Origin of the sequence: Halorhodospira abdelmalekii, assembly GCF_016583625.1 — a bacterium.
Taxonomy (GTDB): domain Bacteria; phylum Pseudomonadota; class Gammaproteobacteria; order Nitrococcales; family Halorhodospiraceae; genus Halorhodospira; species Halorhodospira abdelmalekii.
This window is the reverse complement of sequence record NZ_NRRN01000009.1, coordinates 1-57,671: the sequence shown is the minus strand read 5'-3', so window position 1 is coordinate 57,671 and position 57,671 is coordinate 1. Positions and strand designations below refer to the sequence as shown.

At 64.7% G+C, this 57,671-nt stretch carries 50 protein-coding genes (1 of these 50 running past the window's edge); 23 read left to right on the top strand and 27 right to left on the bottom strand.

Annotated features, from left to right (window positions below; genetic code table 11):
- Positions 1 to 1,385, top strand: partial view of a DUF1631 family protein gene (locus CKO15_RS14490; protein ID WP_200192529.1) — the 3' portion only. Its footprint begins 160 nt before the window's first position; the window shows 1,385 of its 1,545 coding nt (coding positions 161-1,545); the start codon falls outside the window, past its left edge; it ends in the stop codon at positions 1,383 to 1,385.
- A gap of 45 nt (positions 1,386 to 1,430) precedes the next feature.
- On the top strand, positions 1,431 to 2,207 hold the full coding sequence (locus CKO15_RS03430) for a 1-acyl-sn-glycerol-3-phosphate acyltransferase (protein WP_200192528.1): 777 nt from the start codon (positions 1,431 to 1,433) through the stop codon (positions 2,205 to 2,207).
- Here CKO15_RS03430 and CKO15_RS03425 read toward each other — a convergent pair.
- Complete coding sequence (locus tag CKO15_RS03425; RefSeq protein ID WP_242464533.1) at positions 2,196 to 2,684, bottom strand: DciA family protein; 489 nt, start codon at positions 2,682 to 2,684, stop codon at positions 2,196 to 2,198. The two genes, CKO15_RS03430 and CKO15_RS03425, sit on opposite strands and share 12 nt — an antisense overlap.
- 69 nt (positions 2,685 to 2,753) lie before the next feature.
- Here CKO15_RS03425 and secA point away from each other — a divergent pair, with 69 nt between their 5' ends.
- From secA to CKO15_RS03410, 3 genes are read left to right on the top strand one after another with little or no spacing between them, the layout of a single operon-like run.
- The gene (secA, locus tag CKO15_RS03420; RefSeq protein ID WP_200192523.1) at positions 2,754 to 5,690 is read left to right on the top strand and encodes a preprotein translocase subunit SecA; all 2,937 of its coding nucleotides are present in this window, start codon (positions 2,754 to 2,756) and stop codon (positions 5,688 to 5,690) included.
- Between the two features lies 1 nt (position 5,691).
- Entirely contained in the window at positions 5,692 to 6,900 is a 1,209-nt protein-coding gene (argJ, locus tag CKO15_RS03415; protein ID WP_200192521.1) for a bifunctional glutamate N-acetyltransferase/amino-acid acetyltransferase ArgJ, read from the top strand.
- Positions 6,881 to 7,969, top strand: a complete 1,089-nt coding sequence (locus CKO15_RS03410) for a Nudix family hydrolase (RefSeq protein ID WP_200192519.1) — start codon at positions 6,881 to 6,883, stop codon at positions 7,967 to 7,969. Before argJ ends, CKO15_RS03410 begins: the two co-directional genes overlap by 20 nt.
- Before the next feature lie 23 nt (positions 7,970 to 7,992).
- Here the strand turns inward: CKO15_RS03410 and zapD are convergent, their stop codons facing one another.
- The 10 genes from zapD to CKO15_RS03360 form a co-directional block, all read right to left on the bottom strand.
- On the bottom strand, positions 7,993 to 8,781 hold the full coding sequence (gene zapD / locus CKO15_RS03405) for a cell division protein ZapD (RefSeq protein ID WP_200192517.1): 789 nt from the start codon (positions 8,779 to 8,781) through the stop codon (positions 7,993 to 7,995).
- 78 nt (positions 8,782 to 8,859) lie between these two features.
- Entirely contained in the window at positions 8,860 to 9,525 is a 666-nt protein-coding gene (gene coaE / locus CKO15_RS03400; RefSeq protein WP_242464525.1) for a dephospho-CoA kinase, read from the bottom strand.
- Between the two features lie 28 nt (positions 9,526 to 9,553).
- Positions 9,554 to 10,417, bottom strand: a complete 864-nt coding sequence (locus CKO15_RS03395) for a prepilin peptidase (protein WP_200192515.1) — start codon at positions 10,415 to 10,417, stop codon at positions 9,554 to 9,556.
- A 193-nt stretch (positions 10,418 to 10,610) separates the two neighbouring features.
- Positions 10,611 to 11,819, bottom strand: coding sequence for a type II secretion system F family protein (locus CKO15_RS03390; protein ID WP_200192514.1), 1,209 nt, complete (start codon positions 11,817 to 11,819; stop codon positions 10,611 to 10,613).
- Positions 11,816 to 12,928 carry a GspE/PulE family protein gene (locus CKO15_RS03385; protein WP_200192512.1) on the bottom strand — a complete coding sequence of 371 codons (1,113 nt, stop codon included), beginning with the start codon at positions 12,926 to 12,928 and terminating at the stop codon, positions 11,816 to 11,818. The genes CKO15_RS03390 and CKO15_RS03385 overlap by 4 nt, the downstream gene beginning before the upstream one ends.
- A gap of 185 nt (positions 12,929 to 13,113) precedes the next feature.
- Positions 13,114 to 13,800, bottom strand: coding sequence for a rhomboid family intramembrane serine protease (locus CKO15_RS03380; RefSeq protein WP_200192510.1), 687 nt, complete (start codon positions 13,798 to 13,800; stop codon positions 13,114 to 13,116).
- 122 nt (positions 13,801 to 13,922) lie between these two features.
- A complete protein-coding gene (locus CKO15_RS03375) occupies positions 13,923 to 14,648 on the bottom strand; it encodes an OmpA/MotB family protein (protein ID WP_200192508.1) in 726 nt (241 codons plus the stop codon).
- A gap of 18 nt (positions 14,649 to 14,666) precedes the next feature.
- Positions 14,667 to 15,647, bottom strand: a complete 981-nt coding sequence (locus tag CKO15_RS03370; RefSeq protein WP_200192506.1) for a motility protein A — start codon at positions 15,645 to 15,647, stop codon at positions 14,667 to 14,669.
- A gap of 45 nt (positions 15,648 to 15,692) precedes the next feature.
- Positions 15,693 to 16,145, bottom strand: a complete 453-nt coding sequence (locus CKO15_RS03365; RefSeq protein ID WP_200192504.1) for a CBS domain-containing protein — start codon at positions 16,143 to 16,145, stop codon at positions 15,693 to 15,695.
- 239 nt (positions 16,146 to 16,384) lie between these two features.
- Positions 16,385 to 17,665, bottom strand: coding sequence for a DEAD/DEAH box helicase (locus CKO15_RS03360; RefSeq protein WP_200192502.1), 1,281 nt, complete (start codon positions 17,663 to 17,665; stop codon positions 16,385 to 16,387).
- 280 nt (positions 17,666 to 17,945) lie between these two features.
- Between CKO15_RS03360 and CKO15_RS03355 the strand changes: the two genes are divergently transcribed.
- From CKO15_RS03355 to purD, 14 genes are all read left to right on the top strand, one after another.
- Positions 17,946 to 19,226 (top strand): MFS transporter, encoded by a 1,281-nt coding sequence (locus CKO15_RS03355; protein WP_200192560.1) that lies wholly within the window; start codon positions 17,946 to 17,948, stop codon positions 19,224 to 19,226.
- Positions 19,227 to 19,360: 134 nt separating this feature from the next.
- Positions 19,361 to 19,999: a thiamine phosphate synthase gene (gene thiE, locus CKO15_RS03350; RefSeq protein ID WP_200192500.1), complete on the top strand. Its 639-nt coding sequence runs from the start codon at positions 19,361 to 19,363 to the stop codon at positions 19,997 to 19,999.
- Between the two features lie 139 nt (positions 20,000 to 20,138).
- Complete coding sequence (gene hemL, locus CKO15_RS03345) at positions 20,139 to 21,419, top strand: glutamate-1-semialdehyde 2,1-aminomutase (RefSeq protein ID WP_200192498.1); 1,281 nt, start codon at positions 20,139 to 20,141, stop codon at positions 21,417 to 21,419.
- A gap of 63 nt (positions 21,420 to 21,482) precedes the next feature.
- Positions 21,483 to 23,459 (top strand): VTT domain-containing protein, encoded by a 1,977-nt coding sequence (locus CKO15_RS03340; RefSeq protein WP_200192496.1) that lies wholly within the window; start codon positions 21,483 to 21,485, stop codon positions 23,457 to 23,459.
- 93 nt (positions 23,460 to 23,552) lie between these two features.
- Positions 23,553 to 24,050, top strand: a complete 498-nt coding sequence (locus CKO15_RS03335; RefSeq protein ID WP_200192494.1) for a hypothetical protein — start codon at positions 23,553 to 23,555, stop codon at positions 24,048 to 24,050.
- Positions 24,051 to 24,069: 19 nt separating this feature from the next.
- A complete protein-coding gene (gene mpl / locus CKO15_RS03330; protein WP_200192492.1) occupies positions 24,070 to 25,581 on the top strand; it encodes a UDP-N-acetylmuramate:L-alanyl-gamma-D-glutamyl-meso-diaminopimelate ligase in 1,512 nt (503 codons plus the stop codon).
- Positions 25,574 to 26,242: a UbiX family flavin prenyltransferase gene (locus CKO15_RS03325; protein WP_200192490.1), complete on the top strand. Its 669-nt coding sequence runs from the start codon at positions 25,574 to 25,576 to the stop codon at positions 26,240 to 26,242. The genes mpl and CKO15_RS03325 overlap by 8 nt, the downstream gene beginning before the upstream one ends.
- Before the next feature lie 107 nt (positions 26,243 to 26,349).
- A complete protein-coding gene (ppa, locus tag CKO15_RS03320) occupies positions 26,350 to 26,886 on the top strand; it encodes an inorganic diphosphatase (RefSeq protein ID WP_200192487.1) in 537 nt (178 codons plus the stop codon).
- Positions 26,887 to 27,049: 163 nt separating this feature from the next.
- Positions 27,050 to 27,379: a hypothetical protein gene (locus tag CKO15_RS03315; protein WP_200192485.1), complete on the top strand. Its 330-nt coding sequence runs from the start codon at positions 27,050 to 27,052 to the stop codon at positions 27,377 to 27,379.
- Between the two features lie 30 nt (positions 27,380 to 27,409).
- Positions 27,410 to 28,294: a 50S ribosomal protein L11 methyltransferase gene (gene prmA / locus CKO15_RS03310; RefSeq protein WP_200192483.1), complete on the top strand. Its 885-nt coding sequence runs from the start codon at positions 27,410 to 27,412 to the stop codon at positions 28,292 to 28,294.
- A 101-nt stretch (positions 28,295 to 28,395) separates the two neighbouring features.
- A complete protein-coding gene (locus CKO15_RS03305) occupies positions 28,396 to 29,403 on the top strand; it encodes a zinc-ribbon and DUF3426 domain-containing protein (protein ID WP_200192481.1) in 1,008 nt (335 codons plus the stop codon).
- 131 nt (positions 29,404 to 29,534) lie between these two features.
- Positions 29,535 to 29,828 carry a DNA-binding transcriptional regulator Fis gene (gene fis / locus CKO15_RS03300; protein ID WP_200192479.1) on the top strand — a complete coding sequence of 98 codons (294 nt, stop codon included), beginning with the start codon at positions 29,535 to 29,537 and terminating at the stop codon, positions 29,826 to 29,828.
- A 110-nt stretch (positions 29,829 to 29,938) separates the two neighbouring features.
- Positions 29,939 to 31,522, top strand: coding sequence for a bifunctional phosphoribosylaminoimidazolecarboxamide formyltransferase/IMP cyclohydrolase (purH, locus tag CKO15_RS03295; protein WP_200192477.1), 1,584 nt, complete (start codon positions 29,939 to 29,941; stop codon positions 31,520 to 31,522).
- Positions 31,523 to 31,694: 172 nt separating this feature from the next.
- Positions 31,695 to 32,993: a phosphoribosylamine--glycine ligase gene (gene purD, locus CKO15_RS03290; RefSeq protein ID WP_200192475.1), complete on the top strand. Its 1,299-nt coding sequence runs from the start codon at positions 31,695 to 31,697 to the stop codon at positions 32,991 to 32,993.
- A 239-nt stretch (positions 32,994 to 33,232) separates the two neighbouring features.
- Here purD and CKO15_RS03285 read toward each other — a convergent pair whose 3' ends face one another.
- From CKO15_RS03285 to CKO15_RS03265, 5 genes are all read right to left on the bottom strand, one after another.
- A complete protein-coding gene (locus CKO15_RS03285; RefSeq protein WP_242464524.1) occupies positions 33,233 to 33,694 on the bottom strand; it encodes a phasin family protein in 462 nt (153 codons plus the stop codon).
- A gap of 137 nt (positions 33,695 to 33,831) precedes the next feature.
- Positions 33,832 to 34,998 carry a ParM/StbA family protein gene (locus tag CKO15_RS03280; RefSeq protein WP_200192471.1) on the bottom strand — a complete coding sequence of 389 codons (1,167 nt, stop codon included), beginning with the start codon at positions 34,996 to 34,998 and terminating at the stop codon, positions 33,832 to 33,834.
- Between the two features lie 90 nt (positions 34,999 to 35,088).
- Positions 35,089 to 35,670 (bottom strand): polymer-forming cytoskeletal protein, encoded by a 582-nt coding sequence (locus tag CKO15_RS03275; RefSeq protein ID WP_200192469.1) that lies wholly within the window; start codon positions 35,668 to 35,670, stop codon positions 35,089 to 35,091.
- A complete protein-coding gene (locus CKO15_RS03270) occupies positions 35,667 to 36,563 on the bottom strand; it encodes a peptidoglycan DD-metalloendopeptidase family protein (RefSeq protein ID WP_200192467.1) in 897 nt (298 codons plus the stop codon). The genes CKO15_RS03275 and CKO15_RS03270 overlap by 4 nt, the downstream gene beginning before the upstream one ends.
- Positions 36,564 to 36,699: 136 nt before the next feature.
- The gene (locus CKO15_RS03265) at positions 36,700 to 37,029 is read right to left on the bottom strand and encodes a hypothetical protein (RefSeq protein WP_200192465.1); all 330 of its coding nucleotides are present in this window, start codon (positions 37,027 to 37,029) and stop codon (positions 36,700 to 36,702) included.
- Between the two features lie 76 nt (positions 37,030 to 37,105).
- Here CKO15_RS03265 and CKO15_RS03260 point away from each other — a divergent pair, with 76 nt between their 5' ends.
- Together CKO15_RS03260 and CKO15_RS03255 are read left to right on the top strand one after the other, a co-directional pair.
- Positions 37,106 to 38,098: a serine/threonine protein kinase gene (locus CKO15_RS03260; RefSeq protein ID WP_338035983.1), complete on the top strand. Its 993-nt coding sequence runs from the start codon at positions 37,106 to 37,108 to the stop codon at positions 38,096 to 38,098.
- 145 nt (positions 38,099 to 38,243) lie between these two features.
- Positions 38,244 to 38,696 (top strand): Fur family transcriptional regulator, encoded by a 453-nt coding sequence (locus CKO15_RS03255; protein WP_338035982.1) that lies wholly within the window; start codon positions 38,244 to 38,246, stop codon positions 38,694 to 38,696.
- Here CKO15_RS03255 and CKO15_RS03250 read toward each other — a convergent pair.
- The 6 genes from CKO15_RS03250 to xseB all read right to left on the bottom strand — a co-directional run bounded on the left by CKO15_RS03250 (position 38,675) and on the right by xseB (position 46,970).
- The gene (locus tag CKO15_RS03250; protein ID WP_200192461.1) at positions 38,675 to 40,063 is read right to left on the bottom strand and encodes a TolC family outer membrane protein; all 1,389 of its coding nucleotides are present in this window, start codon (positions 40,061 to 40,063) and stop codon (positions 38,675 to 38,677) included. The two genes, CKO15_RS03255 and CKO15_RS03250, sit on opposite strands and share 22 nt — an antisense overlap.
- Before the next feature lie 174 nt (positions 40,064 to 40,237).
- A complete protein-coding gene (locus CKO15_RS03245; protein WP_200192459.1) occupies positions 40,238 to 43,333 on the bottom strand; it encodes an efflux RND transporter permease subunit in 3,096 nt (1,031 codons plus the stop codon).
- A gap of 115 nt (positions 43,334 to 43,448) precedes the next feature.
- Positions 43,449 to 44,600 (bottom strand): efflux RND transporter periplasmic adaptor subunit, encoded by a 1,152-nt coding sequence (locus tag CKO15_RS03240; protein ID WP_200192457.1) that lies wholly within the window; start codon positions 44,598 to 44,600, stop codon positions 43,449 to 43,451.
- A gap of 148 nt (positions 44,601 to 44,748) precedes the next feature.
- Entirely contained in the window at positions 44,749 to 45,528 is a 780-nt protein-coding gene (gene folE2, locus CKO15_RS03235) for a GTP cyclohydrolase FolE2 (RefSeq protein WP_200192455.1), read from the bottom strand.
- A 148-nt stretch (positions 45,529 to 45,676) separates the two neighbouring features.
- Positions 45,677 to 46,675 (bottom strand): polyprenyl synthetase family protein, encoded by a 999-nt coding sequence (locus CKO15_RS03230; RefSeq protein WP_200192453.1) that lies wholly within the window; start codon positions 46,673 to 46,675, stop codon positions 45,677 to 45,679.
- Positions 46,632 to 46,970, bottom strand: a complete 339-nt coding sequence (xseB, locus tag CKO15_RS14650) for an exodeoxyribonuclease VII small subunit (protein WP_200192451.1) — start codon at positions 46,968 to 46,970, stop codon at positions 46,632 to 46,634. Before xseB ends, CKO15_RS03230 begins: the two co-directional genes overlap by 44 nt.
- Before the next feature lie 234 nt (positions 46,971 to 47,204).
- Here xseB and parE point away from each other — a divergent pair, with 234 nt between their 5' ends.
- Both parE and parC read left to right on the top strand, forming a co-directional pair.
- The gene (gene parE / locus CKO15_RS03220; protein WP_200192449.1) at positions 47,205 to 49,202 is read left to right on the top strand and encodes a DNA topoisomerase IV subunit B; all 1,998 of its coding nucleotides are present in this window, start codon (positions 47,205 to 47,207) and stop codon (positions 49,200 to 49,202) included.
- A complete protein-coding gene (parC, locus tag CKO15_RS03215; protein WP_200192447.1) occupies positions 49,199 to 51,493 on the top strand; it encodes a DNA topoisomerase IV subunit A in 2,295 nt (764 codons plus the stop codon). Before parE ends, parC begins: the two co-directional genes overlap by 4 nt.
- A gap of 38 nt (positions 51,494 to 51,531) precedes the next feature.
- Here the strand turns inward: parC and CKO15_RS03210 are convergent, their stop codons facing one another.
- The 5 genes from CKO15_RS03210 to smpB form a co-directional block, all read right to left on the bottom strand.
- Complete coding sequence (locus tag CKO15_RS03210; RefSeq protein ID WP_200192445.1) at positions 51,532 to 54,552, bottom strand: bifunctional diguanylate cyclase/phosphodiesterase; 3,021 nt, start codon at positions 54,550 to 54,552, stop codon at positions 51,532 to 51,534.
- Positions 54,549 to 55,817, bottom strand: a complete 1,269-nt coding sequence (locus tag CKO15_RS03205; protein ID WP_242464522.1) for a hypothetical protein — start codon at positions 55,815 to 55,817, stop codon at positions 54,549 to 54,551. Before CKO15_RS03205 ends, CKO15_RS03210 begins: the two co-directional genes overlap by 4 nt.
- Complete coding sequence (locus tag CKO15_RS03200) at positions 55,814 to 56,293, bottom strand: type 2 periplasmic-binding domain-containing protein (protein ID WP_200192443.1); 480 nt, start codon at positions 56,291 to 56,293, stop codon at positions 55,814 to 55,816. Before CKO15_RS03200 ends, CKO15_RS03205 begins: the two co-directional genes overlap by 4 nt.
- 61 nt (positions 56,294 to 56,354) lie before the next feature.
- Positions 56,355 to 57,140: a c-type cytochrome domain-containing protein gene (locus CKO15_RS03195; RefSeq protein WP_200192441.1), complete on the bottom strand. Its 786-nt coding sequence runs from the start codon at positions 57,138 to 57,140 to the stop codon at positions 56,355 to 56,357.
- Positions 57,141 to 57,160: 20 nt separating this feature from the next.
- Entirely contained in the window at positions 57,161 to 57,655 is a 495-nt protein-coding gene (gene smpB, locus CKO15_RS03190; protein WP_200192554.1) for an SsrA-binding protein SmpB, read from the bottom strand.
- Positions 57,656 to 57,671: the final 16 nt, after the last annotated feature.

The following is a 57,671-nucleotide window of genomic DNA, read 5'->3' as shown; positions in this document are numbered from 1 at the left end:
TGCTGCGCGACGCCCTTGGGGCCGCTCAGGAGGCGTTGGCAAGGCGTTGCGAGGACAACCATACCGAGAGCGATGCATCGAGCCGTGTCGCGGTGGCGACAGAGGACGGCGTTGCCGCCTACTGTGAGGGCGAGCGGCGGGTGCGGCTGCACCGCCACGACATGGAGGAGGTGCTGCGCGCCGGTCTGGAGTTTCGTTTCAAGGCGCTGCTCGAGCCCGGCACTCCGCAGCCGCCGCCACAGGCGCTGAGCGATCCGGCCGAAGTGCAGCTGGTAGAGCGCGTCTGCGGATCGGCCCCGGAGGCCGCCGACCGGGTCGCCGCAGCGCTCAATCGAGCGCTGCCGAAACGCCCGCTCAGCACTTGGCAAAGCCCGCTGACTCCGGAGTGTCTTGTCGATCTCTTCTTGCGCGCGGTAGCGCTGGCGCGCCTTGAACCGACAGCGCGTGCAGTGGTTTTGCCGCTGCTCGGCGAGCACATGGCCGCGCGCCTACCGCGACTCTACGCGATCGTCGAGCAGCTGCTGACGGTCTCTGCCGCTGCCACCCCGCACGAGCTGCCCGCGGGCTCCGCACCCTCGGGGAGGGCGGCCGGAGCCGCGAGCGATCCGGTCGCCCGGGCAGCACAGAGCCATCAGCGCGTCGAACAGGGACGAGCGCGGGTGCAGCGCGAGATCGAACGCTGTTTGCAAGGGGTGGAGTTGCCAGAGGTCGTCGTGCGCTTGCTCCGTGAGCCGTGGGCGCGTCTGTTGTTGTGGGCTTACATCAGCGATGGGCCGGAGTCGGAGCTGTGGGTTCACCACTGCGCCGTTATGGAACGGTTGGTATGGAGCTTTCGGGTTGCCGCTGAAGGCGGGCGGGCGCGACAGCGCTTGGCGCTGGAGATCCCGGTGCTCCTCCATGAGCTGACTGATGGTCTGCACGGGGTGTTGCACGACCCCTTTGAGTTGGCCGATTTGCTGCGCACGCTTGAGGAGGAGTACGTTCGCTGCCTGACTGCGAACGACCCGTTGCTGGTGTCGGTTAGCGCCGCTGCGAACGACTCCATAGAGGCTAAGCAGTCGTCGAGCACGACCGGTCGTGCGGTGACTTCGCAGACACTGGAACGCCTACCCGAGGGGACGTGGTTGGAGCTTAGCAGTGCCAGCGGAGAGCCGCTGCGCTTGCGTTTGGCCGGACGCAGCGAAGAGGGTGGGCTGGTGTTCAGCAATCGCGCGGGGTTTAAGGTGCTGGAACGCTCACCGCAGCAATTGGCAGCAGCGGTGGCGAGCGGCGAGGCGAAGCTGCTTAACGACGCTCAGCTCTTCAGTGACGGTCTATCGCAGGTGATGCGCTCGCTGGTCGAACGGCGCATCGGTCACGGTGATGAGCTGGCATCCGACGATTAGAATGCCGATGGGAGTGCGATGGGTTCAACTAAGGGGAGGGCGAGCGTGCGCAGTCTCGTTGCAGCTCCAGTATTTACGCTCTTGCTGTTGCATGTAGTGGTGGGGTTTTTCTGGATCGGTGGTGCGGCACTCCGCTCGCCGCGACGCGGGCGTGTCGCTGCGGCCCGCTGGAGTCGGGCGCTGCTGCGCTTACTGGGCGTGCGTTGGCGCGTTGAGGGAGCGCCGTGCCGAGGCGCGCTGCTGGTGGCCAACCACCTCTCTTGGCTCGATATCGTGGTGCTGAAGGCGACCGTGGCTGGAAGCTTTTTGAGTAAGGCCGAGTTGCGTCGCTGGCCGTTGGTAGGACCGGTGGCTCAGCGCCTCGGAACCCTCTTTATCGGTCGCGGGCAGAGCGGTGCGGCAGAGCGTGCGACCGTAGAGATGGCGCAGCGATTGCGGGAGGGCGATGCGGTGATCTTCTTCCCGGAGGGGGCGATCACCCAGCAGCTCGGGTTGATGCCCTTTCGTCCGCGGCTCTTTCGCGCTGCCGTCGATGCGCAGACGCAGGTTCAGCCGGTCGCGCTCTGCTACGGCAGTGAGGCGGGCGATCTGGGCGATTCGGGCGATCTAGGCGCTTTGATCCCGGAGCGCACCTTATTGGGCAGTGTGTGGTGGGTCGCTGGGCGGCGTGGTGTGCACATTGCGGTCCGTTTCCTCGAACCGTTGGCGGTGGAGGGGCGCTCACGCCGTGAGTTGGCCGATGAGGCGCGTGGCGCGATCGCGGCGGCGACCGGCTTGCCGGCGCTCGGCACCATCCCGCCGATCCGCGGCTCAGTGCCCTGAGTCGGTGAGCCGGCGCCGCGAGGCGAGCCGCGCGAGGGCTTCGCGCAGGCGCGGATCGTCGGTTGTCGCCGCGGCGCTGCGCAGCACCGCACTGGCTCGGTCACTGAGCGGTCCTGGCGGTTGTAGGCGACTGCGCTGCGCAGGGTTCGGGGCGATGCGGATGGAGACCCGCTGCGGACGGGTGCCGCCGATCTTCTCGGCAGCCTCCTGCAGGGTGCGCGAAAGGTAGCGCAGGCGCATTGCCCAGGCGCTGCTGCTCGCTACCAGCACCATCTCGTCGGCATCGAGCCGCGCTAAGTGCCACTCGCCGCGCAGTTCCTCGGGCAGCCACGGTTGCAGACGGCGGCGCAACTGTTCGAGGACGCGCGTGTGATCGATCAGCGCCTTGAGCGGGCCGGGGTGAACGGCCAGGTGCGGTGCGAGCCGGCGCAGGCGGCCCTCTCTTTGCGCGTCGTGATTCCTGCCGCGGTGGACCATTACCACTTACTCGCTATTCCCTGTATCCTGTTGCGATCGAAAACCGCCGAGTGATTGTGACGACGACCTATGCTACAGACGATTATCAAGGGCTTGTTCGGATCTCGCAACGAACGTGCGCTCAAACGGCTGCGTAAGCGTGTCGAGAAGATTAACGCCTGGGAGTCGCAACTGGCCGCACTGAGTGATGAGCAGCTGCGCGCGAAGACCCCCGCCTTCAAAGAGCGCCTCGCCGCCGGTGAGCGCCTCGACGATCTGCTTGAGGAGGCCTTCGCTGTGGTCCGCGAGGCCTCGAAGCGGACGCTGGGGCTGCGCCACTTCGATGTGCAGCTGCTCGGCGGGATGGTGCTCCATCAGGGCAACATCTCCGAGATGAAGACCGGCGAGGGTAAGACGCTGGTTGCTACGCTGCCGGTCTACCTCAACGCCTTAACGGGGCGCAGCGTGCACGTCGTGACCGTCAACGACTATCTAGCACGGCGTGACGCCGAGTGGATGGGCAAGCTCTACCGTGCCCTCGGCATGGAGGTCGGGGTGGTCGTCTCGCGGCAGCCGCGCGAGGAGAAGGTCGCTGCCTATCAGGCCGATATCACCTACGGCACCAACAACGAGTTCGGCTTCGACTATCTGCGCGACAACATGGCCTTCCGCCAAGAGGACAAGGTCCAGCGGGGCCTCTACTATGCGCTGATCGACGAGGTCGACTCGATCTTGATCGACGAGGCGCGGACGCCGCTGATCATCTCCGGTCCCGCCGAGCAGCCTGGTGAGCTCTACGAGGCGATGACCCGCATCGTGCCGCGACTTGAGCGCCAGCAGGAGGAAGAGGGGCCGGGCGACTACCATCTCGATGAGAAGGCCCGCCAAGTCTATCTGACCGAGTCCGGGCACGATCGGGCCGAGGAGTTGCTGCGCGAGGAGGGGCTGCTGGCCGTCGAAGAGTCGCTCTACGACGCTCGCAACATCAACCTCGTCCACCATCTGACTGCAGCGCTGCGCGCCCACGCGATCTACCAGAAGAACGTCCACTACCTGGTGCGTGATAACGAGATCGTCATCGTCGATGAGTTCACCGGACGGGCCATGCCGGGGCGGCGCTGGTCGGATGGCCTGCATCAGGCGGTCGAGGCCAAAGAGGGGGTGACGGTCCAGCCCGAGAACCAGACCCTCGCCTCGATCACCTTCCAGAACTACTTCCGGCTCTACGAAAAGCTCGCCGGCATGACCGGCACTGCCGATACCGAGGCGTTCGAGTTCCACCACATCTACGGGCTCGAGGTCTTCGCCATCCCGACCCACAACCCGATGGTGCGCCAAGATCTCAACGATCTGGTCTACCGCACCACCGAGGAGAAGTTCGAGGCCATCATCGCCGACGTGAAGGATTGCGTAGAGCGGCAGCAGCCGGTCCTCGTCGGCACCGCCTCCATTGAAGCCTCGGAGCGCGTCTCCAACGCCTTGCAGCAAGCGGGGGTGAAGCACAACGTCCTCAACGCCAAGCACAACGAGAGCGAGGCGCAGATCATCGCCGACGCCGGGCGCCCGGGGACGGTGACCATTGCGACCAACATGGCTGGGCGCGGGACCGATATCGTCCTCGGCGGCAATCTCGATGCTGAGCTTGCCGAACTCGGCGAGAGTCAGGACCCGCAGGAGATCGAGCGGCGCAAACAGGCGTGGCAGCAGCGCCACGATGCGGTCGTGGCGGCCGGCGGCTTGCACGTCATCGGCACCGAACGGCACGAGTCGCGGCGGATCGACAATCAGCTGCGCGGCCGTTCCGGGCGTCAAGGCGATCCGGGTTCGACGCGCTTCTATCTCGCCCTCGAAGATCCGCTGCTGCGTATCTTCGCCTCTGAGCGGATGTCGGCGATGATGCAGCGACTCGGCATGGAGCACGGTGAGGCGATCGAATCGCGCATGGTCTCGCGCGTCATCGAAAACGCCCAGCGCAAGGTCGAGGCGCACAACTTCGATATGCGCAAACACCTGCTCGAGTTCGATGACGTTGCCAACGATCAGCGTAAGGTCGTCTACGAGCAGCGCAACGAACTGCTCGAATCAGACGATGTGGCCGATATCTGCGAGAGCATCCGCGAGGACATCATCGATCAGGTGATTTCGGAGTACATTCCGCCCGGTTCGATCGATGAGCAGTGGAACGTTCCAGGTTTGGAAAAGGCCCTAGCCGAGGAGTTCGGGCAGCCATTGCCACTGCAGAAGTGGCTCGATGAGGATGAGAGCCTGCACGAAGAGACGCTGCGTCAGCGCATCCACGCCGAGATCGAGAAGAGCTACCGGGCTAAGGAGGAGCAGGCAGGGGCTGAGGTCGTGCGCCGTTTCGAAAAGGCGGTGATGTTGCAGGCGCTCGACAAGCACTGGAAGGAGCACCTTGCGGCCATGGACTATCTGCGCCAAGGGGTGAGTCTGCGTGGCTACGCCCAGCGCAATCCAAAGCAGGAGTTCAAGAAAGACGCCTTTACGATGTTCCAGAAGATGCTCGAAGGCCTCAAGCGTGAAGCGGTTGCGGTTCTGCTGCGGATGCAGGTGCGCGCCGAGGAGGATGTCGAGGCGCTGAATGAGGAGCGCCGGCGTGAGGCAGAGCGCCTTGAGCAACTGCGTCAGGGGATAGCGGCGGCCGCAAGCAGCAGCGCCTCGATGAGCCTCGGTGTCGGCCTCCAGGGCGGTGCGGCCGCCCCGGGGGGGAGCGAGGGTGAGCGGTCCGCTACGGGGTTGGGCGAGCGCGAGCAGACGCGGAGCAGCGGCGGTGCGCCGGAGAGAGGTGCCCAGCAGCAGGCGGGTCCGGTGGGTGGCAAGGCGCCGCGCGCTGGGGGCGCGGCGGGGGGGCGCCCCACTCAGCCCGGTTCGGGGCGTAGCGCTGCCGGCGATGAGCGCAGTGCGCGGGGCGGTGATCCCGTCACTCGCCAAGGCCCGAAGGTGGGGCGCAATCAACCGTGCCCCTGCGGCTCCGGGAAGAAGTATAAGCACTGCTGTGGCAAGCTCTGAGATGGCGTACCCGGCTTCTGACAGCGCACCGCGAGTGGTTTCTGGTTGTCGGTTGGGGACGGTGTGCGCGGGGATTCGCCGTCCCGATCGACGCGATCTGGTCGTCATGGAGCTCGCTCCAGGCAGCCAGGCCGCGGCCCTCTTTACCCGCAATCGCTTCCGGGCTGCCCCGGTGCGCCTGGCCGAGCACCACTTGGCCATCCAGTCGCCGCGTTATCTGCTGATCAATACCGGCTACGCCAACGCCGGTACGGGGGCGGCCGGCGAGCAAGCGGCTGTCGCTTGCTGTGAGGCGTTGGCGGCGCACTGCGGCTGCCCGAATACGGCGGTGCTCCCCTTCTCCACCGGGATCATCGGTGAGCCGTTGCCGGTCGAGACGATCTGCCAGGCGTTGCCGGCCGCCGTCGCCGATCTGCGCCCCGACGGCTGGCTTGCCGCGGCGGAGGGGATTCAGACGACCGACACCCGCTCGAAGCTCTCCAGTCTGCATTTCGAGCTCAGCGGCGGCCCCTGCACGGTGACCGGGATGGCCAAGGGGGCGGGGATGATTCGCCCCAATATGGCGACCATGCTCGCCTTCCTGGCGACCGATGCGCAGCTGCCCGCCGAACTGCTCAAGTCGGCTCTGCAACGGGCGGTGGCTCGCTCCTTTAATCGGGTTACGGTCGATGGCGATACCTCAACGAACGACGCCTGTCTTCTTGCGGCGACCGGGCAGGGGCCGCAGATCACTGGCGAAGGGACCGATTACGAGCGCTTTCAGGCCGCTCTTGAGGCCGTGGCCATCGACCTGGCACGAGCGATCGCTGCTGATGGCGAGGGGGCGACCCGCTTAGTCGATGTCGAAGTCACCGGGGCGCGTTCGACCGCCGAGGCGGAACGGGTCGCCTTTACGGTGGCCGAGTCGCCGCTGGTTAAGACCGCGTTGGCGGCGGCTGATCCGAACTGGGGGCGGGTCTTGGCGGCGATTGGACGGGCCGGAGTCGACGACCTTGAGATCGACCGGGTGGCGCTGCACTTTGGCGATCAGCCGATTGCGGTAGCCGGATGTCGCAGCCCGGAGTACGACGAGGCGGCGGCGGCGGCGGCACTCGCTGGTGCGCAGGTGCGTATTGCCATCGATTTGGGGCGCGGAACGGCACAGGCGACGGTATGGACCTGTGACATGACCGCTGAGTATGTGCGGATCAATGCCGAATACCGAACCTGAGGAGAGAGTCCCTGGCGGAGCGGCTGTTCCTGCTGATCCTGCCGGGCCGGGTCGATCTGCTGACAGCGGCTTAAACACTGACGCTGGAGTTGCCGAGCACCCGGTCGAACCGCTCTCCATAGCCGTCGGCGTGCTGCGCGACGGCTGCGGCCGGGTGTTAGCGCAGCGGCGCCCGCAGTCGCAGCGCCACGCCGGCTTATGGGAGTTTCCTGGCGGTAAGGTCGAGCCGGGCGAGGGGGTCACGGCGGCATTGCAGCGAGAGTTGCAAGAGGAGCTGGCTGTTGCCGCCATTCCCGGTGCCCCTTTGATCGAGGTTCCGTGGGACTACGGCGACGGGCCGTTGCGGCTCTATGTCCTTGATGTGCGCCGCTGGCGCGGTGAGCCATCGCCTCAGGAGGGGCAAGAGCTGGATTGGATCGCTCCGGAGCGCTTCGGTGACTACCCGTGGCTGGTGGCCAATCGGCCGATTCTGCGGGCGTTGCAGTTGCCGGACTGCCAGCTGATTACCCCGCAGCAGCCGGCACGGCCGCAGGCTTGGCTAGAGGTGGTGACGCAGGCGTTGGCCGCCGGAGTCCGGCTGGTACAGATGCGCCGCCACGACTTGAGCGATCCAGCCTTTGCACGGCTTGCAACGGCGCTCCTGGAGCGCTGTCGGGCTTACGGGGCGCGGCTGCTGTTGAATCGCGATGTCGAGATGGTCGAGCGCGTAGGCGCCGATGGACTGCATCTTACAGCAGCGCAGTTGGCACAAATGCACACTCGTCCGCCTGGGGTCGAGTGGCTTGGCGCTTCTTGTCACGGCGCCAGCGAGCTGGCGCAAGCCGCGGCGCTGGGAGTCGATTTCGCCTTGCTCTCGCCGGTCTCGTGGACGCCCTCTCACCCTGAGCGTCAGCCGCTAGGGTGGCGGCGTTTTGCGGAATTGGTGGCGACGGTACCGCTGCCTGTCTACGCCCTAGGTGGTTTGACGCGAGCCGATCGCTTTACCGCGCGGGCACACGGTGGTCAGGGTGTCGCGGCTATTCGCGGCCTGTTGGCGGACGACGCGGCCGCGTCACCCCCTCCCTCTTAGCCGCCCCCTTCTCGCTCCCTTTTCTAGAGGGTGCAGCAGGCCAGCTCGAAGGGCAGATCCTCGGCGATTGGCTGCGGTCGGCTCGTGGTGTCGGGCTGGCTCAAGAAGCGAATCGTCAGGAAGTAGCGGTTACCGCTGATTTCGGGGATTACGGGGCGGTCGGCGGCGGTGCGCAGGCGCAGTAGTTGAATGGCCGGGTCGGTGCTGGAGGTGCGCCGCTGCCAGGAGCCCTGTTCCGCGACTTGCTCGGTGAAGGGGGCCGATTGGCGCTGCATCCGCAAGGCGAAGAGTACAGCCGCGCGCAGATCGGAGAAGCTTTCGTACCAGCGTTGCATGTCGGTTAGGCGCTCCTCGTAGGGGCGGGAGAGCCAGCGGTGGTAGCTCGGCAAGTCGAAGCCGCAGGTGCTGGCACCGATACCGAAACGCTGGGCGATCAGGATAAGCAGCTCATCCTCGCGCATCGTCTCACCGAGTGCAGCACCCGGTTCGCCGACGCGCCGCAGCAGCGCACGACACTGCTCGGTCTCCTCCTGAGGAGGCGCCGAAGGGCGGGGGCCACCGCTCTCATGCCGGCGTGCCAGGCTGCCGCTTAGGCGATCGAGCTCCTTGATGACTTCGGAGCGAACCTCTCCTCGATCCAGTAATTGTAAGGTGTGGATGAAGGCCTCTACAGCGGTGCGGCTGTCGATGGCGGCTGGCCGTTGCATCGCCGTAGCAGCAGTCTTGATCAGGAACTCCAAGCGCAATAGGGTGCGCAGCCGCTCGTTGAGCGGATGTTCGTAAGTCACCCGATCTTCGTCTTGTTCGTCCATTTCTCTATCCTTCATCGCGCCTTCATCGCGCCTTCATCGCGCCTTCATCGCGCAGTGCCACGCTGGCTCCGGGGCGACCTAGAGGGCCGTACAATCGCGTCGTTTACGCTGTGCCCGGTTTAGCAAGTCGCAGTGCAGACGCAGTACCCTTTGCGCCAGCGCGGCAGGCGGGCCGTGGTTGTCGATTAGACAATCGGCCCTGGCACTGCGCACCGATCGCTTGAGCTGACTGGCGATGCGGGCGCGCGCCTGCTCCTTAGAGAGGCCGTCTCGGGCGATGATGCGCTGTTCTTGCTCCTCTTCGGCTAAGTCGATGGCGACCACCCACTCCATTAAACGATCCATCCCACTCTCGAACAGCAGCGGTACGACGACGACCGTATAGGGGGCGTCGATACGCGCCAGTCGCTGAAGCACCCGCTCCTCAACCCGCGGATGCACGATAGCCTCCAGCTTACGCCGTGCTTCGAAATCGTTAAAGACCAGCGCGCCCAGGGCGGCGCGATCGAGCTGGCCATCCGCCTGCAGCAGCGAGTTGCCGAAGGTGGCGCAGATCGCTTGGAGGGTCGGGCTGCCCGGTTGTACCAGGGCACGAGCCAAGTGATCGGTATCGATCACCGGTGCGCCGTAGCGGCTTAAATAGTCCGCCACGGTCGACTTGCCGCTGGCAATGCCACCGGTCAGGCCGACACGCAGGGTGTTGCCGAGGGCGTCGAATGGGGGAGTGCGAGTCAACGAGGGCAAGCGACTTCGTCTCCAGAGCTGTCGGCTGTTAGAAGTAAGTGATCTGTTCGCCCCACACGAGCAATATCCAGCCTGCTACGGCCAGCAGCGGGCCGAAAGGCAGGGCACGGCTGAGTGGGCGGTTGCGCAGCGCCAGGGCCAAGGCGCCGACTAGGCCGCCGACGGCGGCGAGCAAGACCAGCAGCGGCAGTGCCTGCCAGCCGAGCCAAGCGCCGAGGGCAGCAGTGAGCTTAAAGTCGCCGTAGCCCATGCCTTCGCGTCCGGTTAGGGCGCGGTGACCGTGGTAGATCAGCCACAGGCTCAGATAGCCGGCGGCAGCACCGTAGAGGGCCTGTTCGGGGGAGACGGAGCTGAGTGCGCTGGTGCTCCAGAGCAGCCCAGCCCACAGCAGCGGCAGGGTCAGGGCGTCGGGAAGCAGATAGTGCTCGTAGTCGATGGCGGCGGCGGCGATCAGGGTCCAGGTGACCACGATCATCACCAGCGCTGTTACCGTCGGCCCCAAGGTCGCAGCGACGGTCGCAGCGGCGATAGCGCTGATTAACTCGAGCAGCGGATAGCGCACCGAGATCCGTGCAGCGCAGCTGTGACAGCGTCCCCTAAGCATTAAGTAGCTGATCAGAGGGATATTCTCCCAAATGCGCAGCCGGTGTTGGCAGTGCGGGCAGTGGGAAGGCGGCCAGTGGAGGTGGTATCGGGTCGCTGCTTCGGCGGATTGCTCATCGGGTTCTGTCCCCGGGTGATCGAGAATCTGCTGCGCCTCAAGCAGCCAGCGCCGCTGTAGGACGGTCGGTAGGCGGTGGGCAACGACATTCAGGAAGCTGCCGACAATCAGCCCGAAGAGTGCAACAAGGCCGATCCACAGCCAGGAGGGGAGAAGTGCGAGTGAGTCCATCAGAGGGGCTGCCTGTTCACTTGTGTCCCAGAGAGTGTGTGTACGCTATTGACGCGCTTGAAGCTTGCTCGTAAAGCGCATCGAAGTGCGTGACCGCAGTGCGTGCCGGTGACGCCGCCGGGTGACGCTGCCGTGACGTCGACTATCGGGCGGCCATGGCCGCCTATCAGGCTGCCATTGTAAGCCGATCGCCCTAGAGTGTCGCGCCAAGCTGAAAGACGGGCAGATAGAGGGCCACGACGATTAAGGCAGTGAGCCCTCCTACCAACACGATCAAGGTGGGTTCGATCAGGGCGCTTAAACGGTCGAGACGTTCTGTAAGGCGCTCGTGGTGGTAGCGGGCAGCGTGGGCCAGCATCTCATCGAGCCGCCCTGCCTCTTCGCCGACGGCGATCAATTGCGCGGTGGTACGAGCGGTCGGCAACAACGCGTGGAAGGCGGCGGCAAAGCGTTCGCCGTTATGCAGCCGCTTGGTCAGCTGCGCCAGTTTGTTACTGCTGTGGTGCGATCCGGTCGCGTTGTTGGCAAGCGGTAAGGCCTCAAGCAGTGGAATCCCGGCACTGAGTAGACGCGCGAGGGTGCCGCTCCACCGGCTCAGTGCGGCATCGAAGAGCAGAGTGCCGATACCGGGTAGGTGGCTAGCGGCCCGCGACCAGACCACGCTACAGGCGCGGCGGCGTCCCGGCGAAAGGCGACGGTAGCACCACGGCAGGATGGCTAGAAACGAGGCAAGAGCGCACCACAGGGGCAAAGTGGTGGCTAAGAGCTCGGCGGTGGCCATCACTAGACGGGTGGGTCCGGGCAATTCGCCCTCGGCGTGGGCGAAGAGGGCAGCAAAGCGGGGAACGATAAAGAGCAACAGCAAGGCGAGCAGGGCCGCCGCTGCGATTACGATTACAGCTGGATAGGCCGCTGCCCGCCGGAGGCGGCGCAGCGTTTCGTCGCTGCGTTCGATCTCCTCGGCGACCGCCCGGAGAGCGGCCACAAAATCTCCTGAACGTTCGCCGGCACTGAGTAGGGCGCGATGGGTAGCGGTCAACTCCGGCAGGGCGTGGGCAAAGGCGTGGCCGAGTGAGCGGCCGTGTTCGACGGCGCGGCGCGCGCGGCGCAGGCCGTCACGCAGCAGACCGTTTGACTCTTGCGAGGCGCTACTACGCAGAGCGCGTTCGAGTGGGGCGCCGGCATCGAGCAGAGTCGCTAAGCGGCGCAGCAGACTGGCTTGAGCGGCACGGCTCGGTGTCGGCGGCGTGCGCCGGGGCGGTCGCAGGGTGCGATGGATCGTGACCGGCTCGATGCCCTGGGCGCGCAGCGCGTACCCGAGCAGTGCGCTTGTCTCGGCGTCACAAACACCGCTTAGGCGGCGCCCGTCCTTGTCGACGCCATGCCACCGTAGCCGCTTCACGAGAGCACTACACTGGTGGCCCGGCGCAGTTCGGCGGACGTGGTGAGCCCTTCGGCAATTAGCCGGTTGCCGGCGCTGGCTAAGTCTTCGTAGCCGAGCGCGGCGGCCTGTTCGGTAATGGCACGAGCCGAGGCCCCGGCGAGAATCGCCTCCTGGATCGGCGCGCAGATGGGTAGGGCTTCGAATAGGCCGCAGCGCCCGGCGAAGCCGTCGTCGCAACACCCCTGGCGGGAGGCTCCGGTCGTTGCCGGCGTCTCTTGGCAAGGACAGCGGCGGCGTACCAGGCGCTGAGCGATGACCAGGCTCAGGCTGGAGGCGAGATCGTGGGGTGGGATGCCCATGCGTGCGAGGCGTTCAATGGCGCCGGCGGCGCTGCGCGTATGCAGCGTTGAGAGGACGAGGTGGCCGGTCTGAGCCGCCTTGACGGCGATGGCGGCGGTCTCGGTATCACGGATCTCGCCGACCATGATGATATCGGGGTCTTGGCGCAGGAAGGCGCGCAGAACGGTGGCAAAGTCGATCTCGGCGCGGCGGTTGACGGCGACCTGAGTGATTCCGGGGATACTCATCTCGACCGGGTCTTCAACCGTGCAGAGGTTGCGTTCGGGGGTGTTTAGGTATTGCAGCGCAGCGTGTAGGGTGGCCGATTTGCCTGAACCGGTGGGTCCGGTGACGAGGATCAGTCCCTCGGGTTGGCGCAGTGCCTCTTCGAAGGTCGCCGCGGCTGCCGGCGAGAGACCGAGCTGAGCAAGCGCGCGTGGTCCGTGCTGTTCGATGAGACGCAACACGAGCTTTTCGCCGTGGCTACTGGGGCAGCTGGCGACGCGGAACTGGGCGGGTGTGCCGTCGCTGAGGCGAAGCTGCAATCGCCCATCTTGTGGTCGCCGCCGTTCGGCGACATCCATGCCGGCGAGCAGTTTGATGCGCGCGCCGACGCGCTCCGCTAGGGTCGGCGGTGGCCCTGCCGCCTCCCGCAGCAGCCCATCGATGCGCAAGCGCAAACGGCAGCGCTCGCTCTCCGGCTGCAGGTGGATATCGGAGGCGCGACGCGCGACCGCGTCGGCAATCATGCGGTCGACGTAGCGGACCGTGGTGCGATCATCGTCCATGACGAGCTTTTCTCCATCCTAGAGAAGGTGCCCCCGCGGATGCGTCCATACAGGGCGTGCCGGCGAGGGTATTGCCGTGGTTTCCAAGCCGGCAACCTAACAGATAGCGGCGCGGAGTGGAAGCGGCGTCTTGCGTCTGCTCCGCGTTGCCGCGCCCGACCGCGTCCGCCGTCCGGTCCTGCTGGCTACCAGTGGAAGCGTTGCCGTCGCGGCTTAATAGGCAGTTTGCCGCGCCAGTACTGGATGGTGAAGAAGCCAACGACCATGCCACCGAGGTGGGCGAAGTGGGCGATGTTGGCCTGCGTACCGTAAATGCCGGCGGCCAGCTCAAAGAGGCCGTAGCCGATCACAAAGTATTTTGCACGAATCGGAATCGGTGGGAACAGCAAGATCAAGCGCTGATTTGGGAACATCATGCCGAAGGCGAGCAGGATGCCAAAGACGCCGCCGGAGGCGCCCACCGTCGGGTAGATATTGCCGTCAGCAGCCGCTTGGGTAGCGACAAACAGTTGCACCAAGCCCGCTCCGATGACACAGATGAAGAAGTAGAGCGCTAAGGTCCGGGATCCCCAGGCGTGCTCCAGCTGCGTGCCGAGCATCCAGATGGCGAAGAGGTTAACAAAGAGGTGAAGCAGCCCGCCGTGCAAAAAGGCGTAAGTCACGATCTGCCAGAGCTGGAACCCGGGCAGCTCTCCTACGCCAAAGGCGGCGAAGGGGGCCGGGGTGTCGTGCAGCGGCCAGAGGCCGAACTGCTCAATGAGCAGGTTCATGAGCTGTGGGCCGCCAAGGATCTGCAAGCTGAAGACGGCGATATTGGCGATCAGCAGAAAGCCGATGACCGGAGGTAATTTCGAAGTGGGCTGCGCGTGCATAATCGACGGCTCGGTCTCGGGTTTGCGAAAGGGCTTACAAGGCGACTATACAACCGCCGGTGCCTGAGCGGGTAGAGTGCTCGTCGGGGAGCGGCGATCAGCGCCCCTGCAGTGATCCGCAGCTAGCGCGTCAGCGGAAGCTCATCGAAATCGTCGCGAGTCGGATCGAAGTGCAGTGTGATCTCGACGCGCCGGTTCTCGGCTCGCCCCTCGGCGGTATCGTTACTGGCGATTGGGCGGATATCGGCGTAGCCGATCGCCCGCATCCGGCGCGGGTCGATCCCTTGTTCGGCTAAGTGGCGCAACACGCTGCTCGCCCGTGCCGTAGACAACTCCCAATTCGATGGGAAGCGGGCGGTTGCAATCGGGATGTTATCGGTGTGTCCCTCAATAGAGATGCGCGCTCCGGTTGCCTCAAAGATGGGGACTAGCTCGTCGATGGCCTCACGCCCTTGCGGCAGCAGATCGGCGGCACCAGTCTGGAAGAGCACCGCATCGTCGAGGCGGAAGGTTAGAGTGTCCTCTTCACCGGCGGCCTGGATGCCGCGCTCCTGCAACTCCACGGGAATCTCAACCTCGGCATCGTCCTGGATGACCGGCCGCCCATCAATGATGCCCGTGTGACGATCAAGGACCCCCTCGCTGCCGTCGAAGAGACCTGGAGTGCGCTGATGTTCGTGCGGGTCGGGGTCGAGGAGCACAAGCAAGATGACGAAGACGATCAGCAGCAGGGTGATGACGTCGAGGTAGACCATCAGCCAGCTGGTATCTTCCTCCTTTTCCGACTCGGGCTGGACGTGGCGGTTGAACCGCTTCGTCCGCCGCTGAGTCGGGTTCTCTTCGCTCATGGCTGTCGTGCCCTTGCGTTAACGCCCCTGTGGGGTCGGTCGCCCGCCACCGCCCTTGCTGTTGTCACCGCGCTGTCTCTCCGGTCCGGCGGCTGAGCCGCCACCACCTGCCGGCGGTTTGGCTTGGGGCTGCCCTTGTGCCCCGGTGCCCTTTGCGGCGCGGGATGCGCCAGCCGAAGCCGCTGCACTCGTCTGCTGGGCATCTTGCTCAAACTGCTGGACCGCATCGGGATCGTGGACTTCGTCTTTGAATTGGGCGACGAATGAGTGCAGTGTCTCGCGCATCAGTGTTGGGCTGCGCTTTTGGCACATCAAGGAGATGCCCTGCATGACCATGTTCAGGGTGATCAGGCGCTGCTCGGTACGCCGCTCTAGCTTAACGGCGATCGGTTTCAGGAAGAGGTTAGCGAGCAGGATACCGTAGAAGGTCGTCAGCAGCGCGACACCCATCTGTTGGCCGATCTGGGCGATATCGCCATCATCCAAAATGAACATCATGTTGATCAGTCCGACCAACGTGCCGATCATGCCGAAGGCCGGGGCAAAGGCGGCCATGGTGCGGAAGATCTGCGCCTCGGCGTTCTCCTTGGCGCGTAACCGGCTGATGCGCCACTGCAGCAGATCGAGGATATCCTCCTCTGGGGTCATATCGATGAGCAGCTGAACGCCGGTGCGCAGGAAAGGGTTGGCGACGTTCTCCAGGGCGTCTTCAACGGCGCGTGTTTCGCCGCGGAACCACAGCTGCGCAATGCGGATCAGCTCCTCCATGTCGTCGCGCGTGTAGACCCGTTCGTTGCGCAGTACGATCCAGATCAGGCGAAAGACCCGCAAGACTTCATCGAGCGGGTAGGCCATGAAGGTCGCCGCCAGCGTCCCACCGATTACAATCGCCAGCCCCGGCAGATTGAGGAAGACCAGCGCCTCCTCGGCGGCAATCAGAAGGACAGAGCCGATGAGCAGCAGGCCGCCGATGATGCCGACGAATGTAGAGGGATTCATAGCTCTTCTCTCTCGCTTACCGCGGCGCGGCCCCCTTCTTCACCGCTACTCTTCGGGGTGGGGCGGTGCTGCCGAGGCAGTGGCATCGCGTAAGGCGCGGAGCAGGTCCTCGCGGGCGATCATGCCGCGGATTCGCCCCTCCTCATCGACTACCGGGAAGCTCTTCGTGCGCATATCGACCATGCGCTGTAAGACGCGGGTTAGCGGTAGGTCGGGACTCACCGTGATCGGCTCGCGGGTCATGATCTGCGCGACCTCGTGCGCCATAATGGCCTCGTACTGCGGCAACATCGATTGCGGCGTAAAGGTAAAGGCTTTGAGCAGATCGAGCTTAGTAGCAACGCCGAGCAGGCGCTGTTGAGCGTCGACGACCGGTACCCCGTTGAAGTCGTGCTGATCGAAGAGTGCTTGCAACTCACGCAGCCTCGTCTCGGGGCTGACGGTGTAAGGCTGCGGGGTCATGTAATCACGAACGTGGTAGCCGATAAAATCGTACATGGTGCGTGCTGTTGCCCTGATTCCAAAAAGCCCGCTAGTTCGAAAGAGAGCGCGGATCTTGGCAAGATCCACCCAGCCCCCACTTGCGAAGACTATCGCACGGTTTGCCGTTGCGATGCCAGCCCCGGCTTTGCTGGCGGGCCTTGCAGGCGCGCTTCGCTAGCCTTGCGGGCGTGTGCCTGGCTCGCCTGCACGCCTGTAGGCGTTGTGTTCAGCGCTCAGCGCTCAGCGCTCAGCGCTCAGCGCGCCGGGCGCGAACTGCTGCGTCGCCGGGTGCTGTTGCCACTGCGTGTTCCGCCCGCCCGCCGGGGGGCGCTGCGGCGCGTCGACGAGATGCGCTTAGCCGGTGCCAATTCGACGAAATACTCCGCCGGCGGCGGGGTGCTCGGGATCCGGGTGTTGAGGTAGGCCTCAATATCGGGCAACGAGAAGACGTATTCATCGCAAGCCAAGGTGATGGCGTCGCCGCTTTCGCCAGCGCGCGCCGTCCGGCCGATGCGGTGGACGTAGTCTTCCGGGTCTTGCGGTAGGTCGTAGTTGATGACGTGGCTGACCGCATCGATGTGCAGACCGCGTGCGGCGACGTCGGTGCCGATGAGCACCGGCAATGTACCGGTGCGAAACTGTTCAAGGAGTTGTTCGCGCTTGCGTTGCGGGATGTCGCCGGAGATGACCGACGCGGCGATGCCGTTGCCCTGGAGGTAACCGGCCAAGTGTTCAGCGGCGCGTTTGGTGTTGACGAAGACCAGAGTCCGGCGTGGGTCGATGTGCTGCAGCAGCCCAACAAGGAAGGCCGTCTTATCCTCTTTGGCGACGTGGTAGAGGGTCTGACGAATCTGATCGGCGGTGCGCTGCTCGCGTTCGACCGTAATGCGCTGCGGATCGCCCATGTGTTCCCAGGCCAGCTCCATAACGCGGTAGGAGAGGGTGGCCGAGAAGAGCAGATTGAGGCGCTGTTCGGCGCTCGGCATCCGGCGCAGCAGGTAGCGAATATCGGCAACGAAGCCGAGATCGAACATGCGATCGGCTTCGTCGAGGACCACGACCTCGATGTTGCGCAGGCTGAAGATCCGCTGCTTGTAGAAATCGATGATGCGCCCCGGGGTGCCAATAATGACGTCGATTCCGTCGCGCAGTTGCTGTCGCTGGCTCTCGTAGCCGGTGCCGCCGTAGACGGCTGCAAAGCGCAGACCGGTAAAGGCGCCGATCTCTTCGGCGTCGCGGTGAATCTGGATGGCCAACTCGCGGGTCGGGGCCAGCATGATCGCCCACGGCCCGACGGCATCCTCGGCGACCGGATAGGTCATCAGGTGGTGTAGGGTGGCGATCACGAAGGCTGCGGTCTTGCCCGTCCCGGTCTGCGCCTCGCCGGCGATGCTCTGGCCGCGCAGGGTCTGTGGTAGGGTGGCGGCCTGGATGGGCGTGCAGAAGGCCAGCCCCGCTTCATCGAGGCCATCGAGCACCGCATCGTGGATGGGAAGGTCGGTAAAACGCTGTTCGGTTAAGTGGGTCTCGCTCATAGCTCCGCAGCATACCGAAGATCGGCCAAGCTCGCTAGGTGAGGCTCGCTGGGGCTCGCCTCAAAATAGTCCCTGAGCGGTCTCTGGGTGGCTTTCCAGTGAGCGCGAGTTGATCGTTGAACCCGGTCCCCCCAGGTGCGCGGGCAGGTGCGCGGGCAGGTGCGCGGGCAGGTGCGCGGGGTGGGGCGCGGCGGACTGCGGACGGCAGGGCGAAGAGCAGGGGAGAGAAGGCGTGTGGGCAACGAGTAAGGCGTCTCGGCGCGAGGTCGTCAGTTGGGCGATGTTCGACTTCGCCAATCAGGCCTATACGCTGCTGATCATCACGGTCATCTACGGTGATCTCTTCACCCGCATCATCGTCGGCGACGGCGGCGGAGACTATCGGCTCGGCAATCTGCTCTGGAGCACCGCGCTGGCGCTGAGCTACCTCGGCGTCGTGGCGACGGCGCCGTGGTGCGGTGCCGTGATGGACTACGCCGCGGCCAAAAAGCGCTTCCTCTTCATCAGCTACATCACCACCGTGGCTGCCACGGCCGCCCTCTACTGGGTCGAGCCGGGCTACATCGTTCTTGGCTTTGTGCTGATCGTCATATCGAACTACGCCTATTCCATGGGCGAGGCCTTCATCGCTGGGTTTCTGCCCGATATCGCTGGCCCCAGTGAGATGGGGCGGGTCTCCGGGTTGGGATGGTCGCTGGGTTACATCGGCGGGCTCTGCGCAACCCTCTTCACCGTTTTAATATTGGGGGAGGTGAGCGAAGAGAATTTCGATCGTATTCGATGGGTTGGACCGTTCGCTGCCGTCTTTTTCCTCCTCTGTGCCATCCCAACCTTCCTCTGGTTGCGTGAACGGGGTCGTCCACGCCCCCTGCCGAGCGGCTGCGGCTACGCCCGGCTGGGATTTGGCCGGGTGGCGCAGACGTTGCGCAACCTGAAGCAGTTGCGCGAGTTGGCGCTCTTCTTGGTCTCTTTACTGCTCGCGACTTCGGGGCTGGTGATCGTGATCGCCTACGCCTTCATCTACGGTGCGCAGGTCATTGGCTGGGATGAGCATGTACGTATGGTGATGTTTATCACTACTCAGGTCGCCGCTGCCGCCGGGGCGATCGGTTTTGGGCTGATTCAGGATCGTCTAGGGGCGAAGCGGACCTATATGGTGACGCTGCTGATGTGGATCGCGGCGATCCTGATGATTTGGGGTACGCCGGGGGTGACCGAAGGGGTCAATCGTCTACTGGGGTTGGCCTGGGAGGCGCAGTACGTCTTTTTGTTTGCCGGTTGTCTGGCTGGGTTAGCGCTGGGCTCCTGTCAGTCGGCGGGACGGACAATCGTCGGGCTCTTCGCCCCGGATGGTCGTGCGGGGGAGTTCTTCGGTTTCTGGGGGCTGGCGACTAGGCTCGCCGGGGCGATTGGGTTGGTCGCCGTGGGAGGGCTACAGATTCTGCTCGGACTGCAGGGGGCGATCTTGCTCTGTGCCGGGCTCTTTATCGGCGCCTTTGTAGTGGCGTTGCGGGTCGATGAGCAGAGGGGTCGGGTGCAGCGCAACACTTTGGTAGAGTAGCCCCCTCTGAGCTGCGCGCTCCGGAGACACGGCGCATTGGTAGGCGGGCTGAGGTAGAGGCCACTTGGCTGGTTAGGCCTGGTTAGGCCTGTGAGAGCCGCTAAAGAGCCGATACATTGAGCAGGGAGGAGTGCATGACGGCCACACCGATCCACGGGATCTATGCGGTGACTGCCGCCGGGGACGGGATGCTCGATGCAGCGGCAGGGGCGCTGCGCGGCGGCGTGCGGATATTGCAATATCGGGACAAGGGGGGTGCGACAGAGGCAGTGCGTCGGCATGCTGAGGCCGAGCAGCTGCGGCAGCTCTGTAGCGACGCCGGAGCGCTGTTGATCATCAACGACGATATCGAGTTGGCCGCTGCGATTGGCGCCGCCGGTGTGCACCTGGGGCGTGAAGACGGTGCGGTGGCCGCGGCCCGCGCGCGCCTAGGGCGGCGCGCTTGGATCGGTGTCTCGTGCTATGCCGATCGGGCGCGCGTCGATCAAGCTGTGGCGGATGGGGCCGACTACATCGCCCTCGGCAGTCTCTTCCCTTCGGTGACTAAACCGGAGGCGGTGCGGGCGCCGCTGGAGTGGGTCGCTGAGGTACGGGCCAGTGTCGCGTGCCCGATCGTTGCCATCGGCGGAATCGAGTACAGTAACATCGCGCAGGTGGCAGCGACCGGGGTGGATGCGGCGGCGGTGGTGAGCGCCATCTTCGATGCCGGCGATCCCGAGGCGGCGGCAGCTGAACTCGTGGCGGCCTGGCAGCGGGCTCAACAGCGCCCCTAAGTTCGCCCCTGAGCGCACTCCAGGGTTCGCTCGCCTCCGGGTTCCCCTCCAAGGGGTGTCGAGTGGTGAAGGGGGGAGCAGAATGCGGAGCGACGTCTAAGAGCAACGGTGACCAACGGGCAAAAGGAGTACGATATCTATGCAACGCACCCATGAGCTGTTTCAACAAGCGCAGGAGTTGATTCCCGGCGGCGTCAATTCGCCGGTTCGCGCATTCAAGGGGGTCGGTGGGGAGCCGATCTTCTTTGAACGCGGCGAGGGGCCCTATGTTTGGGATGTCGATGGTAAGCGCTACGTCGACTACGTCTGCTCTTGGGGGCCTTTGGTAGCTGGGCACGCCGAGCCGGACGTGCTGCGCCGAGTGCAGGAGACGGCGGCTAAAGGGTTGTCGTTCGGGGCGCCGGTCGAGCTCGAAATCGAGATGGCCCGCACCCTCTGCCGACACGTGCCGTCGCTGGAGATGGTGCGCTTGGTCAACTCGGGCACCGAGGCGACGATGAGCGCGCTGCGCCTGGCACGGGCGCACACCCGGCGCGATAAGATCGTTAAATTCCAAGGTTGCTACCACGGCCACGTCGATGCGCTGCTGGTGCAGGCGGGCTCCGGTGCCTTGACCCTGGGCGTGCCCGGTTCCCCCGGTATTCCGCAGGCGGTGGTCGCCGAGACCTTGACGTTGCCCTATAACGATGCCGATGCCGTCGAGCAGTGTTTCGATCAGCACGGCAGTGAGATCGCCGCGGTGATCGTCGAGCCGGTGGCCGGTAACATGAACTGCGTTCCGCCAGTGCCCGGCTTCCTTGAGAAGCTGCGCGAGCAGTGCGATCGCAGCGGTGCGCTGCTGATCTTCGATGAGGTCATGACCGGCTTCCGGGTCGGCGTGCAGTGTGCGCAGGGGCGCTTCGGTATCACCCCCGATCTGACCTGCCTCGGTAAGGTCATCGGCGGCGGCATGCCGGTCGGTGCCTTCGGTGGCCGGCGCGATATCATGGAGGGGTTGGCGCCAGTCGGTGGGGTCTATCAGGCCGGTACGCTGTCGGGGAACCCGGTGACCATGGCGGCGGGTTTGGCGACCCTTGAGAAGATCGCTGCCCCGGGGGCCTTCGAGCGCCTTGAGGCGACGACAACGCAACTGGTAGAGGGGCTGCAGCAACGAGCCGATGCGGCTGGGGTCAAGATGACGACCAATCAGTGTGGCAGCATGTTCGGTCTCTTCTTTACCGACGACGCCCCGGTGACTCGCTTTGAACAGGTCAAGGCGTGCGATCTTGATGCCTTTAACCGTTTCTTCCACGCCATGCTTGAGGAGGGGGTCTACCTGGCCCCGGCCGCCTTTGAGGCGGGCTTCGTCTCGTTGGCCCACGATGCCCAGGCGATCGAGGAGACCCTGGCGGCCGCCGAGCGCGCCTTCGCTCGCGTATAGGCTCCGCATCGGCCCCATCCGCCCGGGTGGGGCCGCTCTCTAACCCCGTAGCGACGAACGACTATGGACCTCTCTTGGGCCTCCGGCCTGCTCGATTGGCTCTCTGCCCATCCCGGGTGGACGACGGCGGCTATCTTTGTCATCGCGCTGTGCGAGGGGATCTTGGTCGCCGGTCTGATCGTGCCTGGGGCGACCCTGCTCTTTGTGGCCGGGGCGTTGATCGGAGCCGGTCATATCGAGTTGTGGCCCAGCCTGATCGCCGCCTTCGCTGGGGCGTTTTGTGGGGACTCGATCAGCTACTGGCTGGGCCGGACCTACGGCGAGCGGTTGCGCACCTACTGGCCGTTGCGCCGCCACCGCACGGCTCTTGCCAAGGGTGATGAGTTTTTTGCCGCGCATGGCGGTAAAAGCTTGATCTTTGGACGTTTCTTCGGTCCGTTGCGCGGCATTATTCCGGCTGTTGCCGGTACGATGGGGATGCCGTGGCGCCCCTTCCTGGTGGTGAACTTTTTCTCGGCACTGTTGTGGGCGCCGGCCTATCTACTGCCGGGGCTCGTCTTTGGCGCCTCGTTGGCCGTGGCCGCTTCGGTGGCCGGGCGCTCAGTTGCCCTGCTGCTGCTGCTGTTGGTCGCGGCGTGGCTATTGTGGTGGGTCGGGCGGGTCCAGCTGGCCCCGCGTCTGCGCAGTGCTGCCGCCTTGACGGCTTGGCGGGCGCGCCGTTGGGGGCGGCTCCACCCGCTGGCAGCCCAGATCCTCAGCGCGCCGCGTTACGCCCTGCGCGCCTTCAGCTACAGCACCGGCTGGATTTGGTGGGCGGCCCTGGTGCTCTTCTCGCTGCTGCTGGCGCGACAGGCGTGGCTCGGCGCCCCGAGTCTGCTTGATGAGGCCGTACTGGGGGTGCTGCTGGAGCACATGCAGACCGATTGGCGCGGCTACTTCGTCTTGCCAGCCTTGCTGCTCGAGGCGTGGGTCTGGGGGCCGGCCCTGGCCGCTGGAGTGGCGTGGATGGCCAGTGGTGGGCGCTGGCGGGTGACGTTGGTCTTGGCCGTCAGTGTCAGCGGGGCTGCGGTCTTGGCGTGGGCGACGGCGACTTTGAGTGGCACCCTCGGTGCGACGCCGCTCTATCGCGGGGCGCCGGTGCTCGCCTTTCCGTCGCCGGAAGTCGCTGCCTTGACCGCCTTGGTCTTGGCCTCTGGGGTGCTCGCAACGGTCGTCTACGGGCCGTTGCGACAGCCGGTGCGCATGATCGGTCTGTTGATCCCGCTGCTGGCGGCCGGTAGCGGGGTGATTGTTGGGCGCGTCTGGCTGAGTGATGCCGTCGGTGGGCTCTTGCTCGGGATCGTCATGGCCGGGTTTGTCGTCTTGGCGCGCAGTTCCTCGCAGCGCCACGTCCCGGAGCGTTCGTTGCCGGCGGTCGTGGCCGTGGTATTGGCAGTGGCGGTTACGGTGCAGGCGCTGTTGCACTTTACCGACCGCCGCGAGGCCTTCGTCGTGCAGGCGGAGCCGCCGCAGTTGACGACCTCGCAGTGGTTGGAGATTGGTCCGGCCGATGCGCTCGGACGTGAACTGCGCTGGCTCGACGGTGGTCGGCGCCCGGTCGATGTCCAGTGGCTGGCCGAGTTCGACCGGTTGACCGAGCAGCTTGCAGAGGCGGGTTGGTATGAGCCGGAGCGGCGCCTCCATGGCGCGTTGCGCTGGTTGCAGCCGGAGCCGGAGCTGAGCCGGATGTCGCCGCTGGCCCGCTGGTACCGCGGGCGGCAACCGGAGTTGATTCGAGTCTGGCCGATCGATCAGCAGCAGCGTTTGGTGCTACGGCTTTGGTCCGCTCCGGTCGAGATCACTGGCTGCGAGCGACGAGTCTGGTTGGTGACTCTGGAGCGGGAGCGGATCCAGCCGGGTTGGCCGATTGCGACCGTGCGGGCGCGGCCACTATCGGCTGAGCAGCATGCGCAGGTGGTTGCCGGATTGCTCGGTGAACGCGATGTGCGCATCCTTGAGCCGGGGCAGCCGGTGCGGATCGTCTCGATGGATCTGCTCTAAGTGCGGTGGTCGGCTGCCGACGATCGCGCCGGCGAGGCCTGTAGGTGAGGGGATTGCTGTATGATGGCCGGGCGGATTGCCAAAGGAGTCGTTATGGGAGATGCCCTCAAAACGCTGATCGAGATCTGCCTTTTTCGCAAGGGACCGCAACACTTGCCCTACGCTCCGGGTCTGCTCGTTGTTGTGATTGCGATCAGTGCTGGGTTGAGCTATGTGACCGCCGGGAATCTGCCGCAGGCTGGTCCGGTCACGACCCAGATCGCGGTCGCGGTCCTCTTCGGTCTCTTCTTTCTCTACGCCCTGCTCACCTTGCGTGGAGTCGCCGATCGCTTCATCCAGAGCGCAACAGCCATGTTCGGGGCCGATGCGCTGATCGCTGCGCCAGTGGCGCTGGTCACGTTCAGCTTGGCGGGACGCTCTCCCGAAGAGGCCCCGACAGCGGCTCTGATCATCCTGCTGCTGTGGTTGTGGCACATCGGTGTGCTCGGTGCGATCTTTCACCACGCCCTCCAGATGCGGCTGCCGCTCGGCGTGTTGTTGGCCCTCGCCTACAGTTTCCTGAGCTTTCAAGTCGTCCACCTGACCCTTTAGCACCGCGGCAGGAGCGCCCATGCGTATACACATCCTCGGGGTTTGCGGCACCTTCATGGGGGGGGTTGCCCTGTTGGCGCACGAGCATGGCCACGCCGTTGAAGGGAGTGACAGCGCTGCGTGGCCGCCGATGAGCGAGGTCTTGGCGCAGGCCGGTATCCGGGTGCACGACGGCTATGCGGAGGCGCATCTCGACCCGCCGCCTGATTGCGTTGTGATTGGTAACGCCCTCTCGCGCGGCAATCCGGCGCTCGAATACGTCCTCGATCGCGGGCTGAACTACGCCTCTGGGCCGGCTTGGTTGGCCTCTCAAGTGCTCGGTGATCGCTGTGTCGTCGCGGTTGCCGGGACGCACGGCAAGACGACGACGTCGGCAATGACCGCCTGGGCGCTGGAGCGTTGTGGGCTCGCTCCTGGCTACTTGATCGGCGGTGCCCCTTGCTTTAGCGAGCGCTCGGCGCGCTTGGGCAGCGGTTCCCCCTTTGTGGTCGAGGCCGATGAGTACGATACCGCCTTTTTCGATAAGCGGGCGAAGGTCGTACACTATCGCCCGCGGGTGTTGCTACTCAATAATCTAGAGTACGACCACGCCGACATCTATCCCGATCTGGCCGCGATTGCTACACAGCTGCACCATGCCGTGCGCACCGTACCGCGCTCCGGCCGAGTGATCGTCAACGGCGATGATCCGAATCTGCATGAACTGCTTGAGCGTGGTCTCTGGACACCGCTTGAACGGGTCGGCATGGGGCCGGACTGCACCTGGCGGATCGTGGCCCAAGGAGAGGGGGCGGAGTTGCTGTACAACGGTGAGTCGCTTGGTCCGCTGCAGCTGCCGCAGCCGGGGGAGCACAATCAGCGCAACGCCGCCGCCGCGGTCGCCGCGGCCACCGCTGCTGGGGCTCCGGCTGCCGCCGCCCTGGCCGCACTGCGTGACTTTCCCGGAGTGCGGCGCCGGTTAGAGTCCCGCGGTGTCGTCGGCGGCATTGAGGTCATCGATGACTTCGCTCACCATCCGAGCGCGATTGCTGCAACACTAGCGGCGCTGCGCCAGCAGGCATCCGGACGTGCTGGGCGGCTCCTGGCGGTCCTTGAGCCGCGCTCCCGCACTATGCAGCAGGGGGTGCATCAGGAGCGGTTGGCCGGTGCTTTGGCCGAGGCGGATCAGGCCTTCGTCTTGGCTACAGCGCAGCTGGCTTGGTCGCCCGCCGCAGTTTTGGCACCGCTTGGCGAGCGTGCCGTCACGGCTGGCAGCGTCGCTGAGCTCATCGAGTACATCGTCGCGTGCGCGCATTGTGGCGATCGCATCGTCGTCATGAGTAACGGCGACTTTGAGAATATCCATGAACGGTTATTGGCGGCCCTTGCAGGGGCAGGGCAAGCCTCTGGGCAACCGCCTGGGCAACCGCCTGGGCAACCGCCTGGGCACTCCTCTGGGCAGCCGGCGGACTCAGTGCCGGAGCAGTCGGGAGCAGTGCCGGGAGCGAAGGGTGCCACTGCGACTGCACGGGGGCCGGGTGCCGATGGCTGAGTCGTTTCTGGCTCAATCGGCGGTGGACGAATCGGCAGCACCGCCACCGGTGACCGTGGCTTGGACGGGCGCTTCGGGGATCGACTACGGGCTGCGTTTACTACAGTGTCTGGCGCAGGGGGGCTGTACCGTGCATCTGCTGCTCTCGGACGCGGCTCGGGCGGTTGCCGAGTGTGAGACCGGGTGGCGGCTGCCGGCGGCGCCAGCGGCCCTCCAAGCGCTTCTGGCCGAGCAGCTCGCCTTTGCCGAAGAGCGGCTGCGGGTCTATGCCGCCGATGAGTGGACGGCCCCGTTGGCCTCGGGCTCTAGTGCCCCACGGCGCATGGTCATCTGCCCATGTACCGTCGGCACGCTGGCGGCGGTTGCCGGCAGCCACTCGAACACTTTGCTCGAGCGTGCCGCCGATGTCGTGCTCAAGGAGCGGGGGCAGCTGATCGTCGTGCCGCGCGAGACCCCGCTCTCGACGACCCATCTGGAGCACATGCTGACCCTGAGCCGGCTCGGAGCGGTGGTCTTGCCGGCTGCCCCTGGGTTCTACCACCGGCCGCAGCGGGTTGAAGAGCTGATCGATTTTATTGTCGGGCGAGTGCTGGATCATTTGGGGATGGTGGGGATGGGGCACTCACTCGCTCCGCGGTGGGGCGATACGCCGCCGGGTTAGGCGGTTATATACACGTGCGGTGCGGAGTGACCGCCTTACGCCCTTGTCGCGGTGCAACATTGACGTTATAGTCCCGCTACATTTGGCCAACGTGGAGAGTCGCATCTATGAGCCTGAACTCCGTGCCGGCAGGTCGCTCTATCCCGGACGATATCAACGTAGTTATCGAGATCCCGCTGCACGGCGGACCGGTCAAGTATGAGATCGATAAAGAGACGGGCGCCTTGACCGTCGATCGGATCATGGCAACGGCGATGCACTACCCGTGCAACTACGGCTTTGTGCCGCAGAGCCTAGCCGATGACGGTGACCCGGTCGATGTGTTAGTGATAACCCCGCTGCCTTTGGTCGCCGGGTCGGTGATTCGGGTGCGTCCGGTCGGAGTGCTGGAGATGGCCGATGAGTCGGGTGAAGATGCTAAGGTCATTGCCGTTCCCGTCGCCAAGCTCACCCCCGACTACGCCGATGTGCAGGGGCCGGACGACTTGCCGCCGCGCCTGCTCCGGGAGATCAGTCACTTCTTTGAGCACTATAAAGACTTAGAGAAGGGTAAATGGGTCGAGATCCGTGACTGGCGAGGGGCGGATGCCGCTCGGGCCGAGATCGAAAAGGCGGTGGCGAACTACGCCCGGCAACAGGGTTGATCGACGTGCTCGCCGCTCGGGCCGCGACCTTTTGCGGTGGCGCGCGCGCGGTGGGCTTATGTTCTCCGCTGGCGCGGCCGATAGCGGGAGAGCGGTGGGGGTAATCGTGGTGGGGGTAATCGTTTAGACTGGCGCGGAAGGTGACTTTCGGAGGTGGTGGGCGATGCCGCGTGCCCTGACAGCAGACCGGCTGCGGTGGGAAAACAAAACGTATCGAGGCAGCGGTGGGGTCAGTGGTTGTAACCGTGAGTACGGTTTTCGGCCGGCCTTCCTGGATACGGAGACTGGGACGGTCTACGTCTCGTGTGGCCGCGACGGCGTTCCGGCGCCCTTTCACCGTCTCGACGGACTGCCTGAGGAGTTGGTTCGTGAGCGCGATGATCGTGGGCGTGTGATCGCGGTCAAGACGACAATCGTCTCCGGCTTTGAGCGCGATGGCTGCTTCTATACGCGGGAGCAGGCCGCGGCGATGGTCTTTGAGCCCGGCAAGTAGGCCGGTGCAGCAGCAGCGGAGGCAGCGACCATGGCGCAGTTGCAGATCGAGCTCATCGTCGATGCCACCGAGCTCGACGCCGTTGATACTGTGTTGACCGAGCTTGGCGCCTGGTCGCAGACTTATCAAGGCGAAGATGGCAGCGTTTTACTGGAGCCAGGGGTTGGGGAGCATCCGCTCTGGGGTCGGGTGCGGGTCACTGCGCTCTTTTCAGCGCAGTGCGATGCGGCGCTGCTCCATGCCCAGCTGCTGCGTGCCCTCGGCCAGGCGCAGCTATCGGGGTGGCGGGCGGAGCCGCTCGCCGATCGGGCGTGGGAGCGCGAGTGGTTGAGCCATTTTCGCCCCCTCTCGTTCGGGCGGCGGCTGTGGATCGTGCCGAGCGGAGCGCGGCCTGAGCTGCCCGAGGAGGCCGTTGCGATCCACCTCGACCCAGGGTTGGCTTTTGGCACTGGAACCCACGAGACGACGGCGCTTTGCCTGGAGTGGCTCGATGGCGAACCGCTCAGTGGACGGCGAGGGATCGATTTTGGCGCTGGTTCGGGGGTGTTGGCGATCGCCGCCGTCTGTCTCGGTGCACGTGAATGCCTGGCCGTCGATAACGATCCGCAAGCGGTGCAGGCAACGCGTGCGAATGCTGCGCGCAATGGGGTTGCGGCACAAGTGCCCACCTGCCTTGCCGCAGAACGACCGAGCGGTTGCGCCGACTTCCTGGTGGCCAATATCCTATCGGCCACGCTGCGGGCATTGGCGAACGAGCTGCTTGCGACTCTTCCGGTCGGGGGGCGCCTGGCGCTCTCTGGTATCCTAGAGGGACAGCAGCACGAGGTAATGAGCGCCTTTGCCACCGCGGTGGCGTGGGAGGCGCCACGGCGGCGCGGTGACTGGGTTCTGCTCAGCGGTACGCGGTGCGCCTGAGCAGGCCGCCTGCACGCCTCGGCCCAGCTGGGGGCGCACCCGCCGGTCGTCCGCCGGTCGTCCGCCGATCGAAGAGTTAAGCGAATACGAAGAGAGCGCCCTTGTATACCCAGTGTCCCGGTTGTGGAGCCGTCTTTGCGCTGCGTGCTTGGCAGCTGCGCAAGGCTCGCGGGATGGTGGTTTGCGGCCTCTGTCGCGAGCACTTCGATGCGCTGCAGCGGCTGGCTGAGGCGCTACCCGAGGATACGCCTGAGACGCTTTCAAGTGATGCCGCAGTGCCCCCCGCAACAGCTGCTGAACCGGCGTCGCCCCGTACCGCTGCGGCCGCTGGCGATGGCCGTTCTTCGGCGTGTGCGGATGTGGCGGAGTCCTGGCAGAGTTGGCAGGAGCCTGCCCCCGACACCGACGAGCAGAGTGCGGCGGCGATAGCCACCGATCCGGGCGAGCGTCCCGCGCAAGAGGGCCGCGCCGACGGGGAGGGCGATCACCTCGATGAGTCGCTCGGCGATCTGGAGCGGTGGTTGGAGGATATTCAGCCGCAGCAGCGTGGGCACTCACCGAGTGTCGCGGCATCGTCCCGCCCAAAGGCGGCGCATCGCCGCGCTGGGCTCGGACGAGGTGTCGCCAAAGTGGCGCTCAACAGTTTCTTGATCGTGCTCTTAGCTATTGTTGGTGTGGTGCACGGCTCTTACGTGTTGCGCGCTCAGCTGATTGAGTTTCCTGCCCTCGAAGGGTGGATGGCGGCCATCTGTGGACTGTACGACTGTCGCCTACAAACTCCGGCGGCCTATCGTGTGTTGACGGTGGAGGCACGGCGATTGGCGGCCGATCCCGACGAAGAGCAGCGGCTGGTGCTCGATGCGGTGCTCTACCACGCCGGAGCGTGGCGCTTGGCCTATCCCGACGTGGAGCTTACCCTGCGCGATCTTAATGGGCGTGTTACAGCTCGCGAGCGTTTTGCGCCGCAGCAGTACGTCGTCGATAACCGGGTGCAGGCGCGCCTTGAGGCGGGTATTGAACCGGGCGCCCGAGTGCCGCTGCGCCTTGAGCTGCCGGAGCCGGCGGCAGGAGGGGAGAGCTTTACGCTGACCTTCCATCCACCCGGTTAGGGCCCGAGGTATCCGTTTGAATTGAATCGAATTGAATTGAATCGAGTTGGGCTGGTTGGATCGAGGTGGATCAGGAACGGGGCGGGCCCGCCGGATCGCTAGCGACGACAGTGAAAAGGGGTGCGGCAGAGATGGATAAGGCAGAGGGCGCGGAGCCGCAGTGCGGCTCGCCGCGCGGTGAAACGGGTGTGGAGGGCGGGCCGATTCGCGCGGCGGTAACGCAGGCGCTGGATGACTACTTCCGTGAGTTGGCTGGGCACGATTGCCACGGTCTTTATCACTTAGTCTTGCGCGAGGTCGAAGCCCCGCTGCTGCAGGCGGTGATGCTGCGCACGAACGGCAACCAGACTAAGGCCGCGCAACTACTCGGGCTCAATCGGGCAACGCTGCGAAAAAAACTGCGCGAGCACGGACTCGCCTCCTGACGACGGTGCGTTGCGTTCCGTGGGCGGTGCGCGCTCTAAGAACGCTCTTTAAGGGCCATTCACGGTAATGATTCCAGCAATGGAAACCATGACAGACAGATAGGCAGGTTATGGCTACAGATCAAAATATACGATCGATCCGCCGGGCGTTGATTAGCGTCTCGGATAAGTCGGGGATAGCGGCTTTTGCCGCAGCACTGCACGAGCGTGGGGTTGAGATTGTATCGACGGGTGGAACGGCCCGGCTGCTCAGTGAGCAGGGGATTGCAGTGCGCGAAGTCGCCTCGGTGACCGGCTTTCCCGAAATCATGGACGGCCGAGTTAAGACACTGCACCCGCGCATCCACGGCGGATTGTTGGGGCGGCGCGGGATCGACGATGCGGTGATGGCCGAGCATGAAATCGGACCGATCGATCTGCTCTGTGTCAACCTCTACCCCTTCGAAGAGACCACCAAGAAGGCCGGCTGTACCTTGGCCGATGCCATTGAGAATATCGATATCGGCGGTCCGGCGATGATCCGTGCCGCTGCCAAGAACCATCGCGATGTGGCGGTGCTCACCGACCCAGATGCTTATGCCGAAGTGCTTGAGGAGCTTGACGCCCACGGTGGCACCACGACGGCGTTGCGTCATCGTCTAGCGGTTCGCGCCTTCTCCCATACCGCCCGCTACGATGGGGCGATTGCCGCCTACTTGGGTTGTCGTGATGGCAGCGGTGAGGTCACGGAGCCCTTCCCGCCGCTCTGGACGCTGCAGGTGGAGAAGGTGTCCGAGATGCGCTACGGCGAGAACCCGCATCAACGTGCGGCTTTCTATCGCGACCTTGAGGTCGCCACAGCGAGTGTCACGAGTGCACGCTTCGTTCAGGGTAAGACCCTCTCCTACAACAACATTGCCGATACCGATGCAGCCTTGGAGTGCGTCAAAGCCTTTAGTGAGCCGACTTGTGTCATCGTCAAACACGCCAATCCGTGCGGAGTCGCCTCCGCGGCCGATCTGGTGACCGCCTACGAGCGCGCCTTTGCCGTCGATCCGACCTCGGCCTTTGGCGGTATCATCGCCGTTAACGGCACGCTGGATGAGAAGCTGGCTGCGGCGATCCTGGGGCGCCAGTTCGTTGAGGTGGTGATTGCGCCGCAGGTGAGCGAGGGTGCTGCCGCGGCCTTTGCCGGCAAGCCTAACGTGCGCGTGCTGGAGAGTGGTGCGTGGTCGTTAGCGCCGGTTGCTGAGCTCGATTGCAAGCGCGTACGCGGTGGTCTGTTGGTGCAAGATCGCGATACCGCGGTGCTTGATATGCAGCAGCTGCAGGTGGTGACCGAACGGGCACCGAGTGATGCCGAGTGGGCCGATCTGCGCTTTGCCTGGGAGGTGGTGCGGCATGTCAAATCGAATGCCATTGTCTTTGCTGGTGGCGGCCGGACACTCGGGATCGGTGCCGGGCAGATGAGCCGAGTCTTTAGTGCTCGCATCGCCGTGGAGAAGGCGGCCGAGGCAGGGCTGGCGTTGAGCGGTTCGGTGTTGGCCTCGGATGCCTTTTTCCCGTTTCGCGATGGGATCGATCAGGCGGCGGCAGCCGGGGCGGCAGCGGTTATCCAGCCGGGTGGCTCGCAGCGCGATCAAGAGGTCATCGATGCGGCCAACGAGCACGGCTTGGCGATGGTCTTTACCGGGATGCGGCACTTCCGCCACTGAGTGGGCGCGACTGGCTGGCTCGATTGACGACCGATTGCAACTCAACTGACTGAGGGCTGGTCAAGGGCTGATTGGGGCCGTCATTCTTGGGCCAGCCACTCAGTGAGTGACTCAGTGAGTGGCCGGCGATTCAGTAAGTTTAGGTACGTTTAACGGAACGGTGGGACTCTCTATGAAGGTGTTAGTGGTTGGCGGCGGCGGGCGTGAGCATGCGATGGCGTGGGCTTTGGCGCGCTCGGCGCAGGTGAGTGAGGTGCTCGTCGCCCCCGGTAACGCCGGGACGGCAGGCGAGGCTAAGGTGCGCAATGTCGGTATCGGGGCCGAGGATATCCCGGCGTTGGCACAGCTGGCCCGTGAACACGAGGTGGCCTTCACCGTCGTTGGGCCTGAGGCGCCGTTGGTGGCCGGGATTGTCGATACCTTCCGTGAGGCTGGGTTGCAGTGTTTGGGGCCTACTGCAGCGGCCGCCGAGTTGGAGGGCTCTAAGGCCTTCGCCAAGGGCTTTATGAGCCGCCACGGGATTCCGACCGCCGCTTACGAGACCTTCGACGACTTGGAGCAGGCGCGTGATTACATCTGCCAGGCGCGCGCGCCGCTGGTGGTCAAGGCCGACGGCCTGGCCTCCGGTAAGGGGGTTGAGATCGCTGAGACGCTCGATCACGCTCTGCTCGCTGCCGAGCGGATGCTCTCAGGGGAGGCCTTCGGCGAGGCGGGGCAGCGGATCGTCGTCGAGGAGTGCTTGCGCGGCGAAGAGCTCAGCTTTATCGCCGTGGTCGACGGCGAGACGGTCGTATCGATGGCCAGCTCGCAAGACCATAAACCACGCGATGACGGCGACCGGGGGCCGAATACCGGCGGCATGGGAGCCTACTCACCCGCTCCTTTGATGGATGAGGCGCTCCATGAGCGGGTCATGCGCGAGGTGTTGCAGCCGACGGTCGCCGGTTTGGCCGCCGAGGGGCGCCCCTACAAAGGCTTTCTCTACGCCGGCCTGATGATTGATGAGGACGGGAACCCGCGTGTGTTGGAGTTCAATTGCCGCCTCGGCGACCCCGAGGCTCAACCGCTGCTCTTGCGTCTGTGTACCGATTTTGCGGAGCTCTGCGAAGCTGCCCTTGAGGGCCGCCTGCAAGCGCTGGACTTGGCTTGGGAGGCGCGTCCGGCCGTTGGTGTGGTGATGGCGGCTGCCGGCTATCCCGGTGCCGTCGAGCGTGGCCGAGTCATTCGGGGGCTGGCTGGGCCGGAGTGTGAAGGCGTCAAGGTCTTCCACGGCGGTACGGCACTCGCCGCTGACGGTGCGGTGGTCACCAACGGTGGCCGGGTCCTGTGCTGCTGTGCGCTAGGCGATTCGGTGACCGCTGCGCAACGACGCGCCTACGAGCGGGTGGCGGCAATCGATTGGGAAGGGGCCTTCTATCGCAGCGATATTGCCCACCACGCCATTCGGCGTGAGCAACAAGCTGGTGGGTGAAAAATATAGGGAGAGAGTGGCTCGCGTCGGCGTTCTTGCCGGCATTCTTTAGGAGCGCCGGCTCCTGGGAACGCCGGCGTCCTCGCCGGCATTTCTATCATGCTTGCCGACGGGGACGTCGGCGTTCCCGGGAAAAGCGCTCACTCGCATCTCTTTCGCTGTACCCAACTCTCGTGCACAACGTCGGGAGGCGACTAAACGTCCGCTACGCACAGTCGCTTGACCCGTCTTTCTTAGGCTCAGGCCGACTTCTTGGCGCTGGCCCCGGTGCCGCTGGTGCTGCTGTTTGCTGCCGAATCGCTGCGTGCCGTGCCGCTCCGGCTCTTCTTCTCTTCCTGCTGCTGCGCACCCTTGTTTTGCTGGTTGCGCACGCTTTCGGTCAGGACCGTGACGTTCTCGCGCGCGATCTTCTGGACCTCTTCACCCATGTTTTTGCTCAGATCGGCCAGGGTGTTGGCGTCCTCGCTCAGCTTGCTGCTGACCGTTTGCATGACCTTGCCTTGGCTGTTCAGGCACGCCTGTAGGCTTTCGAGGTCACGGATCGCTAGGGCATTACGCACCTGTTCGGTGGCCAGGTTGTTGTAGGCGCGCGCGGCGTCCAGGTTGAGATGCATGATCTTCTCGGCGTGGTCGAGCATCAACGTGCTCATCTTCCGTGCCGGCTCGAACATCTTCTGCATCTGTTGCATCGATTGGTTCATTGACTCTTGCATGGCTACCCCCTCATCACGGATCGTTGTGGACTGCACCGATTGTGCGGTGCAACGTAACACGCTCCGTGGTGCAATGCAACACCCGATTGGTAGCCAGTGCCCTACACGCGCCTCATAAGCTGACTTTACCCTTTGCTGCCGGTGCGTTTGCGCCCAGCATAGGGGTCCTGCGCCATGCTCTGTGCCTCCTCTTCGTCCGCCGGCAGGTCGTTATCAGCGACGGCGGGCGTATTCGAGCCTCCGCCATACATCTCCAGCTGCCCGTCACCCCGGGTCGCCTGCTCGGGTGCCTGCTGATGGGCGTTGAACTGGGCCCAGGCGTAGTAGCCACGAGCATTGGCCGTAATCGAGTCGTTTGCTAGGTAGGATTGCGGCAACTCCGGGCGCATGTAGCGTTCCAGTACGCGGCCGCCACCGCCGGTGATGATGATGTGGTCGTAGTCTTGGATTTGCCACAGCGAGCGGACTTCAACGAGCAGTTTGGTGCCGATGTCACCAAAGATGCGATCGCGTAGGTCGGTGATATCGATCGGTCGGCCCGAGACGTTAACCTGACCGCTGATGACTGCCTCATCGAGGGCGTACTGCTCGCGCTCTAGGCCGTACTGGGTAGAGAGCTCCTGGGCGATCTCTTCGTAGCCGAAAGAGATTCCGAGCGGCACCGTGCGGCAGAACCCTGGGGAGTATTCGCCGCCGATGACGGTCGCAAAGTCGCTGGTGCGAAAACCGACATCGAGGATGCCGACGCGGCCGTTGAGCAGCGGATGGTCGGGGCGAATTTGCCCGCGTTCGTCGAGTACCTCGGCCCAGTAGGTGCCGACCGGCTGTGGCACGACCTCAATGCGCTCTAGGCGGATGCTGATGCCGAAGCGGCTCGCGCCGGCGTAGCGGACGATCTCATGGTCGCCGCGCAGCTGACGGATAAGATCGTCGGCCATGTGCATCCGCCCCGGGGGCAGACCGGTGACGACGTAGAAGTTATTGATCGTCTCGCGCGCATAGAGGCTGAGGGCGCCAAGAAAGAGGATCCGGAGGTCGTCTCCTTCGGCGCGGGTCGGCGACAGCCCGCGGTGCGCCAGACGGGAGTGGCGAATGGCGTGATCACCGAGCAGATAGCTGCGCCCGTTGTAAGAGATACGCAACTCGCTGCTCCCGCCACGCGGGGCAATCCCGAGTGACATCGGCATCCCCGAATCGCCCTCGCCGACGACGCTTGGGAAGATATGTCCCTCGCGGCCGTCGTCAACCTTGATAAAGCCGTATCCTAGGTCGAGCCCAATACACCGTTCCACGATCCTGCCCCCCTTGCTGCTGCGGCTGAAAAAGTAAGAAACATGGGTCGCTAACGTCGCCGAAGCCTATCCTAACACGTTGTTTGCGTATTAGCGCCGACCCCAGGTTGTGCGTCGAGGTGGCGCGGCGGTAGCGCCCTCCTGAGGGCTCCCTTCCGCCTCCTCCTCTCTCTCCTTGGTGGCATTTCCGGGCAGCTCGCCGCCACCGCTAGCCTCGGCACCGGTACGCGGTGTCGTGGAGGGGGGGGGAACGGCGCGCGCCTGCGGCTGAGCCCTGTTGTTTGCACCACCGTCCACCGGGGCGTACGCCTCCGCCGGGGCGGCGAGTCGTGCCTCCCCCGAGCGTTCATTGCTGAGGCTGGCAAGCGGAACCTCGCGGCGAGGGTGGCTTTCGCCGAGAAATTGACCGCCGGGTTCGATGACGAAGTCGTCGCTGTGCAGCTCACCGAAGACCCGCCCCTCGGCGACGATCTCCAGGCAGGTGCAGTCGATAACGCCCTCGACGAAGCCGCTGACGATCAGTCGTTCGGCTTTGATGTTGCCCTCGAAACGACCGCTGCGGCCGATCGAGACGTCGTGATCGGAGATGACCGTTCCCTTGATTTGGCCATCAAGGTGCAGATTGGACTCCAGTGTGAGTTCACCGACAAGCCGGGTGCCGTCGCTGATCACTGTGGTTCCAGAAGCTCGGCCCTTTGACGGATCCCCTTTGCCAAGGATTCCCATTTTACACGCCCCTCTCGTTCGAATAGCTCATCATAGCTGCTGAGGCTCCACTCTAGAAATGGCTCAGGGTCAAGTCTACGTTGTAGATGCCAGACTTCGTAGTGTAACTGCGGCCCTGCCGTGCTGCCGGTTGCACCGCTACGGCCGAGGATTTCGCCCTGGCGGACAAAATCGCCCTGTTTGACCTTGATTTTGCTGAGATGGCCGTAGCGGGTCCGGAAGCCGAAGTCGTGCTGAATGACGACCAACTGGCCGAGGCCGTCGCTGTCACTTTGGCCGGCAAAGTTCACCATACCGTCGGCGGTTGCGACAACCGCCTGGCCCTCGGGGGCCTGCAGGTCGGCCGCTCCGTGAAAGGCGCGCTGACCGGAGACGGGGTGGGTGCGCCAACCGTAGCCGCTCAGGATGACAGCAGGTTGCTGCAGTGGCCAGCCACTGGGGATGCTGCGTAACATCAATACCTTCTCCAGGGCGGTCTGACTGGCGGTGTCGAGCCGTTCGTAGCGATCGGCCTCCGGACTGGGGTCGAGTCCGATCAGCGCCTCGATTTGACCGAGCTCAAGATCCATGCGGTGGATCTCCATCTCGCGTTCGCTGACCAGGTTGCGCAACTCCTCGTGGCGCCCGTGGATTGTCTGTGCTAAGGCTGCCTTATCGCGCTGAATGGCGCTGAGTTCGTCGAGTTGGCTGGTCAGCGCATAGAGTGCCGCGCCACCACCGAGTAGTGCTAGGAGGATAGCGACCAACAAAGCGAGAGCGATGCGTTTGACGACTTGGTGCAGGGTGTAGTGCCGTGCCCCGCGGTAGTCGTTGATGGTGATGCTCAGGCGCTCTTTCACCGGTCGCTCCCTAGCGGCAGGGGGGAGCGGCAGCGCGCGATGGGGCGCGGACGAAAGATCGGTGCTGATAGGCTCGCCGCCCTAGAGGGACAAGGGGGGGCGTGGAAAAGGATCAGCCCGATCCGCGACAAACCGATCACCGCCCTTCCCGTTCCTCGGTCTGCTCGCCTGTCCGTTCGTTGCCGGGGGAACGCCGCGTCGGCTCTCGGCTGTACTCGCCCTCGATGATGGTGATGCCGCTGTGCTGCCGGGTTCTGACCGTCTCACCGCGCGCCGCCGCACGGCGCATTTGGTGCCGCAACCACCAGGTGCGGACGGCGATAATAACGGCGCCGATGACGGCCAAACCGAGCAAAACTGCGAGGACAACGATCCCCAGGGTTGCGGCCAGGGCGATGACGGCGATCGCTCCGATGACCGCCGCTACCCGGGCGATAGGGCCACGCTGTGGAGTTTGGACCTGCATAGTCATTTACCCTTGCTATGGTTGCACTGCCTTAGAGGATAATGGCAGCGACCCCGGACATGCTAGGAGGAAATCTGTGTCTGCTGATCCGCATCCGTTCGCGACACTGACTCCGGAACAGATCTTGACCGCCGTCGAACAGGCCGGCGGGCAACCGAGCGACGGCCGCCTCTTGGCGCTGAACAGCTACGAGAACCGAGTCTACATGGTGGGGCTAGAGGCGGGTGGGGCGGTCGTGGCCAAGTTCTATCGCCCGCAGCGCTGGAGCGATCGGCAGATTGCCGAAGAGCACGCCTTTGCCGCTGAGTTGGCGGCTGCCGAGGTGCCGGTGGTGGCTCCACTGGCCGTGGGCAAGCAGACGCTGCACACGGTCGCGGGGTTTCGAGTGGCGCTCTATCCGTTGCGCGGCGGCCGCATGCTTGAGGTCGATAACCTCGAAGTGCTACAGCGCCTGGGGCGCTATATCGGGCGGATTCACGCGGTCGGTGCCCGCGAGCGTTTCGCCCAGCGACCGACGATTGAACTGATGGCGATGGCGCGGGCGGCGCGCGAGCAGGTCTTAGCCGGCGGCTGGTTGCCGTATGAGCTAGAATCGGCCTACGCTACAGTGACGGCCGATCTGCTTGAGGCCCTGCAGCATGCGGTAGCGCGTGCCGGCGACGTCGTCCAGATCCGCCTGCACGGCGACTTTCATCCCGGCAATGTGCTGCAGACCGACGAGGGCTTTCATGTGGTCGATCTCGATGATGCACGCAACGGCCCGGCCATTCAGGACCTTTGGATGCTGTTGCCGGGAGAGCGGGAGGAGCGGCAGTGTTACTTACAGGCGGTGATCGACGGCTATCGTCTCTTTCGCGACCTCGACCCGCGCGAGCTCCATCTGATCGAGCCGCTGCGGGCGCTGCGACTGTTGCGCCACGCGGCCTGGCTCGCCGAGCGTTGGGAGGATCCGGCCTTTCCGCAGGCTTTCCCGTGGTTTGCCGAGGCGCGCTACTGGGAGGGGCACATCTTGGAGTTGCGCGAGCAGTGGGCTGCCCTGAGTGAACCGCCGCTGGCGATGCCCGAGTGAACTCGGCCCGTGGTGTGCCGTCGAACCCGAGTAGACAGCGGCTGCACGCGCTGCACGAGGCGGTGGCGCTTATCGTGCCGCCCGCCGTGCCGCCTGTTGTGCAGTCGTGCGTCCAAACAGTTGTCTGTCCAAGGGAGCGTGTTGCGTGGCTGAATCGACCGTGTCGGTGTCGCTAGAGAAGTTCGCATTTAAGCAGATACGTGGCAGCGGGTTGCGCCTGACGCAGCCGCGCCGCCAAGTCGCGGTCGTTTTAGCGGCGGTCGATCAGCCGCTGACGCCGCGCGAACTGCACCAGGCGCTCGGCCACTACGCCTGCGATCTCGTAACGGTCTATCGGGCTTTAGCCGATTTCGAGCGCATCGGCCTCGTCCACCGCCATGAGTTCGGCGATGGGAGCACGCGCTATCAGCTGATCGGGCCTGACGGCGGACACGCGCACTACGTCGTCTGTCGCCTCTGCCACCACCGTGAACCGCTCGATCGCTGTCCGACCCCGCAGCTTGAGGCCGACGCCGCCGCGCTCGGCTTTGCCCATATTAGCCATACCTTGGAGCTCTTCGGCATCTGCCCGCGCTGTCAGTCGATGCCCTGCAGCTGAGCGTTGATCTCGGCGATCAAGGCTTGGTCGACAGCCAGGCCAGCGGCCGCGTGCAGGCGCACAAAGTGGAGCAGGTAGTCGTAGCGGGCCGCCTGGAGGTCGCGTTTCGTCTCAAAGCGCCGGCTTTGGGCGTTGAGCAGGTCGGTCGTGGTCCGGGTGCCGACTTCTTGACCGCGGCGCACCGATGCCTCGTTGCTGCGGGCCGAGACTAGGGCTTGCTCTAAGGCGCGGACGCGCTCGCGTTCTGAGGTTAAACCGAGAAAGGCCGAACGGGCATCGAGCGCGCTGGCCCGGCGCTGATCGTAGAGCTCATCGGCGGTTGCGGTGCGCTCCGCTTCAGCGGCGCGGATCCGGCTCGAAATGCCACCGCCGGTAAAGAGTGGCACCGAGAGCTGCAGGCGGATCGAGCGGGTATCGGTCGTGCCATCGAGCGTCTCGACGACGGGGCTGCCGTCGCGGAATTGTTGTTGATCGCGCTCGCCCGAGAAGTGCGTATAGCGGGCCTCCAGATCGACCTCCGGCCAGCGCTCGGCACGCCGGGCGGAGACGTCGTGACGAGCCAGCTGATCTTCGAGCTCAGCCAAGCGCACTTCGAGGTTGTGGCGCCCGGCCAGCTCGACCCAGTGCTCCGGTTCGCCCGGTTCGACCGGCTGCGGCTCGAACCCCTCGTGCAGGCCGGCGAGGGTGCCGGGGGAGTGCCCGGTCAGCCGGCGCAGCGATTCGCGCGCGACATCGAGCTGATTGAGGGCAGCGACGCGCTGCGCGCGCACCCGGTCGTAGGCCGCGCGCGCCTCATCGACGTCGGTCTGGGTGCCGGTACCGACCTCCAGGGCGCGCTCAGCGCGCCGTCGCTGGCTGGCGACGGCAGCCCCCTCAGCCTCGACCAGAGCGAGCTCATCCTGGGCGAGCAGCACGTTAAAGTAGGCCTCGGTGACGTCGATAACCAGCCGCTGCTCGTTGAGCAGCACCTCGAGATCGCCGCCTTGCTGCCCGGTGCGGGCCCGCTCCAAATCGATGAAGTTACCGCGCCGAAAGATCGGCTGGGTGAGCGACAGCGTGGCGTCCCAGCCGGAGGTGTCGAGATCTTCGTCGATCTCGCCGAAATCTTGCGACTGCCGCTCGTGCTCGTAGCCGGCGTGGGCGCTGATCTGGGGTAAAAACTGCGAGCGGGCCTGGCGCACCTGGGCATCGGCACCGCGGCGGCGCTGCTCAGCGGCCGAGAGACGGCGGTCGGCATCGCGCGCAAGGCGATAGATCGTCAGCAGATCTTGCTCCGGAGCGGCGCTCTCAATGGCCGCCGGGGCCACCGTTTGCTCAGCGGCTAGGGCAACGGTAGGGGCGGTGGCGAGCGCGATCGTGAGCAGCACGGCCACCACGCTTCCCACGCCGGCTGCGCAGGATGCGCACGACGATCGCACCGGCACCGCTGGTTGCTGGTGGGGCGGTTCGGTCCGCTGCCCAGCGGTGCGGTGAAGGCCGGTGCGGAGACCCACACGGGCGCCCATGGCAAGGTTGCGTTTCGGCGTAGATCGCACCATCGTTTATTGCTCTCTCTCGGTGAGCTCGGCGCCGGGCCGTTCCCAGCCGCGACGCGCCAAAAAGCCTTCCAGTAGCGAGTAGGTTGCGGGGATGACGACCAGGGTCAAGAGCATCGCCGTCATCATACCGCCGATGATCGCCGCTGCCATCGGGGCGTTGCTTTCGGCACCGGCACCGAGTCCTAGCACCGCCGGGATCAGCGCCAAGATCAGCGTCAGCGACGTCATCAACACCGGACGAAGACGCACCGGGCAGGCATCGGCCAGCGCCTCATTGATCCCCATTTGCCGCTTCTCGCGATACTGATTGGTCAGATCGACCAGGAGGATACCGTTTTTGGTCACCAGCCCCATCAGCAGCACCATGCCGATCATCGAGTAGATGTTGAGGGTGAAGCCGCCGACGTAGAGGCCCAAGATGCCGCCGATCAAGGCTAAAGGCTGGGCCGCCATGATGATGATCGGCTGAGTGAAGGAGTTGAACTGGCTCGCCAGCACGATGTAGACCAGGATGGCGGCCAGGGCAAAGACGAAGAGCATGGCTCCGGCGGCGCGTTGCATCTCTTGGGCCTGTCCGGTCAGCTCGACGTTGTAGCCGAGCGGCAGGATCTCGTCGGCTGCCGCTTCGAGCTCCGCAATTGCCTCGCCGAGCGGGATGTCCGGGTTGCCGTAGAAGGCGGCGGAGTAGGCGAGGTTGTAGCGTGTGATCGCCGCCGGTCCGACGCTGGGGCGGATCTCGGTGACCGTCTCAAGCGGGACAAGATCCCCCTCGGCCGAGCGCAGTTGGATGCGCAGCAGACTGTCGATATCACGCACTAAGCCCTCTTGCGCCTTCATACGGATGTCGTAGCGGCGGCCATCGGCCCCCTCCGGCCCCTCATCGAAGCGGGCGACATCGGCACCACCGGCGAGGATATTGATCGCCTCGGAGACCTGTAAGGAGGTCAGTCCGGCGGCCCGGGCGCGCTCGCGGTCGACCTCGATCTCGATCCGCGGCAGTTCCAGGTCGAGTTCCAGATCGAGCGAGCCCATGCCGTCGATCGCCTCTAGGCGACTCTGGATGGCTGTGGCGTACTCGCTAAGATCCTGAAGGTTCGGTCCCGTCAACTGAAACTGCAGCGGCTCGCCGCGCTGCCCGGGGACCAGCGGCACCTCGGTGGCGAAGGCGCGCACTCCGGGAATGGCGGCCAACTCCGGACGGATGCGGTTGATGATCTCGCGCTGCGAGGCCGTGCGCTGATCGCGCTCGACCAAGCGGACAAAGGCCATCCCGCGGCTCACCTGGCCACGGTCGCCGAGGCCGATGGCGGCAAAGAGTCGATCGACCTCCGGTTGTTCCAGCAGGATCGCTTCGATTTTGGCCATGCGTGAGTCGGTGTAGTCGATGCTGGAGCCGAGCGGGGTGTTGAAGACCACCATGAACTCGCCGGTATCCTCCTCCGGGGCAAACTCAGCACCGAGGCGCGGGGCGATCAAGGTCGCAACGGCCACGGCGAAGACCAAGGTGAGGGCCAAGGTCGACCAGCGGTAGCGCAGCACCCGCTGCAGCAGCCAGCGATAGCTGCCTTCAATGGCTTGAAAGGCCCGCTCCAGGTAGCGGTAGAGGAGCGGCTCGCGCTCCGGGATGGAGAGAAAGCGCGAGGCGAGCATCGGGATCAGGGTCAAGGCGATCAGGCTCGAGGCGAGCACGCCGAAGGCGACGACGACGGCGAACGACTCGAAAAAGCGCCCAATGATCGCCTCCATGAAGAGGACGGAACCGAAGATCGAGACCAGACTCAAGGAGGAGGCAATGACCGCGAAAAAGACCTCGTTCGACCCCGAGATCGCCGCGCTGATCGGCCCTTCGCCGTACTGCTGGCGGTGGCGGTAGATGTTCTCGAGCACCACGATCGCATCGTCGACCACCACCCCGATCAGCAGCAGCATCGCCAGCATGGTGATTGAGTTCAGCGTGTAGCCGAAGAAGTAGACGACCGCGATCGCTGCCATCAACGAGATGGGGATGGCGAGGCCGATGATCGCCGTCGAGCGCAGGTTGCGCAAAAAGAGCCACATCACCACTCCGGCGAAGAGGACACCGAGGGCGATGGTCAAAAAGAGCGAGTCGATCTGCTCGAGAATAAACTGCGACTCATCGGTTGAGATGCTGAGCTGCATCCCCGGCGGCAGCTGCGGGCGAATCTCCTCATCGATGCGTTTTTTCACCTCATCGATGATGGCGACGGTGTTGGTGCCGGAGATCTTAACGACCCCGAGGCCGATTGTCGGTTCGCCCTTAAAGCGGGCCAGACGGCGCTTATCGGCGAGACCGTCGACGACATCGGCGACGTCCTCCAGGCGCACCAAGCTGTCGCCGTCACTGGCGACGATCATCCGCTGCAGGCTCTCGGCGTCGTGGTACTCGACATCGAGTTTAAGCGTGTCTTCGGTCTCGCCGCCGACCATGAAGCCGCCCGGCACCTGGGCGTGTTCGCTCTCGAGGGCATCGAGCAGGCTGCGCACATCGAGGCCGTGGGCGGCGAGGCGCTCCGGGCAGACCTCGATGCGCATGGTGCGCTCACGCCCGCCGCCAACCCGGATCTCGCCGACGCCGCTGATCCCTTCCAGACGGGGGCGGATCTCGTTACGGGCGTAGCGATCAAGATCCTGGATCTCGCGATCGCCCTGTAAGGAGAGCCACATCACCGGTTGGGCGTCGAGCTCGACCTTGTTGACCACCGGTGCCTCGGCATCCTGAGGCAGGTTCCGGACGATCTCTGAGATCTTGGCGTTGACCTCGTTAAAGGCGACGTCGACATCGACATCGAGCTCGAAGGTCGCGGTGACCACCGAAGTCCCCGGCAGTGAGACCGAACGGATATCGTCGATGCCGGGAACGGTGTTGACTGCGCGTTCGACCTCTTCGGTGATGGCTGAGTCGATCAGCTCTGGATCGGCGCCCGGTTGATGGACGGTGACGCTGACCATGGGGAAGTCGATGTCGGGGATCCGATCGGTGCCGACCTCTTGGTAGGCGATCGCCCCGAAGAGCACGATCAGCGCGCTGATCATGACGGCCAGGACGTGGCGCCGGATAGACAGCTCGGAGAGCGTCATAGATCCTCCGCAAGGGCAACCTGTGGCCGCTGCCGGCCACAGGAGGGGTTAGGCGTTACGCTGTCGCTACGCTGCGACGGTCGCAGGAGTGATCGCGGGGGCGCGGGACTCGCGCTCACTCGTCGCCCGCTGACTCATCTTCATGGGCCTCGGCGCGGACGCTGGCGCCATCGGTCAAAAAGCCGGCGCCATCGACGATCACGCGCTCGCCCGGCTCAACACCGCTGCGGATCTCGATCCGATCAGCCATGCGGGTGCCGGTCTCGACGCCCCGCTCACGGACCGTCTCATCGTCGTCATCCAAGATGTAGACGACCTCGCCGGCAGGACGCCGGACGACACTCTGCCCCGGCAGGACGACGCCGGTGCGCAGATCGAGCACGATCTCGGCGTCGATACTCGCTCCCGGCTGCCATTTGCCGGGGTTCTCCACCGCGGCGAGCAATTGCAGTGAGCGGGTGCGGGCGCCGATGCTGGGGCGAATACCGGTGACCGTGGTCTCAAGGTGCTGCGGCTGCGCGGCGCGGTTGTAGAGCAGCAGCGTCGTCTCATCGTCGATGCGCGGGGCAAGTCGCTCGGAGACCGGGATGCGCACCTGCAGGCGGTGGGTATCGACCAACTCAAAGAGCGGATCGCCCGGGGCGACGTAGTCCCCTTTACTGATGTGACGCGCCTCGACCGCCCCGTCGATGCCGGAGCGGATGCGCGTACGCTCCAAATCGCGTTCGGCCCGGCGCAAGCTGCTCAGGGCGGCGGCGAGTTCCTGCTCACGTGCCTCCAACTCGGCCTCGGCGTTATCGAGCTCATCCTCAGAGAGGTGGCCGTCGGCGCGCAATTCACGGGTGCGGCGGACGTTACGCTCCTGGACGCCGACTTGTGCGGTTAGGCGGGCGACTTCGGCGGCGGCGCGGTCGCGCTCATCGCGGTAGTCGTCCTCCTCAATGGTCGCGAGCAGTTCGCCGGCGCCGATGCGTTCGCCCTCATCGGCGTGTAGAGCGGTAATTACCCCACTGATCTGCGCGGCGATGAGCGGTTTAGCCAGCGCCTCGACGGTGCCGACGGCGTGCCGCGTCTCACGAATCTCATCGTCGTCTGCGGTGAGCCAGGTCACTGCGATGGCCGGTCGGCCCGGATCACCCGCATCGGCTTCGTCGTTATTGCCACAGCCGCTGAGCCAGAGCGGCAGGCAGAGGGCGGTGAGGAGGCCGAGTCTCGTAAAGAGGCCGCGACGTGCCGGGGCTTTTGGAGCGGGGTGCAGATCGGTCAATGACTGCTCCTCCTTGCCAATACCGTGGGAAGGACTGCGCTCATCGGGGCTGCGTCCTCTTCCGGGGCGGCGACGCAGTCGATCGCAGCAGTGTTGCAATCAATTGTAATGGTATGGGAGAGACGCAAGGATATCAGCACAAGAGCGGCTAGTGGTTGCGTTTATCGTGCTCGATCAAGGCAAACGCTGAATGGTTGTGGATCGATTCGTAATTCTCCGAGGTCACTTGGTAGGCTGCAATCCGTTCATCTTCGTTGAGCCGTGCGGCGATATCCCGAACGACGTCCTCGACAAACTTAGGATTGTCGTAGGCACGCTCGGTGACGTACTTCTCATCCGGTCGTTTAAGCAAGCCGTAAAGATCACACGAGCCCTCGGTCTCGGCGATGTCGATTAGCTCTTCGAGCCAGACAAAGCCCTTGAGCAGTGCGGTGATGATGACGAGCGAGCGTTGGTTGTGAGCACCGCGCTCGGCGATCTGCTTGGAACAAGGGCAAAGTGAGGTCAGCGGGACGGCCACCCGAACCCACGTCTCGTGGCGGTCGGGGTGCATCTCACCGATGAAGGTGACGTCGTAATCCATCAGGCTCTCGACCCCGGTGACCGGAGCCCGTTTGCTGATGAAGTAGGGGAAGGTCATCTCGATATGGCCTGATTCGGCCTCAAGCCGTTCGGTCATCTCGGCGAGCATCTCATGGAACGATTCAAGCGTAATCTCACGATCGTGACTGCAGAGGATCGAGACGAAGCGCGACATGTGAGTGCCCTTGAAATGCTGGGGCAAGTTCACATACATGCTGAATGTGGCGACGGTGTGTTGATCGTAGCCGGTGCGATCGCGGACCTTCACTGGATGGCGGATCTCTTTGATCCCCACCTTATTAATCGCGATACGCCGATAGTCGGCGCGGCCCTGTACGTCTTCCATGGTGATGCCCTATATGCCGGTGAGTCGGCCAGCGCTTAAATGCACCGCTGGCACGCCCATGCTATCCAAAAAATTTAAATAGTTCTAGGTCTTTTTAATCGCCTCGGGAGCGGCACACTGGGCAGCGTGCCGCTCCCGAGAGGCGCGCTTACGCCTGACGCTGAATACAGTAGGCAGCCAAACCACGCAGAATGTCAGCGCCGCGGTCGAGTTTGCCCAGCGCGGCGATGGCATCGCCGGCGAGGCGTTCGGCGAGTTCACGCGACTCGCGCAGGCCGAGCAGGGAGGGGTAGGTCGGTTTATCGCGTGCGGCGTCGGCGCCACTCGATTTGCCTAAAGAGCCGAGATCGCCCGAGACATCAAGGACGTCGTCGTGAATCTGGAAGGCCAGGCCGACGCACTTGGCATAGCGATCGAGAGCCCGCGCCTGTGGTGTCTCCAGGTCGAAGCCGGCAGCCAACACCCCGAGTTGAACGCTAGCGCGGATCAGCGCGCCGGTCTTGTGGATGTGCATGTCTTCGAGCTCGGCGATATCGAGCTGACGGCCGACCGCCCCAAGATCGATCGCCTGGCCACCGACCATGCCACGGGAGCCGACCGCACGGGCGAGCGTGCCCACCATCGCCAAGCGCGCCTCGGCACTGTGGCCGGCGGCGGCGAGGTCGGCGGCCGGTGCTTGGGGCGACTGTGCTGACTGCGGGGAGGGGGCCGCGGTCGTACGGTGGTCGAGGAGGTCGCGGGTCAGCACCTCGAAGGCGAGCGCCTGCAGCCCGTCGCCGACGAGAATGGCCGTCGGCTCATCGTAGGCGCGATGGCATGTCGGTTGGCCGCGGCGCCAGTCGTCGTCGTCCATGGCCGGTAAGTCGTCGTGCACCAGTGAGTAAGCGTGGATCATCTCCACTGCGCAGGCCGGGGCATCGAGGGCCGTGCCGGTGTAGTGAAGGGCTGCGCCGGTGGCGTAGACCAGTACCGGACGCATGCGCTTACCGCCGCCAAGCACCGCATAGCGCATTGCCTCATGGAGGCGTGCCGGGTGGGCGTCGGCCGGGGCTAGGGCGGATTCGAGGGCGCGTTCAGCGCGCTCCTGCAAACCGGGCAGGGCCTCATCGAGGGCTTGGGTTGTCGTCGGGTCGAAATGGGCCGACATCGGCATCCTCACTGTTTTCGAGCAGAATCTCCACCTTCTGTTCAGCCGCCTGGAGGGTCTTTTGACAACGCCGGGTCAGCTGAATGCCGCGCTCGAAGTCGCGCAGCGCCTCCTCCAAGGAGTGCTCGCCGCGCTCCATCCGTTCGACTAGCATCTCCAGTTCGCTCAGCGTCTGTTCGAACGCTGAGAGCTCGACGGTGTCGGTGCCGTTGCCAGTCGCCTCGTCGCTGTGCTCCGGATCGGTGGCAGTGGGCTGACGGTTCGGGGACGGGGGATGCGGTGGCTTTCTGCTCATACGCGCCTGAGTCTCGATCTTCGTTGACGGCAAGTTACCCGAGCGCTGCGAGGTCGTCAAATAGCGCCCGCCGAATGGCGTTTGGCCGGAGTCACTCCCGGGGTCACTCGAAAGAGTACGCTGTCGTCCTGTCACGGTGGCGCAGAGCCGTTGCCCTCTTGAAACTTCTCGCCAACGCCGCGACACTCCCCGCATCCTTAGCTGCCGCCGAGCGTACTGGTTACGAATCCCTCCATGAGCACCTCGACCACCCGTACCACCTATAGCGCTTCCGATATCGAAGTCCTGACCGGTTTAGAGCCGGTGCGCCGTCGCCCGGGAATGTACACGGACACCAGCCGTCCCGATCACTTGGCTCAAGAGGTGATCGATAACAGCGTCGATGAGGCCATCGCCGGCCATGCGACGTGCATCGAGGTGACCGTACATCCGGACGGCTCGCTCGAGGTCAGCGACGATGGCCGCGGCATGCCGGTCGATGAACACCCGGGGGAGGGCGTTCCGGCGGTCGAGGTGATCCTCGGACGGCTACACGCCGGCGGCAAGTTTTCGAGTAAGAGCTACCGTTACTCCGGTGGGTTGCACGGGGTCGGCGTCTCGGTCGTCAATGCGCTCTCGACTCGCCTTGAGGTGCGCATTCGCCGTGATGGTGCCGAGCACTCGATCGCCTTTGCCCACGGGGAGAAGATCGAGCCGCTGCAGCGTCTCGGCCGCACTCGGGCGACCGGGACGACGTTGCACTTCTGGCCCGATGTGAGCTACTTCGATAACCCGCGTTTCTCTCATACGCGCCTTGAGCATCTGCTGCGCGCCAAGGCCGTGCTCTGCCCGGGGTTGACGACGCGCCTGCGGGTGCCGGCTGCCGCCGGGGCGCGCAGTGCAGCCGGCACGGCGACCAGCACAACGACCGGCATGGCCGACGCTGCCGAGACGGTGACGGATGAGGCCGCCGTAACCGCCGCCTGGGAGGAGACGACCTGGTGTTACGCCGACGGGTTGAGCGACTATCTGACCGGTGCCCTGGTCGATCTCGACTATCTGCCCGATCCCCCCTTTACCGCGCGCTTAGCCGGGGAGCATGAGGAGATCGAGTGTGCCCTGGTTTGGCTCCCGGAGGGCAGCGGCCCGGCCGAAAGCTACGTCAATCTGATCCCCACCCCTCAGGGCGGGACCCATGTCAACGGTCTGCGCACCGGCTTGACCGAGGCGGTACGCGATTTCTGCGAGCTGCGCAACCTGCTGCCGCGCGGGGTGCGGATCGCCCCAGAAGATGTCTGGGAGCACGTCGCCTACGTCCTCTCGGTGAAGATGCACGAGCCGCAGTTCGCCGGTCAGACCAAAGAGCGGCTCTCGTCGCGCAGCTGTGCTGCCTTCGTCTCGGGTACCGTCAAGGACGCCTTCAGCCTGTGGCTTAATGAGCATACGCAGACCGCCGAACTGCTCGTCGATTTGGTCGTGCGGGCGGCGCAGCGGCGCCAGCGCGCCGCGAAGAAGGTTACCCGTAAACGCATCGGCAGCGGGCCGGCGCTACCGGGTAAGCTCGCCGACTGCACCGGGCAAGATCCGCTGCGCAGCGAGATCTTCCTAGTCGAGGGTGACTCGGCGGGCGGTTCGGCGAAGCAGGCGCGCAATCGCGAATATCAGGCGGTGATGCCGCTGCGCGGTAAGATCCTCAACACCTGGGAGGTCGCACCGGAAGAGGTCATGGCCTCGCAGGAGGTGCACGATATCGCGGTCGCTCTCGGGGTCGACCCCGGCAGCGAGGAGCTCGGCGAGCTGCGCTACCACAAGGTCTGTATTCTTGCCGACGCCGACCCCGACGGAGCGCACATCGCAACGCTGCTCTGCGCGCTCTTTCAGCGCCACTTTCCCGCTCTCGTCGCCGGTGGTCACGTCTTCGTGGCGATGCCGCCGCTCTACCGCATCGACGTCGGTAAGCAGACCTTCTACGCCCTCGATAGCGACGAGCGCAAGGGGGTCTTAGACCGGATTGAGGCGGAGAAGATCAAGGGCAAGGTGCAGGAGACGCGCTTTAAGGGGTTGGGCGAGATGAATCCGATGCAGTTGCGGGAGACGACGATGGACCCCGATACCCGGCGGCTGGTCCAGTTGACGGTCGACGATCCGCACGAGACCGAGCGTCTGCTGAGTATGCTGCTCGGTCGCGGTGCTGCAGCGCAGCGGCGGGAGTGGCTTGAGAGCAAGGGCGACCTGGCGGAGATCGTGCTATGACCGCTTCGACAACTGCGAGTGTGCCCGCCGAGTTCGAGACCCAGCCGCTGCGCGAGTTTACCGAGCGGGCCTATCTCGACTACTCCATGTACGTCATCCTCGATCGGGCGCTGCCTCACGTCGCCGACGGCCTGAAGCCGGTGCAGCGGCGGATCGTCTACGCCATGTCGGAGCTCGGCCTCTCGGCGGCGGCGAAGTACAAAAAATCGGCGCGGACGGTCGGTGATGTGCTCGGTAAGTACCACCCGCACGGCGATTCGGCCTGCTACGAGGCCATGGTCCACATGGCGCAGCCCTTTACCTACCGCTACCCGCTGATCGATGGCCAGGGCAATTGGGGCGCGCCCGACGATCCGAAGTCGTTCGCCGCCATGCGCTACACCGAGGCGCGTCTGACCCCGTACGCCAAGGTCTTGCTGAGCGAACTCGGGCAGGGCACGGTCGACTGGGTTCCGAATTTCGACGGTGCCCTGCAAGAGCCGCAGCGCCTCCCGGCGCGCCTGCCTAACGTCTTGCTCAACGGCGGCTCGGGGATTGCCGTCGGCATGGCGACTGACATCCCGCCGCACAATCTGCACGAAGTCGTCGCCGCCTGTGTCCATCTTCTCGAACACCCAGAGGCTGATGTCGAGGCGCTGACCGAGCATGTGCCGGGGCCTGATTTCCCGACCGCGGCCGAGATCGTCACCCCGCGCAGCGAGTTGCAGGCGATCTACCGTAAGGGCCACGGCTCAGTACGGGCGCGGGCGCGCTGGGAGTATGAGCGCGAGCAGGCGCAGATCGTCATCTACGCCTTGCCCTATCAGGTCGCCGGCTCGAAGGTGCTGGAGCAGATTGCAGCGCAGCTTCAGGCCCGCAAGCTGCCGATGGTCGAGGATCTGCGCGATGAGTCGGATCACGATGCGCCGGTGCGCTTCGTGGTGCAGTTGCGCTCGCGCCGGGTCGATCCGGAGCCGGTGATGGAGCACCTCTTTGCGACGACCGACTTAGAGCGCAGCTATCGGGTTCACCTCAACGTCATCGCCTGCAACGGCCGCCCGCACGTCTTCTCGCTGCGCGAGCTGCTGTGGGAGTGGCTGCAGTTTCGCATCGAGACGGTCCGCCGCCGCCTGCAGTGGCGGCTGCAAAAGGTCGAAGAGCGGCTGCATATCCTCGCCGGCTTGCTGACGGCCTATCTCAATATCGACGAGGTGATCGCCATCATCCGCTACGAGGATGAGCCGAAGGCGGTGCTGATGGAGCGCTTTGCTCTGAGTGATGCGCAGGCCGAGGCGATCCTCGAGCTGCGCTTACGCCATTTGGCACGCCTTGAAGAGATCAAGATCCGCGGCGAGCAGGATGAGCTCGAAGCGGAGCGGCAGCAGCTTGAGGCGATACTCGGCAGTGAGGCGAAGCTGCGCGAGCAGGTCAAGGGCGAGCTGCTCGCCGATGCCGAGGCCTACGGCGATGAGCGACGTTCGCCCCTGGTCGAGCGGGCGCCGGCACGGGCGCTGACCGAGTCGGAGGTGATGCCGGCCGAGCCGGTGACCGTGGTGCTCTCGCAGAAGGGCTGGGTGCGGGCGGCGAAGGGGCACGAGGTCGACCCGCACGGCCTCTCTTACAAGTCCGGTGATGACTACCTCGATCACGCCTACGGTCGCTCTAATCAGCCGGCGATCTTCTTAGACTCCACGGGGCGTGCCTACGCCCTGCCGGCGCACACCCTGCCGTCGGCACGCAGTCAGGGCGAGCCGCTGACGAAGCGGCTCACGCCGACCGAGGGGGCGCGCTTTCGCGCCGTGCTCGCCGGTGAGCCGCAGACCCGTTACGTCTTAGCGAGTGATGCCGGCTACGGCTTTATCGCCACGCTGGCCGATCTCAACTCACGCAACCGCGCCGGTAAGGCGGTTTTGACGCTGCCGCAAGCAGCACAAGTGCTGATGCCGCTGCGGGTACCGCCGGGCAGTGACGATGCCGAACTGGCGGTGGCCAGCAGCGATGGCCGCCTGCTCCTCTTCCCCCTTAGCGAACTGCCCGAGATGGCGCGCGGGAAGGGGAATAAACTTCTCGGGATTCCGCCGCAGCGGGTGCGCGAGCGCCAGGAGATCGTTATCGCGCTCGCTGTCGTGTCCGCTGGTGCGAGCCTGGTAGTGGTCGCGGGCAAGACGCGGAAGCGGCTGCGAGGGGAGCAGTTGACGCCCTTCCGGGGCGAGCGCGGGCGCCGCGGTGTGGCGCTGCCACGCGGTCTACGGCGGGTGGAGCGGCTTGAGGTAGATAGTGGTGGCGGCGGCGGCAGTGGCAGCGGTGGCTAAGTCTCTCTCTCTAACCGCCTAGCCCCTTCACCGCTCGCTTAGCCGCGGCGGTTTGCGATCCACTCCTCAAGCGCCTCGGCCGGCATCGGTTTGGCGAAGAAAAAGCCCTGTGCCTGGCGACAGCCGAGGCCGGTCAGGAAGTCGACTTGCGCTTGCTCCTCGATGCCCTCAGCGACGACCTCCTTATCGAGGGCGCGGGCGATGGAGAGAATCGCCTCGACGATGGCGTCATCGCGGGCATCGATCCCCGTTCGGCTCACGAAGGAGCGGTCAATCTTAAGAACGTCAAAGGGAAGATCGCGCAGCTGACTGAGGGAGGAGTAGCCGGTGCCGAAGTCATCGATACACAGTTGCGCTCCACTCTCACGGATTTGACGCATGATCACGACAGCCGCGGCGGCGTTTTCGACAATGGTGCTCTCGGTGATCTCGACCTTTAAGCAGCGGCCGGGAAGGTCGTGCTCCCTAAGGGCCTGTTGCAGGGTCGCGACCAACTCGGGGTCACGCAGCTGCTTGCCGGAGACGTTGATATGCATGATCAGATCGTCCTCCCGCTCCTCTCCCGCTATCCTCAGCCGGCGGAGTTTAGCGGCCTGTGCGATGGCCGTCTCAATGACCCATTGGCCAAGTGGCACGATTAATCCGGTGCGTTCGGCAAGCGGAATAAAGTCGCCGGGAGAGACCCAGCCGCCGCCATCGTGTCGCGACCAGCGCGCTAGAGCTTCGAAGCCGAGGAGCTTGCCGGTGGGCAGAGAGACCACCGGCTGGTAATAGAGTTCGAGCTCGTCCGTTTCCAGGGCACGGCGCAGCGCGGTCTCCAGGTTGAGGCGAAAGAGCGCATGATCGTGCATAGAGCGCTCAAAGAGGGCCCAATTGCCGCGATTCTGTGCCTTGGCGTGGTACATCGCCGTATCGGCGTTACGCAGCAGCGCGTTGGCCGCCTCCGCAGCCGCTAGTCGAGGCGCCAGTGGTGTTTCCTCTGGGCCGGTCCCGGCGGCTCTCGCGGCCAGCAGTGGCTCGTGAGCACTGCCCAGGGTGACGCCGATACTGAAGTTGGCAAAGATCTCTTGTGGGCCGATCAATATCGGGGCAACCATCGCGCTGCGAATCCGCTTAATGACGTGTTCGACCTGCTGCTGCTCCTCGATTTGTTCAAGCAAGACGATAAACTCATCGCCGCCGAGGCGAGCGACCGTATCGCCCGGGCGTACCAGTTGGCTGAGACGCTTGCTCACCGTCATCAGCACTTCGTCGCCGTAGCTGTGGCCGAGGCTGTCGTTGATCGTCTTGAAGTCGTCGAGATCGAGGAAGAGGACGGCGAAGTTTTCGTGTGAGCGTTGGGCGCGGACGATGACACGCTGGAGCCGGTCGAGGAGCAGATTGCGGTTCGGCAGCCCAGTGAGGGCATCGTGCAGGGCGTCGTGTTCGAGCTGCTCCTGGATGCGGTGGCGCTCGGTGACGTCACTCATCGAGCCGGCCATTCGGTAGGCTGTGCCGTCGCGCCGGCGCACCGCTAAGCCGCGAACCAGCATCCAGCGGAAGCCGTCCCGCTCATGGTAGAGCCGGTGTTCGCTCTCAAAGGTGGCACTTAGACCCCGGAGGTGGGCCTCTAACTCTTGACGCACGCGCGTCTGCTCGTCGGGGTGGATGCGTCCTAGCCACTGCTCCGGCGAGCTGTCGGAGAGTGGTTCGCGGTGGCCGATCATCCCCCACCAGCGCGCCGAGTAGTAGACGGCGTTGTGTTCCAGATCCCAGTCCCACAGCCCGTCGTTGGCCCCAGCGGCAGCCAGCTCGTAGCGCTCGCGCTCTATTGAGAGTTCATCGACCTTGGCGGCGAGCGAGCGGTTGCGCTCTTCGACTTGCTCCTCCAGCGACTCCAGGCGATCGGCCAAACTCAGGGTGGTCTCTTCGAGCCGTTCGAGTTCGTCGGGGAAGCGGCGTGGCTGCAGGCGCAGGTGAGCGCGCGCAGTGGTAAAGCGGCGCTCGGCGAGCAGCGGCAGCAGCCAGGCGATACGGCGCAGCCTCTGGAGTGGGTGGCGGGTGACAGCCACCACAAGAGCGGCGAAGAAGGCCAAGCCACCGAGACTAATCGCCAGGTTCTGCCAGCGGGCGGCAGTAATCTGCTCGTGCGCGGCGCTTACATCGGCGATTACGACGGCTAGGGCGTGGCCATCATCGGTGCTCATCCCCGCTAGCGGTATCGGCATGAGTTCGTAGTGTGCGCCCGCGAAGAGGGCCGGGTGCCAGCCGGTCGGTTGCCCCTCTCGGTCGGCCCGTTGTGCCAGCTGAGCGAGCGGTTCGACCTCTTGGCTGAGCAGGGGCAGGGTGCGGTCACGATGGGTCGCGGCGACGATGTGGCCGCCTTCGTGCAGCAGACGCTCATCGAGCCCGTCGGCGAGTGGCGGGGATCCGGTTTCGGCGGTGGCCAGAATGGCAAGATCGAGCTGCGAGAAGCGCTCAAAGGCGATGACCAGCTCAGTGAGGGTGCGCCCAAGGAGAATGGCGCCGATAGTCTCGGTGCCGATGGCCATCGGGGCTGCGGCGTAGATGAGGCAGTACGTGCGACAGAGGCCGATCAGTTGTGGCTCTTCGTTGCTGAGCGCTCGCGCAACGGCATCACTCGCTTCCGGGGGGAGGGCGTACTCTGGTCCAAAGCTCTCCTCCTGAATGAGAAGTTCTCCGGAGGCGTCGAAAAAGGCAGCGATTGCCAGGTCGGTGTCGATCTGCAGGGTGGCCCACTGCTCGGCAAAGCGGTGACGCAGTCTCTCGGCATCCCCGGCCGCGAGCGCTGCCGGCACACCGGAGAGTGAGCGGATGAGATGGGTCAGGTTGAGCAGTTCACCGCGTGAACGAGCCTTTAGAGCCTGTAATTGCATCGCCGCACGGGTCTGTTCCTGGGCGCGTTCATCGGCGTACTGCCGCTGCAGGCTGACCTCGTTGGAGAGGGCTTGAGCGAGCAGCAGGAGCAGCAGCACGGCGCCGAAGGCGAGCAGCAGCTTCCAGCGCAGACTGAAGGTGCGCGGCGGGATGGGCGGTGGTGGTGCGTGCGGTCGGTTCAAAACTGGTACGACGCCTGCAGCGCTAGCAGATTCCAGCGTGCGCTCCCGCCGCCGCTCTCGAAGGCCTCTTGGTTATCAAGGAGCGGGGTCAGTGCTGTGCCGTGGATATGGTGCCACTCGGCGCGTAGCAGCCACGTTGGGGTCACCTCCCAGCCGACCCCGAGGCTCCACTGGTGCTGAAAGAAGCGATGGGGGCGCGGCGCTCGATCTCCGAACAGTTGGGCAAACTCTTCAGCGCGCTCACTGCCGTCGCGATCGCTGATATCGTTCCAGTGGCTGTCGTAACGCAGGAAGAGTTCGTGGCGCGGGGTGATGCGGTAGCCGCCCTGGATGTAGTAGCCGCCTTCAATGACGTCGTCTTGCGGCAGGGGGGAGTCGGCGAAGCCGTTCGGTTCGATGCGCCGCAGTACACCCTCGCTGATAATGCGCAGCCGCTCCCAGTTGCGCTCGACGCTGAGCACCAGCGCATCGACCGCGACCTCGCCATCGCCGACGTCAAGACCGGGCAGCGAACCCGTCTCAGCGGTGTACTCGGTCCGCACCCGCGAGTAGGTCGCTGCCGAGCGCCACACTCCGCCTTGGTGCTCATAGAGCAGGCGAAGGTTCTGCCCCGAGGTCATCTCCAGCTCGCCGGGGTACTCTCGACCGAGGAAGGCCAGCTGGGTCTCACCGGCCATAGTGGTCGGGATGCCGACGCCCAAGTCGAGTTGCCAGGTGCCTTGATCGGCGTAGCGCTCCCAGAAGAGGGCGCCGCCGTCGACGCCAGTGTAGAAGTCGCGAATGCCCAGTCCTTCAACGTAAATCGATTGCGGCAGGAGGATACTCGGCCGGGTCATCGGGATATCGCGTGTCTCGTTGAAAAAGCCGAGCGGGAGCTTGGCGCGCCCGGCCCGCACCCCGGTGCGTCCGGTGGTCGTAGTGCGCAGGGTCTGCTCGATGAAGGCGTAGTCGATGCGGGCGGCGCCGTCGTAGACTGCACCGGCCCGCCGGCTCACGATCTGGCCGGCGAGCACGGTGTTGACGCCGACCGGGTAGCGTAGATTGACGCCGACCTCGGTCAGTTCGGAACTGATCTCGGTGCTTTCGCCGTAGTAGTTGTTGCCGCTTGAGTAGAGGAGACCTTGGCTTAAGAAGCCGCTGAGCCGGAAGGGCAGCTCGCTACTGCTTGCAGCAGGGCCGGAGGTGAGCGCGGCCACGAGAGCTAAGCCGCAGAGCGGCGCGAGGCGACGGGCTAGTGTGCGGGGCAGGCGGCAACGAGCGCTCATGGCCGATCCTCAACGGAGAGCACACGCACGCCGGGGTGCTCGGTGGGCGCGGAAATATAGCCGATGGCGCCGGGGGTGGTGGCGATTCGCTGCAGCATCTCTGCCTCGGATGTCAGCACAGTCGGTGTCGAGCCGGTGCCGGAGAAGGTGGCTCGATTCCAGGCATCGCGCAGCTGGTAGGGGAAGACCCCGAGGATGTTGCGGCTGAATTCGACGTGGGTCGGGTGGTCGGGCTCAAGGATAAAGACTTGGAGCCGCTCGCCGGAGAGCTGTTGCAGGCGGACGGTAAAGATTGCGCGCAGTGTCGACTGCGACAGTTCCTCAGTGTGGAGCGCATCGTTGACGACGACGACCTGAGCTTTACTGTCAAAGGGGGAGAGCAGGCTGCCGAAGAGCAAAAGAGCAGCGGCGAGGCAGCCGCGTGCTACGCAGTCTCTGCCCCCGCTGTGTCGTTCTCGCAGCCGGTCCTCCGCCACCAAGCTCGCCTCCCGCCGTCCCCCGTCGTACGGGCCGCCCGCGCGCGCTACGCCGGTGTTGTTACTCGGCGCTGGCCCCCTCTTCGACCCAAGTCGCGATCCGCTCGATATCGGGCTTCGCCAACGGTGGTCCGCCGAGCGGCATCAGCGGTTCTGCCTCGCCTTTTAGCATCTGCACCAACAGGCTCTTGCCCGGTTCTCCCGGTTTGACCGCTGTCCCCGAGTCGCCGCCACGCATCAACGCCTCGTGCGAGCTTAGATCGAGGCCGCCTAAGCGGTTGTGCCGACTGTGGCAGTGCACGCAGTCGCGGCGCATGATGCGGTCGACTTGCGCATAGGAGACCCCGGCGAGCGGTTCACCGTCACGTTCACTCGGCTCATCAATACTCGCATGATGCGGGGTCGCGCTGGCGTGCACCAGTTCGCCACCGTAGTAGCCGAGCAGCACGACGACGACAAAGGCGGCAAAGTAGGTCAGTTGAACCACGAGCGAGCGGATACCGAACCAGCCATGAAGCAGCGTGGCGATCCCGAGCAGGGTCGCCAAAGTCACCCCTAGAACGATCTTGATCTTAAACAACGGACTCCAAGAGCCGCCGAAGTAGTGGACCCAGTCGACCAGCCCGAGCAAAATCGTCGGGATCGCCGAGAAGAAGGCCAGCGTAATGCAGTGGCGAGCCGTGTTGGCGTACTTGGCATATTGTGGCCAGAGCGAAAGCAGACCAAAGAGCAGGGATGCAACGACCAGTCCGATGGTGACGTGGACCAGGATCGGATGGACCGGGTGGGTGTAACCAAACGCTTCTAAGAGTGCGTAAAAAGCGGTAACCAGGGTTTCAAACCCCATGATCGTGTCATCCTCGCTGCTTAGACTCTATGCTTGAGCAGGCGCTCGCGTTGGCGTTGCCAATCCTGCTCCTTCTTATCCGCGCGCTTATCGTGCTGCTTTTTGCCCTTAGCCAGGCCGATCTCGAGTTTTGCTCGGCCGCGCTTCCAGTAGAGCCGCAGCGGCACGACCGTATAGCCGGAACGATCAACAGCACCGATTAAGCGGCTGAGCTCGCGGCGCTGGAGGAGCAACTTACGGGTGCGGGTCGGATCAGGGCGAATGTGGGTCGAGGCGGTACTCAGCGGCGTGATATTGCAGCCGAGCAGCCATGCCTCTCCACGGCGCACCAAGACATAGCCGTCCGTCAAGTTGACCCGCTTGCCGCGCAGCGACTTCACCTCCCAGCCCTCAAGGACCAGCCCAGCCTCAAGCCGTTCCTCGATGAAGAAGTCGAACCCCGCCTTACGGTTTAGGGCGATGACGTGGTCGCTGCTCGCTTTGTTTTTGCCCGCTTTCTTGCTCACGCCAGCGATTGTACTGGCTTTATGG

Coding starts and splice junctions, on each gene's coding strand:
- CKO15_RS03385 (WP_200192512.1), bottom strand. CDS start 12,928: ATGGACGATGATCGCACCACGGTCCGCTACGTCGACCGCATGATTGCC.
- CKO15_RS03335 (WP_200192494.1), top strand. CDS start 23,553: ATGGGAGATGCCCTCAAAACGCTGATCGAGATCTGCCTTTTTCGCAAG.
- hemL (WP_200192498.1), top strand. CDS start 20,139: ATGCAACGCACCCATGAGCTGTTTCAACAAGCGCAGGAGTTGATTCCC.
- folE2 (WP_200192455.1), bottom strand. CDS start 45,528: ATGGAAGACGTACAGGGCCGCGCCGACTATCGGCGTATCGCGATTAAT.
- CKO15_RS03410 (WP_200192519.1), top strand. CDS start 6,881: ATGCCGAATACCGAACCTGAGGAGAGAGTCCCTGGCGGAGCGGCTGTT.
- CKO15_RS03425 (WP_242464533.1), bottom strand. CDS start 2,684: ATGGTCCACCGCGGCAGGAATCACGACGCGCAAAGAGAGGGCCGCCTG.
- CKO15_RS03360 (WP_200192502.1), bottom strand. CDS start 17,665: ATGAGCGAGACCCACTTAACCGAACAGCGTTTTACCGACCTTCCCATC.
- purH (WP_200192477.1), top strand. CDS start 29,939: ATGGCTACAGATCAAAATATACGATCGATCCGCCGGGCGTTGATTAGC.
- CKO15_RS03315 (WP_200192485.1), top strand. CDS start 27,050: ATGCCGCGTGCCCTGACAGCAGACCGGCTGCGGTGGGAAAACAAAACG.
- xseB (WP_200192451.1), bottom strand. CDS start 46,970: ATGAGCAGAAAGCCACCGCATCCCCCGTCCCCGAACCGTCAGCCCACT.
- CKO15_RS03340 (WP_200192496.1), top strand. CDS start 21,483: ATGGACCTCTCTTGGGCCTCCGGCCTGCTCGATTGGCTCTCTGCCCAT.
- CKO15_RS03285 (WP_242464524.1), bottom strand. CDS start 33,694: ATGAACCAATCGATGCAACAGATGCAGAAGATGTTCGAGCCGGCACGG.
- CKO15_RS03325 (WP_200192490.1), top strand. CDS start 25,574: ATGGCTGAGTCGTTTCTGGCTCAATCGGCGGTGGACGAATCGGCAGCA.
- thiE (WP_200192500.1), top strand. CDS start 19,361: ATGACGGCCACACCGATCCACGGGATCTATGCGGTGACTGCCGCCGGG.
- argJ (WP_200192521.1), top strand. CDS start 5,692: ATGGCGTACCCGGCTTCTGACAGCGCACCGCGAGTGGTTTCTGGTTGT.
- CKO15_RS03230 (WP_200192453.1), bottom strand. CDS start 46,675: ATGTCGGCCCATTTCGACCCGACGACAACCCAAGCCCTCGATGAGGCC.
- secA (WP_200192523.1), top strand. CDS start 2,754: ATGCTACAGACGATTATCAAGGGCTTGTTCGGATCTCGCAACGAACGT.
- CKO15_RS03380 (WP_200192510.1), bottom strand. CDS start 13,800: ATGCACGCGCAGCCCACTTCGAAATTACCTCCGGTCATCGGCTTTCTG.
- CKO15_RS03365 (WP_200192504.1), bottom strand. CDS start 16,145: ATGTACGATTTTATCGGCTACCACGTTCGTGATTACATGACCCCGCAG.
- zapD (WP_200192517.1), bottom strand. CDS start 8,781: ATGGACGAACAAGACGAAGATCGGGTGACTTACGAACATCCGCTCAAC.
- parE (WP_200192449.1), top strand. CDS start 47,205: ATGAGCACCTCGACCACCCGTACCACCTATAGCGCTTCCGATATCGAA.
- mpl (WP_200192492.1), top strand. CDS start 24,070: ATGCGTATACACATCCTCGGGGTTTGCGGCACCTTCATGGGGGGGGTT.
- purD (WP_200192475.1), top strand. CDS start 31,695: ATGAAGGTGTTAGTGGTTGGCGGCGGCGGGCGTGAGCATGCGATGGCG.
- CKO15_RS03195 (WP_200192441.1), bottom strand. CDS start 57,140: ATGGGGTTTGAAACCCTGGTTACCGCTTTTTACGCACTCTTAGAAGCG.
- CKO15_RS03355 (WP_200192560.1), top strand. CDS start 17,946: ATGTTCGACTTCGCCAATCAGGCCTATACGCTGCTGATCATCACGGTC.
- prmA (WP_200192483.1), top strand. CDS start 27,410: ATGGCGCAGTTGCAGATCGAGCTCATCGTCGATGCCACCGAGCTCGAC.
- CKO15_RS03375 (WP_200192508.1), bottom strand. CDS start 14,648: ATGAGCGAAGAGAACCCGACTCAGCGGCGGACGAAGCGGTTCAACCGC.
- ppa (WP_200192487.1), top strand. CDS start 26,350: ATGAGCCTGAACTCCGTGCCGGCAGGTCGCTCTATCCCGGACGATATC.
- parC (WP_200192447.1), top strand. CDS start 49,199: ATGACCGCTTCGACAACTGCGAGTGTGCCCGCCGAGTTCGAGACCCAG.
- fis (WP_200192479.1), top strand. CDS start 29,535: ATGGATAAGGCAGAGGGCGCGGAGCCGCAGTGCGGCTCGCCGCGCGGT.
- CKO15_RS03265 (WP_200192465.1), bottom strand. CDS start 37,029: ATGCAGGTCCAAACTCCACAGCGTGGCCCTATCGCCCGGGTAGCGGCG.
- CKO15_RS03395 (WP_200192515.1), bottom strand. CDS start 10,417: ATGGACTCACTCGCACTTCTCCCCTCCTGGCTGTGGATCGGCCTTGTT.
- CKO15_RS03370 (WP_200192506.1), bottom strand. CDS start 15,647: ATGAATCCCTCTACATTCGTCGGCATCATCGGCGGCCTGCTGCTCATC.
- CKO15_RS03245 (WP_200192459.1), bottom strand. CDS start 43,333: ATGACGCTCTCCGAGCTGTCTATCCGGCGCCACGTCCTGGCCGTCATG.
- CKO15_RS03205 (WP_242464522.1), bottom strand. CDS start 55,817: ATGAGCGCTCGTTGCCGCCTGCCCCGCACACTAGCCCGTCGCCTCGCG.